This is a genomic window from Kitasatospora sp. NPDC057965, assembly GCF_042887135.1.
GTDB lineage: Bacteria > Actinomycetota > Actinomycetes > Streptomycetales > Streptomycetaceae > Kitasatospora.
In genome coordinates this window covers 1-46,652 of record NZ_JBHVPZ010000046.1, presented here as the reverse complement: position 1 = coordinate 46,652, position 46,652 = coordinate 1, and the positions used below count along the sequence as shown (strand labels likewise).

Annotated in this window: 34 protein-coding genes and 1 pseudogene; 19 read left to right on the top strand and 16 right to left on the bottom strand. The window is 74.1% G+C overall.

Going from position 1 to position 46,652, the window contains the following annotated elements:
• Nucleotides 1-33 precede the first annotated feature (33 nt).
• The gene (gene asnB / locus ACFVVU_RS36660; protein WP_387794152.1) at nucleotides 34-1,884 is read right to left on the bottom strand and encodes an asparagine synthase (glutamine-hydrolyzing); all 1,851 of its coding nucleotides are present in this window, start codon (nucleotides 1,882-1,884) and stop codon (nucleotides 34-36) included.
• 203 nt (nucleotides 1,885-2,087) lie between these two features.
• On the opposite strand from asnB, the gene ACFVVU_RS36655 reads away from it, so the two are divergent.
• Nucleotides 2,088-2,372 (top strand): hypothetical protein, encoded by a 285-nt coding sequence (locus tag ACFVVU_RS36655; RefSeq protein ID WP_327683601.1) that lies wholly within the window; start codon nucleotides 2,088-2,090, stop codon nucleotides 2,370-2,372.
• Nucleotides 2,373-2,427: 55 nt separating this feature from the next.
• A complete protein-coding gene (gene glmS / locus ACFVVU_RS36650) occupies nucleotides 2,428-4,254 on the top strand; it encodes a glutamine--fructose-6-phosphate transaminase (isomerizing) (RefSeq protein ID WP_387794151.1) in 1,827 nt (608 codons plus the stop codon).
• 90 nt (nucleotides 4,255-4,344) lie between these two features.
• Here the strand turns inward: glmS and ACFVVU_RS36645 are convergent, their stop codons facing one another.
• Nucleotides 4,345-5,499: a serine hydrolase domain-containing protein gene (locus ACFVVU_RS36645; protein WP_380682927.1), complete on the bottom strand. Its 1,155-nt coding sequence runs from the start codon at nucleotides 5,497-5,499 to the stop codon at nucleotides 4,345-4,347.
• 118 nt (nucleotides 5,500-5,617) lie between these two features.
• Nucleotides 5,618-7,450 (bottom strand): beta-galactosidase family protein, encoded by a 1,833-nt coding sequence (locus tag ACFVVU_RS36640; RefSeq protein WP_387794150.1) that lies wholly within the window; start codon nucleotides 7,448-7,450, stop codon nucleotides 5,618-5,620.
• 242 nt (nucleotides 7,451-7,692) lie between these two features.
• Between ACFVVU_RS36640 and ACFVVU_RS36635 the strand changes: the two genes are divergently transcribed.
• Entirely contained in the window at nucleotides 7,693-9,099 is a 1,407-nt protein-coding gene (locus tag ACFVVU_RS36635; protein WP_387794149.1) for an amidase, read from the top strand.
• 16 nt (nucleotides 9,100-9,115) lie between these two features.
• Here the strand turns inward: ACFVVU_RS36635 and ACFVVU_RS36630 are convergent, their stop codons facing one another.
• The 5 genes from ACFVVU_RS36630 to ACFVVU_RS36610 form a co-directional block, all read right to left on the bottom strand.
• Nucleotides 9,116-11,128, bottom strand: coding sequence for an FUSC family protein (locus tag ACFVVU_RS36630; RefSeq protein ID WP_387794148.1), 2,013 nt, complete (start codon nucleotides 11,126-11,128; stop codon nucleotides 9,116-9,118).
• 84 nt (nucleotides 11,129-11,212) lie between these two features.
• A complete protein-coding gene (locus tag ACFVVU_RS36625) occupies nucleotides 11,213-12,508 on the bottom strand; it encodes an MFS transporter (RefSeq protein ID WP_387794147.1) in 1,296 nt (431 codons plus the stop codon).
• Nucleotides 12,505-13,215: an ArsR/SmtB family transcription factor gene (locus ACFVVU_RS36620; protein WP_387794146.1), complete on the bottom strand. Its 711-nt coding sequence runs from the start codon at nucleotides 13,213-13,215 to the stop codon at nucleotides 12,505-12,507. Before ACFVVU_RS36620 ends, ACFVVU_RS36625 begins: the two co-directional genes overlap by 4 nt.
• Nucleotides 13,216-13,288: 73 nt before the next feature.
• Entirely contained in the window at nucleotides 13,289-13,669 is a 381-nt protein-coding gene (locus tag ACFVVU_RS36615) for a MerR family transcriptional regulator (protein ID WP_387794153.1), read from the bottom strand.
• Between the two features lie 36 nt (nucleotides 13,670-13,705).
• Nucleotides 13,706-14,725, bottom strand: a complete 1,020-nt coding sequence (locus ACFVVU_RS36610) for a zinc-binding dehydrogenase (protein ID WP_387794145.1) — start codon at nucleotides 14,723-14,725, stop codon at nucleotides 13,706-13,708.
• 272 nt (nucleotides 14,726-14,997) lie between these two features.
• On the opposite strand from ACFVVU_RS36610, the gene ACFVVU_RS36605 reads away from it, so the two are divergent.
• Nucleotides 14,998-15,741 carry a PIG-L deacetylase family protein gene (locus ACFVVU_RS36605; RefSeq protein WP_387794144.1) on the top strand — a complete coding sequence of 248 codons (744 nt, stop codon included), beginning with the start codon at nucleotides 14,998-15,000 and terminating at the stop codon, nucleotides 15,739-15,741.
• On the opposite strand, the gene ACFVVU_RS36600 is transcribed toward ACFVVU_RS36605, so the two are convergent.
• From ACFVVU_RS36600 to ACFVVU_RS36590, 3 genes are all read right to left on the bottom strand, one after another.
• Nucleotides 15,738-17,615 carry a SpoIIE family protein phosphatase gene (locus tag ACFVVU_RS36600; protein ID WP_387794143.1) on the bottom strand — a complete coding sequence of 626 codons (1,878 nt, stop codon included), beginning with the start codon at nucleotides 17,613-17,615 and terminating at the stop codon, nucleotides 15,738-15,740. The two genes, ACFVVU_RS36605 and ACFVVU_RS36600, sit on opposite strands and share 4 nt — an antisense overlap.
• Nucleotides 17,616-17,662: 47 nt before the next feature.
• Nucleotides 17,663-17,857, bottom strand: coding sequence for a DUF1918 domain-containing protein (locus ACFVVU_RS36595; protein ID WP_355372015.1), 195 nt, complete (start codon nucleotides 17,855-17,857; stop codon nucleotides 17,663-17,665).
• 184 nt (nucleotides 17,858-18,041) lie between these two features.
• Complete coding sequence (locus ACFVVU_RS36590) at nucleotides 18,042-18,719, bottom strand: TetR family transcriptional regulator (RefSeq protein ID WP_380682936.1); 678 nt, start codon at nucleotides 18,717-18,719, stop codon at nucleotides 18,042-18,044.
• 126 nt (nucleotides 18,720-18,845) lie between these two features.
• Between ACFVVU_RS36590 and ACFVVU_RS36585 the strand changes: the two genes are divergently transcribed.
• Nucleotides 18,846-19,409: a hypothetical protein gene (locus ACFVVU_RS36585; RefSeq protein ID WP_387794142.1), complete on the top strand. Its 564-nt coding sequence runs from the start codon at nucleotides 18,846-18,848 to the stop codon at nucleotides 19,407-19,409.
• Nucleotides 19,410-19,481: 72 nt separating this feature from the next.
• Here ACFVVU_RS36585 and ACFVVU_RS36580 read toward each other — a convergent pair whose 3' ends face one another.
• From ACFVVU_RS36580 to ACFVVU_RS36570, 3 genes are all read right to left on the bottom strand, one after another.
• Nucleotides 19,482-21,137 (bottom strand): family 20 glycosylhydrolase, encoded by a 1,656-nt coding sequence (locus tag ACFVVU_RS36580; RefSeq protein WP_387794141.1) that lies wholly within the window; start codon nucleotides 21,135-21,137, stop codon nucleotides 19,482-19,484.
• A 141-nt stretch (nucleotides 21,138-21,278) separates the two neighbouring features.
• Entirely contained in the window at nucleotides 21,279-23,729 is a 2,451-nt protein-coding gene (locus tag ACFVVU_RS36575) for a glycoside hydrolase family 3 C-terminal domain-containing protein (protein WP_387794140.1), read from the bottom strand.
• A gap of 50 nt (nucleotides 23,730-23,779) precedes the next feature.
• Nucleotides 23,780-25,066: an MFS transporter gene (locus ACFVVU_RS36570; protein WP_387794139.1), complete on the bottom strand. Its 1,287-nt coding sequence runs from the start codon at nucleotides 25,064-25,066 to the stop codon at nucleotides 23,780-23,782.
• Nucleotides 25,067-25,242: 176 nt separating this feature from the next.
• Between ACFVVU_RS36570 and ACFVVU_RS36565 the strand changes: the two genes are divergently transcribed.
• On the top strand, nucleotides 25,243-26,427 hold the full coding sequence (locus ACFVVU_RS36565; RefSeq protein ID WP_387794138.1) for a TetR/AcrR family transcriptional regulator: 1,185 nt from the start codon (nucleotides 25,243-25,245) through the stop codon (nucleotides 26,425-26,427).
• A 26-nt stretch (nucleotides 26,428-26,453) separates the two neighbouring features.
• Here the strand turns inward: ACFVVU_RS36565 and ACFVVU_RS36560 are convergent, their stop codons facing one another.
• Nucleotides 26,454-26,759: a hypothetical protein gene (locus tag ACFVVU_RS36560; RefSeq protein ID WP_387794137.1), complete on the bottom strand. Its 306-nt coding sequence runs from the start codon at nucleotides 26,757-26,759 to the stop codon at nucleotides 26,454-26,456.
• On the bottom strand, nucleotides 26,756-27,331 hold the full coding sequence (locus ACFVVU_RS36555) for an FAD-binding oxidoreductase (protein ID WP_387794136.1): 576 nt from the start codon (nucleotides 27,329-27,331) through the stop codon (nucleotides 26,756-26,758). The genes ACFVVU_RS36560 and ACFVVU_RS36555 overlap by 4 nt, the downstream gene beginning before the upstream one ends.
• A gap of 2,074 nt (nucleotides 27,332-29,405) precedes the next feature.
• Between ACFVVU_RS36555 and ACFVVU_RS36550 the strand changes: the two genes are divergently transcribed.
• From ACFVVU_RS36550 to ACFVVU_RS36490, 13 genes and pseudogenes are all read left to right on the top strand, one after another.
• Nucleotides 29,406-30,149 carry a hypothetical protein gene (locus ACFVVU_RS36550; protein WP_387794135.1) on the top strand — a complete coding sequence of 248 codons (744 nt, stop codon included), beginning with the start codon at nucleotides 29,406-29,408 and terminating at the stop codon, nucleotides 30,147-30,149.
• Nucleotides 30,150-30,263: 114 nt separating this feature from the next.
• Complete coding sequence (locus ACFVVU_RS36545) at nucleotides 30,264-31,607, top strand: GH1 family beta-glucosidase (RefSeq protein ID WP_380683277.1); 1,344 nt, start codon at nucleotides 30,264-30,266, stop codon at nucleotides 31,605-31,607.
• 292 nt (nucleotides 31,608-31,899) lie between these two features.
• Nucleotides 31,900-32,517, top strand: coding sequence for a hypothetical protein (locus ACFVVU_RS36540; RefSeq protein WP_387794134.1), 618 nt, complete (start codon nucleotides 31,900-31,902; stop codon nucleotides 32,515-32,517).
• A 174-nt stretch (nucleotides 32,518-32,691) separates the two neighbouring features.
• Nucleotides 32,692-32,802: pseudogene (locus ACFVVU_RS36535) on the top strand (family 1 glycosylhydrolase); the annotation flags it as partial.
• A 70-nt stretch (nucleotides 32,803-32,872) separates the two neighbouring features.
• Entirely contained in the window at nucleotides 32,873-33,730 is an 858-nt protein-coding gene (locus ACFVVU_RS36530; RefSeq protein WP_387794133.1) for a phospholipid scramblase-related protein, read from the top strand.
• Between the two features lie 281 nt (nucleotides 33,731-34,011).
• Nucleotides 34,012-35,532 carry a TIGR02677 family protein gene (locus ACFVVU_RS36525; protein WP_387794132.1) on the top strand — a complete coding sequence of 507 codons (1,521 nt, stop codon included), beginning with the start codon at nucleotides 34,012-34,014 and terminating at the stop codon, nucleotides 35,530-35,532.
• Nucleotides 35,529-36,743: a TIGR02678 family protein gene (locus tag ACFVVU_RS36520; protein ID WP_380683273.1), complete on the top strand. Its 1,215-nt coding sequence runs from the start codon at nucleotides 35,529-35,531 to the stop codon at nucleotides 36,741-36,743. The genes ACFVVU_RS36525 and ACFVVU_RS36520 overlap by 4 nt, the downstream gene beginning before the upstream one ends.
• 16 nt (nucleotides 36,744-36,759) lie before the next feature.
• Nucleotides 36,760-40,845, top strand: a complete 4,086-nt coding sequence (locus ACFVVU_RS36515) for a TIGR02680 family protein (RefSeq protein ID WP_387794131.1) — start codon at nucleotides 36,760-36,762, stop codon at nucleotides 40,843-40,845.
• On the top strand, nucleotides 40,842-42,068 hold the full coding sequence (locus tag ACFVVU_RS36510) for a TIGR02679 family protein (protein WP_387794130.1): 1,227 nt from the start codon (nucleotides 40,842-40,844) through the stop codon (nucleotides 42,066-42,068). Before ACFVVU_RS36515 ends, ACFVVU_RS36510 begins: the two co-directional genes overlap by 4 nt.
• Before the next feature lie 241 nt (nucleotides 42,069-42,309).
• Nucleotides 42,310-42,894 (top strand): cysteine hydrolase family protein, encoded by a 585-nt coding sequence (locus ACFVVU_RS36505; RefSeq protein WP_380683270.1) that lies wholly within the window; start codon nucleotides 42,310-42,312, stop codon nucleotides 42,892-42,894.
• The gene (locus tag ACFVVU_RS36500; protein WP_380683269.1) at nucleotides 42,891-43,859 is read left to right on the top strand and encodes a GlxA family transcriptional regulator; all 969 of its coding nucleotides are present in this window, start codon (nucleotides 42,891-42,893) and stop codon (nucleotides 43,857-43,859) included. The genes ACFVVU_RS36505 and ACFVVU_RS36500 overlap by 4 nt, the downstream gene beginning before the upstream one ends.
• A 196-nt stretch (nucleotides 43,860-44,055) precedes the next feature.
• Nucleotides 44,056-45,027, top strand: a complete 972-nt coding sequence (locus ACFVVU_RS36495) for an EcsC family protein (RefSeq protein ID WP_387794129.1) — start codon at nucleotides 44,056-44,058, stop codon at nucleotides 45,025-45,027.
• A 216-nt stretch (nucleotides 45,028-45,243) separates the two neighbouring features.
• Entirely contained in the window at nucleotides 45,244-46,200 is a 957-nt protein-coding gene (locus tag ACFVVU_RS36490; protein ID WP_387794128.1) for an acyl-ACP desaturase, read from the top strand.
• Nucleotides 46,201-46,652: the final 452 nt, after the last annotated feature.

Below are 46,652 nucleotides of genomic sequence, written 5' to 3'. Positions count from 1 at the left end.
GCCCGGGGTCGTCCCGGGTCGTCCGGAGTTCGCTCAGAGCTCCAGCGAGACCTGATATTCCGTCAGCCAGGCGTCGAGGTCCAGGGCCAGATCGGTCGCCAGCCGGACCGTCTGCGGGTCGGTGTCCGGCGCGAGCGCGTCGGACAGCGCCCGGCGGTCCAGCAGCGCGAGGGCGGGGGAGGCCGGATCGGCGGCCAGCGCGGCGAGCTCCGCGCGCAGCAGCTGCGGATAGCGCGGGTCCTGCACGATCGGGTAGGGGCTCTTCATCCGGTCGGCGATCTCGGCCGGCAGCACGTCCCGCACCGCGGCCCGCAGCAGGCTCTTCTCCCGGCCGTCGAAGTGCTTCATCGCCCATGGCGTGTTGAAGACGTACTGCACCAGCCGGTGGTCGCAGAACGGCACCCGCACCTCCAGTCCCGTCGCCATGCTCATCCGGTCCTTGCGGTCCAGCAGGATGCAGGCGAAGCGGGTCAGGTTGAGGTACGACACCTCCCGCATCCGCCGTTCGAACGGGTCGGCGTCCGGCAGGTGCGGGACCTCGGCGAGCGCCTCGCGGTACCGGGCCCGCCGGTAGCCGTCCAGGTCGAGCTTGCGGAGCAGCTCGCGGTCCAGCAACTGCTCGCGCGGTCCGCTGCCGGTGCCGCCGAGGCTGCTGAGCACGGCCGCCCACGGGAAGTCGTCGGCGTGCACGAGCCGCGGGTCGTGGAACCAGCGGTAGCCGCCGAACAGCTCGTCCGCCGACTCGCCGGACAGCGCCACCGTGGAGCGCTCGCGCACCCCGCGGAAGAGCAGCAGCAGCGAGGCGTCCATGTCGCCGACGCCGCCCGGCAGGTCGCGGGCGCGCAGGGTGGCGAGCCGCTGGGCCGGGGCGCCGAGGGCGGCGGTGTCCAGCTCGATCACCCGGTGGTCGGCGCCCACGTGCCGGGCGAGCAGCTCCGCGTACGGGCCGTCCAGGGTGGTGCGCACGGCGTCCGGGGCGAAGTGCTCGGACTGGCCGGTGAAGTCGACCGCGAAGGAGCGCACCGGACCGGCGCCGGCGGCGCGCAGGGTGCGGGCGGCCAGGGCGGTGACCGCGCTGGAGTCCAGGCCGCCGGAGAGCAGCGAGCAGAGCGGCACGTCCGACTCCAGCTGGCGGTGGACGATGTCCTCCAGCAGCGCCCGCACGGTGCCGATCGTGGTGGGCAGGTCCTGGGTGTGCTCGCGGGCCTCCAGCGACCAGTAGCGCCGGACCGTGATGCCCTGGCGCCGCACCCGGACCACATGGCCGGGACGCACCTCGACGATGCCCCGGTACGGGGTGACCCCCGGGGTGCGGGCCAGGGTGAGCAGTTCGCGCAGCCCGTCCAGGTCGACCACCGGGCGCACCGCGGGGTGGGCGAGCAGCGCCTTCGGCTCGGAGCCGAAGACCACGCCGTCCGGCACCGGGTGGTAGTGCAGCGGTTTGACGCCCATCCGGTCGCGGACCAGCAGCAGCTCCTCGGTGCGGGCGTCCCAGACCGCGAAGGCGAACATGCCGTTGAGTCGTTCGGCCAGGTGTTCGCCCCACTCCAGGTAGGCGCGCAGCACCACCTCGGTGTCGCTGCGGGTGCGGAAGCGGTGCCCGGCGGCCTCCAGTTCGGCGCGCAGCTCGCGGTGGTTGTACACCTCCCCGCTGTAGCTGAGGGCGGCCAGCATCCGGCCGTCGTGCTCGGCCGTCATCGGCTGGACTCCGCCCGCCAGGTCGAGCACGGCGAGGCGCCGGTGGCCCAGCGCGGCGTGCCGTTCCAGGTGGACGCCGCCGGCGTCCGGGCCGCGGCAGAGCTGGGTGCCCGTCATGGCGTCGAGCACCGCATGTTCCAGGGTCAGGTCACGGTCGTAGGCGACCCATCCGGTGATCCCGCACATCAGCAGGCCTCCCGTTCTTCCGACACTCTTCCGACGCTCCCTTTCCTCCCCCGGCCCCCCGGTGTGTGAGCAAGTCATCACGCTACGTGGTCACTCGTGTCGGCTACAAGACCCCCGTTCACAAATCGAACACGGCCAGATCCTGCCCGATTTCGGGCAGGATCTTTGATCTTTCGACGGGGGGACGCCTAGGCTCCCCACTCGTGTCCAGCTCGCCAGGTCCCTCGCACCCTCATGAAGACCTGCTCGCCCACCTCACCCGGACCAGCCCGCTCGGGCCCCGGGAGGCGGCGCGGGTGGTGGCCGAGGTGCTGGCGTACTTCTCCGAGACCACCGAGGAGTACGTCCGGCGCCGCCACGGCGAACTCCAGGCACGCGGCCTGACCAACGAACGGATCTTCGCCCGGCTCGCCGAGGAGCTGCCGGCCCGCCGGGTCGCGGCGCCCGGCCTCTCGGCCCGGCAGCTGCGCCGCATCGTCTACGGCTGACCGGCCGCCCCCGACCCCGCCGACCTCACCGACCTCACCGACCCAGGAGTCCACCATGTGCGGAATCGTGGCCTACATCGGCCCCAAGGACGCGACGCCCTTCCTGCTGGAGGGCCTCGCCCGGCTGGAGTACCGCGGCTACGACTCCGCCGGCGTGGCCGTCGCCGGACGCACCGGCGGCATCAAGGTCCGCAAGGTCAAGGGCCGGGTCGCCGACCTCGCCGCCGACATCCCCGCCCGCTTCAAGGGCGCCACCGGCATCGGCCACACCCGCTGGGCCACCCACGGCGTCCCCAGCGACGCCAACGCCCACCCGCACCTGGACAACGCCGAGCGCATCGCCGTCGTCCACAACGGCATCGTCGAGAACGCCGACGAGCTGCGGGTGCGGCTCGCCGCCGACGGCGCCGTGTTCCGCTCCGAGACCGACACCGAGGTGCTCGCCCACCTCGTAGCCGCCCACGCCACCGAGGGCGTCGAGCTGGAGGAGGCCGTGCGCGCCGCCCTCGCCAAGGTCGTCGGCACCTACGGCATCGCCGTCCTCGACGCCGAGCGGCCCGACCGCATCGTGGTCGCCCGCAACGGCAGCCCGATCGTGCTCGGCATCGGCGAGAAGGAGATGTTCGTCGCCTCCGACGTCTCCGCGCTGGTCCGCTACACCCGCCAGGTCGTCCACCTGGAGGACGGCGAGCTGGCCACCGTGCGCGCCGACGGCTTCCGCACCTTCACCGAGGACGCCCGCACCACCCACCGTCAGCCGTCCACCGTCGACTGGGAGATCGACTCCTACGACACCGGCGGCTACGAGCACTTCCTGCTCAAGGAGATCCACGAGCAGCCCGGCTCGGTCGAGCGCACCCTCAGCGGCCGGCTCGACGAGCGGTTCGCCACCGCCCACCTCGGCGGCCTCAACCTGGACGCCCGCGAGCTGCGCGAGATCCGCCGGGTCAAGATCCTCGGCTGCGGCTCCGCCTACTACGCCGGCGAGATGGGCGCCCAGCTGATAGAGGAGCTGGCCCGCATCCCCGCGCACAGCGAACCCGCCTCCGAGTTCCGCTACCGCAACCCGGTCATCGAGGCCGACACCCTCTACATCGCGGTCAGCCAGTCCGGCGAGACCTATGACACCCTCGCCGCCGTGCAGGAGGCCAAGCGCAAGGGCGGCCGGGTGCTCGGCGTCGTCAACACGGTCGGCAGCGCCATCGCCCGCGAGTGCGACGGTGGCATCTACCTGCACGCCGGCCCGGAGATCTCGGTCGCCTCCACCAAGGCCTTCACCTCCACCGTCGTCGCCTTCGCGCTGCTCGCCCTGCACTTCGGCCGGATCCACGACCTCTCGCCCGCCGACGGCCGCCGGATCGTCTCCGCCCTCAAGGCGCTGCCCGGCCAGATCCGCGAGGTCCTCGCCCAGAGCGACGAGATCGCCCGCCTCGCCGCCGAGTACGCCGACTCCACCGGGATGATGTTCATCGGCCGGGTGCGCGGCTACCCCGTCGCCCGCGAGGGCGCGCAGAAGCTCAAGGAGATCTCCTACGTGCACGCCGAGGCCTACCCGGCGAGCGAGCTGAAGCACGGCCCGCTGGCCCTGATCAGCCCCGAGCTGCCCACCGTCGCCCTCGTCCCGGACGACGAACTGCTCGACAAGAACCTCACCACCCTCGGCGAGATCAAGGCCCGCTCGGGCCGCGTCCTGGCCGTCGCCCACCGCCGCCCCGAGGCCAGGCTCGCCGACCACTGCATCCTGGTCCCCAGGAGCGAGCCCGAACTGGACCCGCTGCTCCTCAACATCCCGCTCCAGCTGCTCGCGTACCACGCCGCGGTCGCGCTGAAGCGCGACGTCGACAAGCCCCGCAACCTCGCCAAGAGCGTCACCGTCGAGTAGCCGCGGGCACGGTGGAGCCCGGGGACCGGCCGCGTCGCACGCGCCGCTCCCCGGGCCCGATTTCGCGGGAGGGTCAGGCCCGCCGGACGGTCAGCCGGCCGCCCTGCGCACCGCCTCGGCGGCGCGGACGGCGGCCTCGGCCAGCCGGTGGTTCTCCGGACCCAGCGGCAGCGAGGTGAACCGGCGCCGGGTGTAGCCGTAGGCGACGCCACTGCGCGGATCGGCGAAGGACTGCGCACCCGACGCGCCGCTGTGCCCGAAGGCCTCCGGCCCGAGGAACGGGAAGCGCGCGCTCTGCGCCTCGAAGCCGAGGCCGAAGTGGTCCTCCTCGGCGGTCACCACGTCGGTGCCCCGGGTGCTGACCCGCCCGAACTCGGCGATCGTGGCCGGGGTCAGCAGCGGCGCCCGCCCGTCCGACTCCTGCGCCGCCGCGGCATACATCGCCGCCAGGCCCCGGGCGTTGCCCACGCTGCCGGTCGAGGCCGGGCCCTGTGCCCGCACCGACCGGCGGTTGGCGAACTCCACCAGGTCGGTGGGCGGGGTGGCGTTCAGGTTGAAGGCGACCGCCATCAGGCTGTCCGGCGCCGGCGGCGCGGCCGGCCGCCCCGGCACCGGGACCGCCGGAAGGATCGGCAGGTAGCGCGCCTCCAGCTGCTGCGGCAGACCGAGGAAGAAGTCGAGCCCGAACGGCGCCCGGATCCGCTCCTCGAACAGCTCCTGGATCGTGCGACCGGTCCGCCGGCGGACCACCTCGCCGGTCAGCGCGCCGATCACGAAGGCGTGGTAGCCGTAGGCCGTGCCGGGCTCCCAGTAGGGCTTCTGCGCGGCCAGCCGCTCGGCCAGCCGCCGGTCGTCCGCCAGCTCCTCCGGGGTGAAACCGCCCTCGACGCCGATCAGCCCCGAGCGGTGCTCCAGCAGCTGGCGCAGGGTCAGCCCGCCCTTGCCCTCGGCCGCGAACTCCGGCCAATGGCGGGACACCTCCTCGTCCAGCGCGAGCACGCCCTCCTGCACCAGCAGCGCCACCACCAGGTGCGCCGCCCCCTTCGCGGAGGAGTAGAGCGCGAACAGCGAATCGCCCGACACTCCCTCGCCGGCCCAGAGGTCGACCACCCGGCGGCCGTCCAGGTGCACCGCCAGCTGGGCGCCGCCGCCCGCCGGCTCCTCGGCCACCACCGCGGCGAACTCCTCCCGCACCCGCTCGAACCCCGGTGCGACGCTTCCGCCCACGGTGCTTCCGGCTGCCATGCTTCCCCCTCGTCCGCTGCTCCCCGGTGAACGTGATCACCGTCTGCCGGACCGTCAACTGCGTCCGGGGCCGAACTATTCCGGCCCCGGACGGGTGGGCGACGCCGGTGTGTTCGGCTCAGTAGTCGGCGCTGGGGGCGCGGGTGGTGGGGCCGAGGTCGGGCTCGTCGCGGAGTTCCAACGAGCCGCCGTGGTGGGCGAGTTCGAGGACGATGAGGGTGTTTCGGCCCGGCCGCCAGAGCGGCGCCGGGGCGTAGAGGGTGCGCTGCGGGCCCTCGTCGGTGTAGCGGCCGAGCAGGAAGCCGTTCAGCCAGAGCAGGCCGCGGCCCCAGCCCGGGAGGGCGACGAAGGCGTCGGCGGGGGTGTTGCCGGTGCCGCCGCCGGTGTCGTCGGCCGCGTCGAGGTCGGTCTCGAAGCGGTGGAAGACCGGATCGCCGTCGACGGGCTCCGGGCCGTCGTCGTGGAAGGCGAGCGGGCCGAGGTCGGTGAGCGGCAGCGGGCGGATCTCCCAGCCGTGCAGGCGCTGGCGCTCGTGCGAGACACCGCGCCGGATGCCCTTGCGGTCGTCCATCTGGGGGCCGTAGTTGGTACGGCCGAGGGCCTCGACCAGGATGTCCAGGGCGACTCCGGCCGGACCGGTGGCCAGCGGGAGGGCCGCACCCGGGTCGTTGCGGTCCAGCACGCCGAGCGGGCGGCCGTCGGCGAACACCTGCGCCCGGTCGCCGATGCCGTCGACGCGCAGCGGGAGTGCGGGGCGCGGACCGGGGACGCGGGTGCGGTAGTGGATCAGGCCGAAGGACTGGCCGAGGCGCTCCATCGGCTCGGGAGTGGGGCGGTGGACCGGAGCGGACAGGGCGTCGAGGGAGTCGAGCAGCCGGGCCCGGCCGCTCGCGCCGTCGAGCCGGCGGGGCGCCAATCGAGGTGGCCGGGACGGAAGTTCACCCTCCGGCAGCGGGACGTACCTGCCGATGACGGCGCGCAGGGCGTGGAACTTCTCGGTCAGCTCGCCCGCCTCGCCGATCGGCGCGTCGTAGTCGTAGCTGGTGACGGTCGGCTCGTAGCCGGCGGTGTCGGGGCCGGTGCCGGAGTGGTTGGCACCCGCCCAGAAGCCGAAGTTGGTACCGCCGTGCGCCATGTAGAGGTTCACCGAGGCGCCGGTGGCGAGCAGCTCGTCCAGCGACTCGGCGGTCTCCTTGGCGTCCCGGACGTGGTGCGGATCGCCGGTCCGGTCGAACCAGCCGATCCAGAACTCCATGGCCGCCAGCGGTCCTGCGGGCTGTTGGCGGCGCAGCACCTCGAAGCGCTCGGGGGCCCGGGAGCCGAAGGTGGCGGTCGCGAGCAGGCCGGGGATCGCGCCGCCCTGCTGCATGAAGTCCTCGGAGCCGTCGGCGGTGAACAGCAGGCAGTCCACCCCGCGCGCCAGCAGGCCGTCGCGCAGGTGCGCCAGGTAGGCGGCGTCGGTGCCGTAGCTCCCGTACTCGTTCTCCACCTGGACGGCCACCACCGGTCCGCCCCGGCTGCCCAGCAGCGGCAGCAGCTGCGGCACCAGCGCGTCGAACCAGCCGTCCACCGCGGCGAGGAAGGCGGGGTCGGAGCAGCGCAGCCGGATCCCGTCCACGGCCAGCAGCCGGGCCGGCAGGCCGCCGAACTCCCACTCGGCGCAGATGTACGGGCCGGGGCGCAGGATGACGTCCAGCCCGTGCCGCTCGGCGAGCCGGACGAACCGGGCGACGTCCCGCCAGCCGGTGAAGTCCACCTCGCCGTCCGGCAGTTCGTGGAAGTTCCAGGGGATGTAGGTGTCCACCGTGTTGACGCCGAGAGCGCGCAGCCGGGCCAGCCGGTCGTCCCACAGGTCCGGGTGGACCCGGAAGTAGTGCAGGGAGCCGGAGACGATGCGGTGCGGCGCGCCGTTGCGGCGGAAGCCGCCGGCGTCGAAGTCGAGCTCGATCATGCGGACCAGCTTTCGGGGGTGACGCGGGCTTCGGTCGGGTTCTGCTGCGTCGGAAGCCGGCCCCCGGGGCATCGGCCCACCGTGCCGACCCTCGTCCAGCCAGCGTATAACGAGCCGGCACACGGGGTGTTCCAGGTGGCCGCCCCGTCCTAGACTGCTCAGCTCGCACGGCATTACCGACGGGTAGGTAGGTATCCGCGGGTGCCGTCACCGACCGGCAGCAGGCAGGGATGGGAGTCCGGATGGCCGACGAGCGGGTGCACGCCTACGGGGACGACGCGCTGGGGGAGCACGACGCCGTGGCCCTGGCCGCCCTGGTGCGGGCCGGCGAGGTGAGCCCCGCCGAGCTGGCGGCGGCGGCCGCGGCCCGGGCCGAACGGGTCGACGCGGTGCTCGCCCCGGTCGCCTTCGCCGCGCGCGGCGGGCCGTTCGGCGTGCACGGCGCGGGGGCGGACGCGCCGCTGTACGGCGTGCCCAGCTACCTCAAGGACAACACCGACCTGCGCGGCATGCCCACCGGCCAGGGCAGTTCGGCCTTCCGCGCCAAGCCCGCCCGCCGCACCGCCGGCTTCGCCGAGCAGTTCCTCGGCACCGGCCTGTCCGTCCTGGGCAAGACCCGGCTGCCGGAGTTCGGCCTCAACGCCTCCACCGAGTTCGCCGCGGCCCGCCCCGTCCGCAACCCCTGGCGCACCTCGCACTCGCCGGGCGCCTCCTCGGGCGGCGCGGCGGCGCTGGTCGCCGCCGGCGTGGTCCCGATCGCGCACGCCAACGACGGCGGCGGCTCGATACGGATCCCGGCCGCCTGCTGCGGACTGGTCGGCCTCAAGCCCACCCGCGGCCGGATGGTGCCCAACGCCCAGGGCCGCCGGCTGCCCGTCGACCTGGTCACCGACGGCGTGCTGACCCGTTCCGTGCGCGACACCGCCGCGTTCTTCGCCGCCGCCGAACGCCACCACCGCAACCTCGCGCTGCCCCCGCTCGGCCTGGTCCGGGGCCCCGGCACGCGCCGGCTGCGGATCGGCCTGGTGGTGGACTCCCCGACGGCGGCCACCGACGCGCCGACCCGGGCGGTGGTCGAGGAGACGGCCGCCCGGCTCGCCGCGCTGGGCCACCGGGTGACGGAGGTGCGGCTGCCGTTCGGGGAGGAGTTCTCCCGCGACTTCGTCCTCTACTGGGGCTACATCGCCTTCCTGATCGCCGCCACCGGCCGGCTGGTCGTCGACCCCGGTTTCCGGGCGTCCCGGCTGGACGGGCTGACCACCGGCCTGCGGCGGCTCTTCCACCGCGAGTTCGCCCGGGTCCCGGGCGTGGTGCGGCGGCTGCGCGCGGCCGAGCGGACGTACGCGGAGCTGTTCCGCGGCCAGGACGCGATCATGTCGCCGGTGCTGGCGCACGTCGCGCCGCCGATCGGCCATCTGAGCCCGAACGTCCCGTTCGAGGAACTGATCGAGCGGCTCACCCGCTACGTGGCGTTCACCCCGGTCAACAACGTCACCGGCGGCCCCGCCATCGCCCTGCCGGCCGGCGCGAGCCCGGACGGCCTGCCGATCGGCGTCCACCTGTCGGCGGCCCACGGCGAGGAACGGCTGCTCCTGGAGCTCGCGTTCGAGCTGGAGGCGGACCGGCCCTGGCGGCGGATCCAGGACTGACCGCGCCGGCGGGCGGTCAGCCGAGGACCGGGGAGGCGATGGCGCAGGCCGCGCGGACCTCGCGGCGCAGCGGGCCGAGCACGTCGTCGGCGGGCGGGGCGGAAACGTCATCGGCGGGTGCCCCGGGCGCGCCGGGCGCGTCGTCGGGCGGGGCCGGCAGCGGGGTGCCGGTCCGCAGCGCCTCGGCCAGCGCGGCGAGGTCGGCGGCGATGGCGGCGACCTCCTGCGGGGGCGGCGCCGGCACCCCGTGCTCGACCCGCACCCGGGTGGCGGTGGTCGCCTCCACCACCCGCTCCACCGCGATCACCAGCGGCCACCACGCCGCCGCCCGGGTGCCGGTCGGCGGCGGCTCGGTGAGCGCGCGCTGGAACTCGGAGCGGACCGCGGAGAGGTCGCGGTAGAGCCGCCGGCGCCGGCGCGGCCGGGACGGCTGGTCGCGGCCGGGGGCGGCGGCGAAGGCCAGCGCCACGTACCCGGAGGCGTCCGCGACGGCGTCGGCCAGCCGGTCGCCGATCCGGGTGTGCCAGGACTCCGGCCAGCACAGGTAGCCGGCCACCAGGGCGATCGCGCAGCCGATCAGTGAGTCGTACAGCCGGGGCAGTACCAGCCCGAAGCCCTGGTGGTTGAGCAGGTCGGAGAGCAGCAGGATGACGGGGGTGATGGCCGCCGTCTGGAACGCGTACCCCTTCGCGGAGAACGCCGGGATCAGCGTGGCCAGCAGCGCCACGGTCGGCACGTCCCACCAGCCGCGCGGCACCTCGGCGAGCACCGGGACGGCGATCAGCAGCCCGAGGGCGGTGCCGAAGGCGCGCAGCACGGCGCGCGAGAACACCGAGCCGAAGTCCGGCTTCAGGACGAAGGTGACGGTCAGCGCGACCCAGTACGAGCGGGGCACCGGCAGCACCGAGACCAGCACCTGGGCCAGCCCGATGCACAGCGCCAGCCGCAGGCCGTAGCGCCAGGACGCGCCGGACAGCAGCGCCGCCCGCGTCGCGCGCCGGGCCCGCTCGCCGGGGGCTGCGGGGCGCCCCCGGTCGGGGTCGGCGTCGGCGCGCCCGGGCTCGGCGTCGACGGCCGCCGCGTACCGCAGGGCCTGGTCCAGGGCCCGTTCGGAGGGGCCGGTGGGCGGTGGCAGGGTGAGGAAAGCGGCGGGGTCCTCGCCCGGTGCGGGGGCGGCCCGGCCGCGTTCGACGGCGTCGGCGAGCGCCAGGACGGCGGCCGGGTAGGCCTCCGGCAGCGGGCCGAGCCGGGCGACCGGGCGCAGTTTGGCGGCGGAGGCCGCCTCGACGACCGGTATCAGCGCGTTGAGCCGGGCGATCAGCCGGGCCAGTCCGGGCGAGCGGCCGTGCCGGCGGGTGCGGTGGGCGAGCAGCAGGTCGTACGAGGCGTTCAGCGACTGGGTGACGGCGAGGCGCCGTTCGTCGTGCTCCGGGGTGCCGGCGGCGCGGACGAAGGCGGCGACCGCCCGGTAGCTGCCGGCCACCGCCGTCCGCTCCGGCAGGCCGCCGCGCAGGGGCCAGGCGAACAGGGTGAGCAGCAGCACCACGGCCCCGCCGGCGAGCAGCAGCAGCGGCGCCGTCCACCACGGGTGCGGCATCGGCAGGCCGGCGCCGACGACGGCGTTGAGCAGGAGCAGCAGGCCGCAGACGGAGGCGACCGAGCCGATCGAGGAGATCATCCCGGAGACCAGCGCGACCAGCGTGAGGACGGCGACGGCCGTCCAGTCGCGCCCGAACACCAGGGCGCCGAGGGCGATGCCGGCGGCGCCGAACAGCTGCGGCACGGCGATGTTGAACACCCGCATCCGGTAGGCGTCGGCGGTGTCGCCGATGACGGCGGACAGCGCGCCCATCGACGCCAGCGCCCCGTACGCGGGCCTGCCCGCCGCCAGCCCGACGGCCAGCGGCGCCGCCAGGGCGACGGCGGCCCGGGCCACCGCCGCCCACGGGACGGGCGCCGGCTGTGGCCGCATCCCGGCGGTCAGCCACTTCGGGGGTGAGAGCCGGCCGGCCGGCGTGTCCTGTGCCATGGCGTCAACCTACGGCGCCCGCGCACCCCGCCCCGGCCACGGCACGCGCGGGCGTTCCGGGAGCCGACACGCTGCCGGGCCGCGTCAGGCGGAGGCCGCTGCGGGGGCCGGGAACGGGGCGTCGGCCGGGCGGGGCGTGGAGGGCAGGTCACGGGTGCGGCCGACGGGGGAGAGGAGCAGGACGAGCGCCGCCAGCGGCACTCCGGCGGTGGTGATCCACAGCGCGGGGCGCAGTCCGAGCACGGTGCCGAGGACACCGGCCAGCAGCGCGCCGAGCGGGATGGTGCCGTAGCTGAGCACGGCCCCGCCGGCGCTGATCCGGCCGAGCAGCTCGGGCGGGCAGTAGCGCTGCTGGAAGCCCGACTTGATGATGTTCCCGGCCACCACGCCGACCGAGATGCCGAACCCGCCGACGGCGTAGTAGAGCACGCCCGCGCCGGGACCGGTGAGCGGGATCAGCAGGGCGGACGAGCACAGGCCCAGTTCGAAGAGGATCATCGCGCGCGCCGTGCCGATCCGCGCGGAGACCCGGCGGGCCACGAAGGCACCGAGCACGCCGCCGCTGCTGACCGTCGCGATCAGGGCGCCGACGGTGCCCGGTGCGAGGCCGACCTCGCGGACCAGGAAGGCGACCTGGATCGACTGGTAGCCCATCAGCGCCAGGTTGGACGCGCCGGCGAACAGGGCGAAGGTGCGCAGCCAGGGGTCCCCGGTGAGCAGCCGCAGGCCCTCGCCGACCTCGCGGCGCAGCGAGCGGTCGGCGGCGGGCTCGTGCGGTGTCTCACGGTGCCGGATCCGGCCCAGGCAGAGCAGCGAGACCAGGAAGGTGGCGGCGTTGGCGAACATGCCGTTGGCGGCGCCGGCGAGTTGGGCGATCAGGCCGCCGGAGCCGAGGCCGGCGATCTGGGCGGCGGAGGCGCTGCCGTGCAGCTTGGCGTTGCCCTCGGGCTGGTCGGCGGGGGACAGCAGGTCGGGCAGGTAGGCGGTGTAGGCGGTCTGGAAGAAGACGGCCGCGGTGCCGGTGAGCAGCGCGACGGCCAGCAGCAGTCCGACGCTGAGCCGGCCCGCCCACCCGGCGACGGGCACGGCGGCGAACAGGACGAGCGAGACGGCCGCGGCGGCCAGCATGACCGGGCGGCGCCGTAAGCGGTCCACCCAGACGCCGGCGGGCAGACCCATGACCAGCCAGGGCGCCCAGGAGGCGGCGCTGAGCAGGCCGATCTCGAAGGTGGAGGCGTGCAGTTCGGAGACGGCGATCAGCGGCATGGCGACGCCGGTGACGGAGGCGCCGAACTTGCCGGCCGTCTCGCCGCACCAGAGCAGCCGGAAGTCGCGGTGGCGGCGCAGCAGGCTGCGGGGGGCGGTGGCGTCGCGCTTCATTCGGCGGCCCCTTCCCGGCCCTCGGTGTCCCGGGTGTCCTCGGCGCTCGCGGTGTCCTCGGTGCTTGCGGTGCTCGCGGTGCCTCCGGGTTCGCCGGGGCCCGGGGGCTGCGGGCGGCGCGGGAAGGACTGGAGCTGGACGACGACCGGCAGCGCCGTCGGGTCCGGCTCGGCGTCCGGGTCCGGACGATGGCGCTGGACGACGGCGAACAGCTCGTCGTTGAGCGCCCGGAGCTGGGCCGGCGTCAGCCGCAGCCGGCTCCAGTCCGAGATGGTGCCGGCGCTGCGCCACTCGTCCGGCCAGTCCTCGGTGATGTAGGTGTTGATCCGGCTGAAGTACTGGCCGACGAGTTCGTGCAGGTAGAGCGAGACCGCGCCGCGGGAGTCCGGGTCGTCCCGGAAGTCGGTGGTGTTGAGCTGGTTGGTGACGGGAACGCGCCGCCACCAGCGCTCGCGCTTGGTGCCGCGGCCGGTCTCCTCCTCGATGAACCCGTGCTCGGCGAGGTGGCGCAGGTGCCAGCTGACGGTGCCGGTGTTCTCGCCGAGCCGCTCGGCGAGCCGGGTGGCGGTGGCCGGGCCGTCGAGGTTCAGCAGTTCGAAGATCTTCATCCGCAGCGGGTGCGCGAGCCCGCGCAGGCTGCGCGCGTCCAGGCGGCGCATCGGCCGGTCGGGCGTGCCGGGCGTCGTGGGGTTCTCCTCGGTGGGCATGACGGAATCGTAAGATGCAGAGAGTTCTCTGCATAGGGGTCTCTGCAGAGAACTCTCTGGAAGTGGTGGGCGGCTACCGCTCGACGGTTCCCGTGTGTCGGGCCAGGGCCTCGCGCAGCCGGGTCAGCCGTGCGATCTCCGCGTCCAGGGCGGCGAGGCGCTGCTCGATCACCGGGGCGAAGGTGTCCGGACCGAAGTCCCCCTCGGACGCGCAGCTGCGCGGCGGGTCCGCGGCGAGCAGGTCCAGCCGGTGCGCCCGGCTGGCGAGGTCCTCGACGGTCAGCCCGAGGGCCAGCAGCGCCCGGATCACCCGCACCCTGGTCACCGTGTCCGGTCCGTACTCGCGCTGCCCGGCGGCGGTGCGCACGGGCGGCGGCAGCAGGCCGCGCTCCTCGTAGAAGCGCAGCGCCCGCGGTGTGGTGCCGGCCGCCGCCGCCGCGTCCCCGATCCTCATCCGTCCCGTCATCCGCCCCTCCCCGAGCGTCCCTGCCTACAGCTCCACGACCATGGCGCCGAAGACGTCACCGTCGATCAGCCGGGACAACGCCCCGGGCGCCTGCCCGATGCCCGGCAGGACCGTCCGGGGGACGGCCAGCTCGCCGGCGCGCAGCCAGCCGCCGAGCCGCTCGAGCCACTCCGGCTCCAGCTCCGCGTACCGCTGCCCGCTGACGCCGTGCACGGTGACGCTGCGGGTGAGCAGCCGGAAGGTGTCCACCACGGCCGGCGCGTCGGCGCCGCGCCGGGCCGGGTCCATCTGCCCGGCCAGCGCCCCGATCAGCGCGAACCGCGCGCCAGGACGGGCGGCGTCGACGGCCGCCGTCAGCTGCTCGCCGCCGACCATGTCCAGCAGCACGTCGACGCCGTCCGGGGCGGCCTCGGCGAGCTGCCCGGCGATCGGCCCCGCCCCGCGCACCAGCACGGTGTCGTAGCCGAACTCCTCGGTCAGCCGCCGCGCCTTGGCGGCCGAGCCGGCGGTGCCGATCACCCGGGCCGCCCCGAGCAGCCGGGCCATCTGCCCGGACACCGTGCCGACCGCCCCCGCCGCGCCGGTGACCAGCACGACGTCCCCCTCCCGGACCCGCGCCGCCCGGGTCAGCGCGCCGTAGCCCGCGAGGCCGGGGGAGAGCAGGGCGAGCGGGTCGGGGAAGCCGTCGGCCACCCGGGTGAACGCGGCGGCCTCGGCCACCGCGTGGTCGCGCCAGCCGAGCAGGTGGGTGACCAGGTCGCCGGGCCGCAGCGGTCCGCCGGCCGGTGCGGCCAGCACCTCGCCGAGGGCGGGCCCGGCCAGCACGTCGCCGGGGCGGATGGTGAAGGGCGCGTCGGCGACGTCGCCGCCGATCAGGGTGCGCAGACCGGGGAAGACCAGGAAGGCCCGGTTGCGGACGAGCACCTCGTCCGGGCCCGGCGCGGCGAGCGGGCCCTCGACCAGGGCGAAGCTCGCGGGGGTGGGCAGACCGGCGGGCTCGGCGACGAGCCGGATCTCGCGGACGGTACTGGGGAAGGACGGCATCAGTGGACTCCAGGGCGTGCGTCGGGGCGGTGGCACGGCGGCCGTCCGGCCGCGCGGTGCGGGGACGCTAACCCCTGCCCCGCGCGTCAGGGGCAAGTCCGTCACCGCGCCTGCGATCGCCCGGCGGGCCGTCCGATGATCTTCTAGAGTCACGTCCGGTGTGACCGTACGACCGCACCGCCACACACCTGCACGCCCGCACACCTGCACGACCGCAAAGCCGCACGACCGTACGACCGCACGCACCGGCACCACGGAAAGGCAGCACCACCATGACCGAGCAGCAGGCACCCACGCCCCTCCGGCCCGTCGACGAGGACTGGCGGACCGCCCTGGTCGTCGTCGCCCACCCCGACGACATGGAGTACGGCGGGGCCGCCGCCGTCGCCCGCTGGACCGACCAGGGCAAGAAGGTCGTCTACGTGATGGCCACCAGCGGCGAGGCCGGCATCGACGGCATGGACCCCGAGCACTGCGCCCCGCTGCGCGAGGCCGAGCAGATCGCCTCCGCCGCCCTCGTCGGCGTCGACACCGTCGAGTTCCTCGGCCACCCGGACGGCGTCGTCGAGTACGGCCTGCCGCTGCGCCGCGACATCGCCCGCGTGGTGCGCCGCCACCGTCCGGACATCGTCATCACCAGCAACTTCCGCGAGACCTGGGGCGGGGTCTTCCTCAACCAGGCCGACCACATCGCCGTCGGCCGGGCCACCCTGGACGCCGTGCGGGACGCGGGCAACCGCTGGGTCTTCCGCGAGCTGGTCGACGAAGGGTACGAGCCCTGGGACGGGGTCAAGCAGATCTGGGCGGCCGGCTCGCCCGAGTCCGGGCACGCGGCGGACACCACCGAGCACTTCGACCGCGGCGTCGCCTCGCTGGAGGCCCACAAGGCCTACCTGGCCGGCCTCGGCGGCGCGATGGCGGACGCCCGGGGCTTCCTGGAGGGCGTCGGCCGCGGCGCGGGCACCCGCCTCGGGACGCGCTTCGCCGTCGCCTTCGAGGTCTTCCCGCTCCGCTAGAGCGTCGAGTCGCCCGGGGAGCGGGCCGCCGAGCGGGCCGGGTTGCGGCGCAGGGCGAGGATCGTGAGGTCGTCCCGGCGGCGGCCGCGGCTGTGGCGGCGGACGTCCTCGTCGACGGCCTCGGGGAGGGTGTCCGGAGTGTGCCCGGCCAGGGCGGGCAGTCGCTGCTCGACCGGGTAGAAGACGCCGCTGCCGTCCGCGGCCTCGGTGACCCCGTCGGTGAACAGCAGCAGCGTCCCGTCGGCGGGCAGGTCGAACCACTGGACGGTGCGCACCTCTCCGGCGAGGTCGGCGAGCCCGAGCGGGACGCCGGGCGCCAGCGGGACGGCCGTCGCGCGGTCGCCGATCAGCAGGTACGGGGCGAGGTGGCCGCAGTTGACCGCCTGGACGGCGGCGGTGCGGTCCAGGCAGAACACGGTGGCGGTGACGAAGCGCTCGGCCTCGCCGCTCTGCGCCGCGTACGTGTTGTGCCGGGTGACCGCGTCCTCCAGGGCGAGGACGACGTCGGTGAGCGCCGGCTCGCGGAAGGCCGCCTCGCGGAAGGCGCCGAGCACGGCGAAGCCGGTGCCGATCGCGGGCAGGCCCTTGCCCTGGACGTCGCCGATGACCACCCGGGTGCCGTACGGCGTCTCGGCGATGTCGTAGAGGTCGCCGCCGACCATGGCGTCCTCCTCGATCGGCCGGTAGCAGCCGTGCAGCAGCACGTCGGAGGTCAGGGCGGGCAGCGGGCGCAGCAGCTGGCGCTGGAGGGCGACGGCGCTCTGCCGCATCCGGTGCAGGTCGCGCTCACGCTGGATGCGGCGCGCGCACAGCGCCACGGCGACGCCCGACGAGCCGACGACGGTGGCCACCGTCAGTGCCCGGCCGTTGACCGACTCCGGGGGGAAGAACACCGAGCTGATGATGATGACGCCGGTGACCCAGACGGCGGCGGCGACGGTCTGGGCGAGCGTGCCCAGACCGGCCAGCAGCGCGGGGACGAACACCAGCAGCAGGACCAGCCGGGCGCTGGTGCCGCCCGCCGCCTGCGCGGCCAGCACGAGCACGGTGGCCAGCAGGACGGCGAGGACGACGGTCCGGTTGGCGGGCGTGCGCAGCGCCCCGGCGCTCCCGGGACCCCCGCGTGTCCCGTGCTCGGCCATCCTCGCCTCCCAGGTGATCGTTCCCAGGCTCACCGGTCGGGGCGTGCGTCGCAACCGCGCACGCCCCTGGTGGCCGCGCAGCAGCCGGTGGGCGGCGAGCAGGACGACGAGCAGGCCGAGCGCGAGCAGCAGCCACAGCTGGTAGCGCACCGCCGTCCGCCAGACGGTGCCGACATGGGCGCCGGCCAGGTACCCGAGGGTGGCCCACACGCCCACCCACAGCGCCGCGCCGAGCACGTTGAACACCTGGAACCGGGGCCACGGCATGCCGCTCGTCCCGGCGATGATGCCGTTGGTCTGCCGCAGCCCGTCGAAGAACCGGGCGACCGTCACCACCTTGCCGCCGTGCCGCTCGAAGAACACCTCGGCGCGGGCCGTGCGCTCCGGCGTGAGCCACACGTACCGGCCCCAGCGGTGCACGAAGGCGCGCCCGCCGGTGCTGCCGATCAGATGGCCGAGGGTGTTGCCGAGCACCGCCGCCGCGAAGGCGATCGCCACCACGGCGGCGAGGTCCAGGTGGCCGGCGCCGGCGAAGACGGCGGCCAGCACCAGGACGGTCTGCCCGGGCGCGGGGACCGCGCAGTTGTCGAGCAGGACGAACAGGGCCAGCGCCGGGTAGCCGTAGTGCTCCAGCAGCGGCGCGAGCGCGGCCAACGGCCCCGGCAGCGCCGGGGCGCCGTCGGCCGGGGCGGCCAGGGCGCCCAGGGCAGCCGGGGCAGCCGGGAGCGGCACGGCTCACCGCCGCGGGCCGCGGGGGCACGGGGCGGTGGCCGGTGGCGTCAGTGGATCGCCTCGCGGGGTTCGATGTTGCAGTCCGGACCGGGGTAGATCAGGCCCGTGTGGCCGTCCTCGAAGCGGACCACGTACGGCGGCTGGCCGTCCTGGCCGCGCACCTCGACGATCTCGCCCTTCTGGTCGGTCATGCCCACCGCCCGGCTGTGGATGTGGAGCTGGTCGCCTACTGCTGCGTGCATGGTCGTGCTCCTCGCGGTGTGTGCGGACGCCGGGACCGGCGGGGCGGCCGTTGCCCCGTTCCTCTGTCTCCACTGTGCTTCCGGCCCGCCCCGGCCGCAACGGCTCGCCCGGCTCCGCCGCGGCCCGCCGTGAACCGCGGCGACCCGTCGGGACGCGCCGGGGCCTGCTCCGGGCGGCGCGGGCTCAGTGCGGGCCGAGCTGCTCGACGAGGTAGCCGCGGACCAGCCGCTTGCATTCGGCGATCATCGCCGGGTCGCCCTGCGGATCGCTGCGGAAGGCGAGCTTGAGCACCGCGTCCGCCGCCTCCAGGGCGACCCGCAGGCCGAGGGTGAGGGCCACCGGGTCGGCCGCCGCGAAGAGTTCGCCGCCGAGCGCCTGGAGCCGCAGCGCGACCGCCGTGTTGTTGTCCACCTCGGTGTCCAGCAGATGCCGGTCGTCCCGGACGCCGCTCGGCGCGGCCGGGCCGGCGAACCCGAAGTCCACCTGCCCGAAGCCGGGGACCGTGCGCTTCATCGCGACGAACTCCTCCACCGCGAGGTCGGTGAACCCGGCGGGGCCGGTGGGCGGATCGGCCCGCAGCCGGTCGTCGAGCCGGTCCAGGTAGTGGTCGAGGTTGCGGCCGGCGAGCGCGGCCAGCAGGTCCTCCTTGCCCGCGAAGAACTGGTAGAGCGTGCCGATCGGCACCTGCGCGCGCTGGGCCACCTCCTTGGTGGTGAGCGCCGCTGCCCCGGCCTCGTCGAGCAGCGCGGCGCAGGCGTCCAGGATCCGCTCGTAGCGCTCCTGGCTGCGCTGCTGCACCGGCCGCCGCCGCCCGGCGCCGGTCCGCCCGGGGGCCGGGTGACTCCTCGTGTCCGCGCTCATGGGGCCACTGTGCCGCATCGGCCGTTCGCCGGGCCAATTGCGCGGGGCCGTCCTCGGGACGGTCCCCGCAGGTCCGGCGCAGGCCATAGGCTCTGCGCTGATCACCAGGGGCAGGGAGAGGGAGACATGGGGCAGAAGATCATCCGGTTCTCGGACCTGACCGGCCGGCACGCGGAGGAGGACGACGGCCTGGTGCGGATCGTCGTGCGGGAGCACCCCGAGCTGGTCGACGGTCCGGTCGCGATCGAGGCGCTGCCCGGGGAGCTGGCCGGGATCGCGGACCTGGCGCTCGACCTGGTGACGGTCGAGCTGCACCACCCGGACGGGGACGAGCCGGAGACCGTCGTGATGACCGTCGAGGCGTTCGACCGGCTGGCCACGGTCGCGCCGATGGCCGAGGTGCTGCGCGGCGCCGAGCGGGCCGCCCTCGCCGTGCCGGGCCCGGGTGCGCCGGCCGTCGCCGCCACCGCCCGCGAGCGGGTCAACTACGCGAGCCTGGAGCACGCCGGGCGCCCCCACAAGGGCCGCACCACCGACGCCGAGAAGCAGCTCGTCCGGCAGCACCTGGACGAGATCAACGAGCGGCTGGCCGCCGAGGGTGTCCGCACCGTCGACCTGGCCAACGCCGAGCACGTCACCCGCTACGGCCTGGAGGACCTGGCCCGCGAGCGCGGCGCCACGCTGGGCTGACGCCCGCACCGGTCGCGGCGGCGGCCCGGCAGGTGCCGGCCCGCCGCCGCGACCGGAGTCGGTTCCGCCGCGCTACCGCGCCTGCTCCTGCGGCCAGTCGACCGACGGGGCGGGGAACCAGGTGTGGCCGTGGCGGCGCCAGGCGGGCGCCTGCGCGGCGAGCCGGGCACGCAGGTCCTCCCAGGCACGGGCCGGGCCCGCCGTCCAGGCCCGCTCGGCCAGGCCGGGGAGCCGGGGCAGCAGGAGGAAGGACAGGTCGTCGGCGTCCTCGACGGTCTCGCACCAGACCGCGGCCTCGAACCCGGCGACGTCGTAGCCGGGGTCGTCGTCGATGCCCGGGATCGGGGCGGTGCAGGCGTCGCGGACGGTGTGCGGCGGGTAGATCGGGTGGCCGAGCCGCGCCCGGCGCTCCTCGGCCTCGCCGTCGACGGCCTCGGCGTAGCGCCGGTCGAGGTAGGCGCGGCCCCGCGCGGACACGACGACCGCGGCGCGCTGCTCGCCCATCCGGGCGGTGTCCGTGGCGGACTCCCGTTCGGACGCGACGATCAGGTCGACGACCTGTGGCGGGAGCATGGCGAGGAACGGGTGCGCGGGGTCCGGTGCGAGTTCCGGGTCGATCCACAGCTGCACCGCCTCGGCGGGGCCGCCGGGCGCGCGGACGGTCTCCTGCCAGCCGATCGGCTCCTTGCCGTGCGCGCGGACGCGCTCGCGGACGCGGACCACGAAGTCGTGGTGGTCCCGGTCCGGCATGCCGAAGGCCTCGTCGCCGCCGATGTGGACGAACCGCCCGGGCGTCAGCGCGGCGACCTCGGCGAGCACCTCGTCGACGAACCGCCACACCTCGGGGCGGGCGGGCTCCAGCCACAGCGGCCGGAACTCCCCGGCGAGGAAGCGCGCGAGCCGCTCCTCGGCCGAGCGCGGCAGCGAGCCGGTGTCCTGCGAGCTCAGCTCGGGGCAGGCGGTGATCGCGGCGGTGCTGTGGCCGGGCATGTCGATCTCGGGTACGACGGTGACGAACCGGGCCGCCGCGTACGCGACGAGCTCGCGGTACTGCGCCTGGGTGAAGTAGTCCGCCGGGTCCAGGCCGCGGGTGAGTTCGGGCCGGGCCGTGATCTCCAGCCGCCAGGCCTGGTCGTCCGTCAGGTGGAGGTGCAGCACGTTGAGCTTGTAGCGGTCGAGCAGGTCGATCACCCGCCGCACGTCGGCGGCCGGGAACGCCGTGCGCGCGACGTCGAGCGACAGGCCGCGCCAGGCGAGGGCCGGGCCGTCGGCGGCCTCGATCGCGGGCAGTTCGATGCCCTCGGCCGTGGCGGGGAGCTGCTCGGCGAGGGCGACCAGCGTGGTGAGACCGCGGTGCACGCCCGCCGGGGAGGCGCCCGTCACGCGGACCCCCTCGGGGCCGACGGTGAGGGTGTGGCGCTCGGCGCCGGGGTCGTCGCCGGTGGCGCAGATCCCGCGGGCGGCGGGGACCGCGGTGACACCCGGGTCGGCGGCGTCGACGGCCAGCAGGACCGCCTCCGGCCCGGCCATGCCGGTGCGGGGCCGGCCGAGTTCCAGACCGGTCTCGGCGGCGATGCGCTCGACGAAGAGCCCGGCGGGACCGAGCAGGTCCTCGGTCGCGACGACCACGGGCGTGCCGGGGCGCAGGGCGAACGTCCCCGCGCCCCGGACGGCCGAGCGGGGGACGGGGAGGATGTGGCGCAGCGCGGCGTCGGCCGGTGCGGGCATGGCGGTCTCCTTCTTCGGGTCGGTCCGCTCCGACGGAGCGGCCGCGGGACCGGATGCCGGTCCGGTCCGGTCCCGCGGCGGGATGCCCCCGTCACGTCGCACGATGACGCGCCGACGTGACGGGGGTGCGGCCTGCGGCGCTCAGGTGCCGGGCGTGACCGTGACGGTGTGGCCGGGGTCGGCGACGGAGGTCGCGACGCGGAGCGTGAACGCCCCGCTCTCGGTGACCCAGGCGTGCGCGTCGACGTCCCAGTGCTGGAAGGCGCGCGGGGCGATCTCCAGGCGCGCGCGCACCCGTCCGCCCGCGTCCGCGCGCACCGCGGCGAACCCGGCGAGCCAGGCCACCGGCCGCTCGACGGCCGAGCCCGGGCGCGAGAGGTAGGCCTGGAGGACCTGCTTGCCGGGCCGGGAGCCGGTGTTGACGACGTCCGCCTCCACGACGAGGCCGTCCCCGGCGGCGGTGACGGCGGGCTCGCCGATCTCCCAGGTGGTGTACCCGAGGCCGGAGCCGAACGGCAGCGCGGGCGCGGGGCCGCCGTCCTGTTCGCGCTTGAGCCAGGCGCGGTAGCCGATGTGCAGGCCCTCGGGGTAGGCGAGCCGGCCGTCCTGGGGCTCGACGGTCCACACCGGGACGTCCTCCTCGCGGGCGGGCCAGGTGGTGGGCAGGCGCCCGCCGGGCTCGCGGGCGCCGGTGAGGACGTCGGCGAGCGCGTCGCCGAACTCCTGGCCGGGGAACCAGGACAGGACGACCGCGGCCACCTCGTCGAGCCACGGCATGATCACCGGGGCGCCGGAGTTGACGACCACGACGGTGCGCGGGTTGGCCTCGCGGACGCGGCGGACGAGCTCGTCCTGGCCCTCGGGGAGGGTGAGGCGCGGCCGGTCGAAGCCCTCGGACTCGATGGCCTCGGTGGTGCCGACGACGACCACGGCGACGTCGGCGGCAGCCGCCGCCCCGACCGCCCGGCGCAGCTCCTCGGCGGGGTCGCCGAACACGTCCTCGGTGCCGAGCAGGACGAGGCCGAAGGGGTAGCCCCCCATGAGCGACGGGCGGTACGTCAGGCGCAGCTCGACCGTCCGGCCGCGGGTCAGCTCGCGGGAGACGGTGACGGAGGGCGGGTTCATGACGGCGGTGAGGGGGTCCTCGCCGGTGGGCGAGAGTTGCTCGGCGGCTGCCGTCTCGCCGTCGATGTCGAGCGTGAACCCGCCCACGCCGGCGAAGCCGAGGTCGTGGCGGCCGTCGCGCTCGGCGGTGACGCGGGTGGTCAGCTCGATGCGCGCGGCCCGGGCCAGCCGCGGGTCGCCGAGCCAGGCGAGGCGTCCGGAGGGGGTGGTGTCCTCGGCGAAGACGGTGCCGTCCTGGTCGAGGTAGCGGACGTGGACGCCGGGGGTGCCGGTGATCGGGTCGGTGACCTGGCCGCGGGTGAAGGGGTGCAGCTCGTCGGCCGGGGGCAGGCCGGGGGCGAAGGTGACGTTGGCGTCGCCGAAGGCCCGGCGCAGGCCGTCCAGCGGGGTGACGACGCCGCGCGGGAACACCGCCGCCGAGCCGCCGCCCTGGGCGCGGGCGCGCCGGGCGTGCTGTCCGAGGACGGCGACCGTCAGCCCGTCCCGGGGCTCGACCGGGAGGGTGCCGTCGTTGCGGGCCAGCACCATGCCGTCGGCGGCGGTCTCGCGCAGCAGCTCCGCGATCGCGGCGTCCTCCCACGGCTGGACGGCGATCGCCTCGGGAGCGCCTTCGAGGGCGCCGACGCGGGAGGCGAGCAGCAGCAGCCGGGCGACCTTCTCGTCGATCGCGGCCTCGGGGACGCGGCCCTCCTTGACGGCCTCGACCAGTGCCTCGCCCCAGGGGCCCTGCGGGCCGGGCATCACGAGGTCCTGCCCGGAGGCGGCCGACGCGTCGGTGTCGTGCACCGCGCCCCAGTCGGAGACGACGACGCCGTCGAAGCCCCACTCGTCCTTCAGCGGGTCGCGCAGCAGCGGGTTGGCGGACATGGGCGCGCCGTTGACGCCGTTGTAGGCCGACATGACCAGCCACGCCCCGGCCCCGACCATCCGCTCGAACGGCGCCAGGTAGAGCTCCCGCAGGGTGCGCTCGTCGGCGTGCACGTCGACGGTGAAGCGGTCGGTCTCGGAGTCGTTGGCGACGTAGTGCTTCGCGGTGGTCGCCACGCCGTGCGCCTGCACGGCGCCGACGTAGGCGGCGCCGAACTCGCCGGTGAGGTACGGGTCCTCGCTGAAGGCCTCGAAGTGGCGCCCGCCGCGGGGCGAGCGGTGGAGGTTGACGGTGGGGCCGAGCACCACGTCGACGTTCTTGGCGCGCGCCTCGGCGGCGATCAGGGCGCCGAGCCGGCGCACCTGCTCCAGGTCCCAGGTGGCGGACGCGGAACTGGCCGACGGCAGGCTCGCCGAGGGGTCGCGGTCGTCCACGGCGGCGCCGCGCACACCGGTCGGGCCGTCGGAGACGACGATCGGGCGCAGGCCGACGGCCGGCTCGTCCTGCAGGGACCAGACGGAGCCGCCGGTCAGCAGGCGGACCTTCTGTTCCAGGGTGAGGCGCTCGACGAGAGCGGTGAGGTGCGGGGAGGCGTGCATCGTCAGGTCCTTTCGTGGCGGGGGGTCGAGGGGGTGGGGCGGGGCGGTGGTCAGCGCGCGCCGCTGATGCGCAGGACGGCGAGGGCGCCGAGGCCGGAGATCACGAAGACCGCCGGGTAGAGCGCGCCGTAACCGCCGAAGGTGTGCACGATGGCCGCGGCCACGACCGGTGCGACGGTGGTGGGCAGGGTCGCGGCGAGGTTGAGGACGCCGAGGTCCTTGCCGAAGTCGTCGGGGTCGGGCAGCAGGGTGCTCATCAGCGCCTGGTCGACCGAGATGAAGGCACCGAAGCCGGAGGCGGCCACGAAGGTGGACAGGGCCAGTCCCAGGACCGACGGAAGGGCCAGCGGGATCAGCGCGCCGGAGGCGATGACCAGCCCCGCGCCGAGGACGACGGGCTTGCGCCGGCCGATCCGGTCGGAGAGCGGGCCCGCGACGGCGGTGGAGATGATGATGCCGGGCAGGGAGACCAGTCCGATCAGGGGCACCGTCCGCGCCGCGTCGTCGAGCGACATCCCGACGTAGTCCTGCGCCAGGTAGAGCTGGTAGGTGCTCAGCATCGTGTATCCGCCGAACAGCAGGATCCGTCCGGTGAAGCCCCAGAAGAAGTCGCGGTGGCGCACCGGGTTCACCCAGAACGCGGCGAGGAAGGCGCGCGTCGAGAAGGGGCGGCGCGGTTCGGCCCGGTTGTCCCGGTCGGGGACGAGGGCGACGAACAGGACGATGCCGAGCAGGACGACCCCCGCCATCACGGCGTAGCCGAGCGGGATGGCGTCGGCGAACAGCGACCCGAGGATCGGGCCGAGGGCCGAGCCGAGCACGATCCCGAGCCCGACGCCCATCGAGAACCGTCCGCGCAGCCGCTCGGGGACCCGGTCGGGCAGGAGCGCGGAGAACGGCCCCTGGAAGGCGTTGAACCCGAACTGCACCAGCATGTAGCACACCGCCAGCACGGCCAGGTTCGGTGCGAGGCCCGCGGTGAGCAGGGCGCTGGCGCCCACCAGTGCGCCGGCGAGCATCCATGGTCTTCGGGAGCCGAAGCGGCTGCGGGTCCGGTCGGACAGGACGCCGGCGATCGGCTGGGCGAGCATCGCGGCCACCGCGCCGAGGGCGTTGATCATCGCGAGGTTGCCGGTCTTCGCGTCCGGGTCCATGTGCTCGACCTGGAGCGCGGCGTAGTACATCGCGACGCCGTAGGCGACCGGGGCCGCGGCCGCGACGAACGGGGCGGTCCGGAACAGGCGCCGCAGGTCCGCCGGCACGGCGCGGGACGGCTGTTCCGCCGCACCGTCGACTGGTGGTGACGAGTCGTGGGCCGATCGGGGATCAGCGTGCACGGACATCCTTGCCTCCGATGCGGGGGAGCGGGCCGGGCGGGGGAGGAGGGTCGGCCCGGTGCGAGAGGGCGCGCCCGACGAGCACCGCTCGTGGTCGTTCACGTTCGCGCCAGCCATAAGTTACCACCATGGTGGTAACGTTTGGGAAGAGTTCAGAGGGCGGCGATACTGGAGCGATGGGGATGAAGCGCGGCACCTACCGGACCGGACGAGAGCGCGTCGAACGCATCCTCGACGCCGCCCACGAACTGTTCGTCGACCCCGGCTACCGAGCCACCTCGCTGCGCGCCATCGCGAGCGCCTCGGGGATCTCCCACCCGGCACTGCTGCGCCACTTCTCCTCGAAGGCGGAGATCCTCACCGCACTCGTCGACCGCCTCGACCGCCAGTACCTGGAGAGCGTCACGGACGGTCCGGACGGCGGGTTCCGGCCCCGCCCCGCGGCCGAGACGGCCCGGCGCAACGAGGCGACGCCCGGCTGGATCCCCCTGTTCACCACCCTGCTGGGCGAGGCGACCAGCCCCGAGCATCCCGGCCGCGCCCTCATGCGGGACCGCCGGCGCGAGGCCATCGCGATCGGTGTGCGGACCTACGGCGCCCTGGGCGCAGACGAGCGCTCCGCGAAGCTGGCCGTCCAGCGGCTGGTGGCCGCCTGGGAGGGCCTGCAGATCCTCTCCCTGTACTTCCCCGGCCGGATCGACATCCCGGCCCGGATCGCCGCGCACGAGGACGACGTGCGGATCAACGGGATCGCGCCCGCACCCCCCGCGAGGCCGGGCGCGTCGACGGCGGCACACGCCCCGGCGGCCGACCCTGCGCCGGAACGCACACCGCGCGAGCGGGCCCTGTACAGCGCGTGCGTGCTGTACGCGCGCCACGGCTACTCCGGGACCTCCATGCAGGCCGTCGCCGACGACGCGGGCTTGACCAAGGCCGCCCTCGTCCACCTCGCACCCACCAAGGCCGCACTCCTGGACCTGGTGCTGGCGTACCTGGCCACCCCGGCGCCGGACTGGAACGGCCCCGGCGGCCGACTGCGCGCCGCCCTCGACCGCCCCCGCTGGCAGGCCGCCGCCGAGATCGTGCTCATGTGTGAGGCCATCGCGCCCTCCCACCCCGCGCACCGCTCCATGGCCGAGCTGCTGGAGGAAGGCCTCTCCGGCGTCGAGGAGGCCCTGAGGGCGACCGGGGGAGCGTCCGACGCCGAGGCGGAGGCTGCCGCGCAGTGGATCGTCGCACTCGTGCTCGGAGCCGTGATCGCGTCGCTCTACGAGCCCGAGGACGTCGAGCCGGCAGCCCTCGTCGAGAGTGCGCTCCCGCCCCGCGCACCCGCCTGCGCGCCCGCCGCGCTCGCGCGCTGACCCGGCGGGCGGCCCGGCCGCTTCGCCTACTCCGGGAGCGTGACCGAGAGGGCGTGCCGGAACGCGTCGCGCGGGTCCCAGCGGGCCTTGACCCGGCCGCCGTAGCCGACCAGCAGCATGCCGCAGGCGGCGTTTCCGGTTTCGTTGGTCAAGTGGCGGTGGATCGTGGCGAGTTGGGCCTCGGTGAAGGAGCGTCTGAGGTAGCCGGCCTTGCCCTTGTGCCGGCGGGTGATGATGTCGCCGGCCTCGCCGTTGCCCGGCCAGGTCATCGGGTAGGGCCACGGGACCGTCGCGCTGCCGCCGTCGGCGTCCAGACCGGTGCCGGCGTTCACCTGGTCGACGAAGTCCTTTTGTCCCCGCCACCGCCGGTGTGCGCCCACCACAACTCACGGTCGGGGTCGTCCGGCTCGCGGGTGGCGACCACGGCACGGGCGGTTCCGTCGCGGTCGACGACCACCACCTCCACGCCGTACAGGTGGTCCACCACCGAGCCGTAGCGCCGCGACAGCGGCCCGTACCCGCCGCCGACCAGGTGCCCGCCGGCGCCCACCTCCGGGCAGCCGCCGGCGGGCACGGTGACGCCCCAGCCCTGGAACAGCGTCCGGTACACCCGGCCGAGCGTGGCACCCGGCTGCACCTCGAAGGCCCGCCGCCCCGGGTCGTAGCCCACCGCGTCCAACGGGGAGAGGTCCAGCAGCAGGCGGATCGCGGGGTCGGCGGTGAAGTTCTCGAAGCAGTGACCGCCGCTGCGCACACCGATCCGCCGACCGTCGCGGACGGCGTCCTGCACCGCCCGCACCACCAGCTCGGTGGAGCCGACGACCCGGATCTCGTCGGGGCGTCCGACGAAGCGCTGGTTGTCGCCCTTCAACAGGCTCGCGTAGCGCGGGTCGCCGGGGCGCACGACGGCCGGAAGGGGGCCGGTTCGCGCTGCCCGGCCGCCCCGGCGGGCTCCGTCGTCGCCACCGTCACGACTGCGGCGGCCAGGCCGCCGGCGGCGGTGAGAAGGGCGCGCCGTCCCGGGGCCGCCGCGTTCGTGGGTTCTCGATGCATCGTCAGCTCCCCGGGGGTGAACGCCGGTCTCCCCGGTAGCATGCGCGCTCGTGCGAGGTCGCGGCCAGTGTCCGGCCGGACGTGTCGGCGGATCCCGTGGTGCGCGGCGGCGGAGCGCCTCCTCGGCCCGCAGGCCCCACGCCCCGCTGCCGTTACCCCCGTGGTGTGATCGGCGCGGGCCGATCCCCCTCGGAGGGCGTGTCGGAAGGGCACGGGCGGCGTTCCGGGTAATTACTAGATCATATGCCCGGCTGGAAACTGTCCTTCTGTGCGGCCGCCGCCGTCCTGGTGGTGGCCGGATCGGCCACTGGTCCGCCGCTGGCCAACTCGGTCGCCAACCTCCCCTACGGCGGCCCGGGCGCCGGTGCGTTGACGCTGACGGTGACCGTCGACGGCCATCCGGGCACCCCCGTGGTGAGGACCGGTGACGAGGTGCGGATCAGCTACCACCTGCGCAACGACGGCGAAGCCCCGGTCATCGACCTGCAGATCACCGACACCCTCGCTCCCGGGACCGAGCCGCATTGCCCGGGCCGCGACGCCGACGGCAACCTCCGACTCCCCCCGGTCTCCACCCTCGTCTGCACGGCGACCGTGCGTGCCCTCCTCGGTGAACACGAGGGCCTGGTCACCGCCCGCGGTGTGATCGCCTACGGCCACCACATCCTCACCCGCACGGCGCGCTCGGGCTACACCGCCGTGGGCGCCGGCCCGGCCGCTCCCTCCGGCACGGCAGCACCGGGTGCGGGGACACCTGGCGCAGGGGTTCCCAGCGCGGGGACGCCCAGCGCGGGGACGCCCACGCCGGCGGCCGGGGCGACGGGAGCACCGGTGTCCGCTCCGGCAACACCTGCCGCACCGCCCGGTTGCGAAGTCGGTGCCGCCACAACTGCTGCTCCTACGCCCGCGGTTCCGGCACCCGGAGCACCGGCGGGCGGGGTTCCCGCGGCCGTTGCCCCGGGACCCGGAACACCTGCACCGGTAGCGGTGGCGGGCGTGCGCGCAGGTGAGGTCGCCGCCGCCGGGGCGCCCGCAGCCGCGGCTGCGGTGGGCGGGGCCCCCGCGCCTGCGGCGCCTGCGGTCGGGGCTGCCGCACCTGGGGCTCCTCCACCGGGGGCTCCGGCACCTGGCGCCGCAGCACCTGGGGCGGCGGCGGGCGGGACCGCCGTCGTCGGGGCACCTGCAGCCGGGGCTCCGGCGGCTGGGGCGCCCGCGGCTGGGGCTGCTGCGCCCGCAGCGCTTGCACCGGGGGCTCCGGGGGCTCCGGTACCTGGGGTGCCGGCAGCCGGGGCCGCCGCTGTCGCGGTACCCGCAGCGGGGGCTGGGGCAGCCGGAGCCCCCGCAGCGGGCGCTGCCGCACCTGGGGTGCCCGCAGCCGGGGCTCCTGCACCCGGAGCTCCCCCCGCCGGCGTACCAGCTGCCGCCGCACCGGCCCCCGCCGGCGTACCAGCCGCTGCCGTTCCACCGGCCCCGGCCGCGCCAGCCGCACCAGCCGCCCCAGCCGCCCCCGGCGCTCCGGCCCCCGCGGCCCCTGCCCCCGGTGCCGCCGTCCCGGGTGCCCCCGCCGCCCCTGCCCCCGGCAACGGGCGCAGACCGGTGCAGACCTCACCGAGCGGCGGTTCCGGTGCCGGGTCCGCGAGGCCCTCACCATCCCCTTCAGCCTCCGCCTCCGCCTCTGCCTCTGCCTCCGCCTCGCGTTCCCCCGGCCCTGGCGCGGGGGGAGGCCACGTGACATCACCCCTCCTCCACTCCGGCCGGTCCGCCACCCGCACGACGACCACCGCTCTGCAGCAGAGCTTCCTCCTCATGTTCCTTCTGGTCCTCCTCATTCCCGCGATTGCCGCCGTAGCCATCGCGCGACGTCGCCGTAGGCCGCGCCGCCGGCCCGACCCAAGCTCAGGGGCGCCATGGAACACGTAATCGGAGTGATCGGAATCGTCGTCGGATTCGCGGCCGTCGCCGGGGGCGCCGCCCTGCTCAACAGCCGTAGGGTCAGGCGATCGGAGCCGGAGGACGAGGCCCGTGACGACACCGCCGAGTACCTGACGATGATGGTCGGCGTGTTGTACGCCCTGGTGCTGGGCGTGGCGCTGGTCGCGGTGTGGGAGGCCAAGGGCGACGCCGGCGCCAACATCAGCGCCGAGGCAGGGGCGTTGCACCAGACGTATCTGCTCGCCGACGCGCTGCCCCCCGACGCCGCTCAGCAGGCCCGTTCGGCGGCGGTCGCGTATGCCACCTACGTCCGGACCGAGGAGTGGCCCCTGATGGAGGAGCGCAAGGCGCTGGGCCCGCGCGGCTGGACGCTGCTGCACGACGTGCAGAACGCGTGGACGTCCTTCGAACCCTCCACCAACGTGCAACAGCAGGTGGACCAGGTGGCGTTCGGGCAGATCTCCGTCGCCTACCAGGCGCGCCACGGGCGTGAGTCGGCCGGCACCGGGGGAATGTCGGGCGTGATGTGGTTCGGCCTGCTCGCCGGCGGTGCGCTCACCCTGGGCCTGATGTTCCTCTTCGGCATTCAGCGCACCCGCACCCACCTGGTCCTGGCCGTGGGCTTCACCAGCCTCATCGCCTTCATGGTCGTCTTCATCTACGCCCTGAACTCCCCCTTCGGTGGCCTGCTCGGCCTGAGTTCCGCGCCCTTCGCCGGGGTCGGTGTCGGAGGCTGACCCGACGGCCGGCGGATCCGCCCCATCGAGGGGCCGGTGGCCCGGCACCTCTGGTCTTTCAGCACGACGCCAGTAACATGAGCAGTCCTCATGTTCCTGCCCGGGGAGGCTGCCATGCCGGACCGCTACGACCTACCGCCGGGATTCCGCTGGGGTGTCGCCACCGCCGCGTACCAGATCGAGGGCGCGGTGAACGAAGACGGCCGTGGCCCCTCGATCTGGGACACCTTCACCGCCCGCCCCGGAACCGTCCGCGACGGGCACACCGGAGCGGACGCCTGCGACCACTACCACCGCTGGCCCGAGGACATCGCGCTGCTCCAGGGCCTCGGCGTGGACGGCTACCGCTTCTCCATCGCCTGGCCCCGGATCCAGCCGACCGGCGCAGGCCCGGTGAACCCCGCCGGACTCGCCTTCTACGACCGCCTCGTCGACGCCCTCCTCGACGCCGGCATCACCCCCCTCCCCACCCTCTTCCACTGGGACCTCCCGCAGGCCCTCGAAGACAACAGCGGCTGGCTCGACCGCGACACCGCGTACCGCTTCGCCGACTACGCCGCGGTCGTCGCCGACCGCCTCGGCGACCGCGTCCCCGCCTGGATCACCCTCAACGAGCCCTTCGTCCACACCGTCTTCGGTTACGCCCTCGGCATCCACGCCCCCGGCCGCACCCTGATGTTCGAGGCCCTCCCGGCGGCCCACCACCAGCTCCTCGCTCACGGCCTGGCCGCCACCCTCCTCCACGAGCGCGGCCTCGACGTCCTGATCTCCAACAACCTCACCCCGGTCGAGCCGGCCTCGTCCTCACCCGCCGACGCAGCCGGCGCCCAGGCCTACGACGCCCTCCACAACCGCCTCTTCACCGACCCCCTCCTCCTCGGCCGCTACCCCGACCTCTCCGCCCTCGGCGTCCCCGACGACATCTTCGGCGCCGTCCACCCCGGCGACCTCGACCTCATCACCGCCACCCCCCTCGCCGGCCTCGGCGTCAACTACTACAACCCCACCCGCATCGGCGCCCCCACCGACCCCACCCTCCCCTTCACCCTCCTCGACATCCCCGAAGCCCCGGCCCACACCGCCTTCGGCTGGCCCGTCGTCCCCGACGGCCTCCGCCAACTCCTCCTCGATCTCCGCCAGTTGTACGGCACCTCGCTCCCACCCATCACCATCACCGAGAACGGCTGCTCCGTCACCGAGGAAACCGCCCCCGACCACCCCCGCATCACCTACCTCGCCACCCACCTGGACGCCCTCGCCCAAGCCGCCGCCGAAGGCATCGACATCCGCGGCTACTACACCTGGACCCTCCTCGACAACTTCGAATGGGCCGAGGGCTACCACCAACGCTTCGGCCTCGTCCACGTCGACTTCGAGACGCAGCAGCGCACCCCCAGGGCCTCGTACGTCTGGTACCGCGACCTGATCGCGGCGCACCGGAATTGCCGCGTAAAGTAGTTGGCCTTCGGGGTCCGTGGTGGAACGCGACGGTCCAGCCCCGGGAGGCGGGGCACTGGTGGCCAGGGTCTTGACGGGTGATCGAGCGGCTTGTCCGGCAGATGGCTCAGCGGCCTGCGGAGGGCCGCAGGACCATGAAGATCACCTGGTCCACCCGTCCGGGTTGGTGTGCCGTCCGAGGTCCACGCGGCGGGCGTCGGCACAATGAGGCATGGGATCAAGCCCTGGGCCGGCCGGTTCACCGTCGGCGACACTCGATCAGGCCGCCGCGCGGGGCGAGCGCTGGTGGCCGGTGGCACTGGCGATCGCCACGGCCGCGATGCTCCACGTGGCGCTGCCCGCCCCGTACCGGCTGGACCCCGCGTGGATGGTTCCCGTGGTCATGCTCACCCTGCTGGGGGCACTGATCCTTGGTGACCCGGGGCGGATCGATCGGCAGAAGCGGTGGCTCAGAGCGGTCACCGATGTCATGATCGGCTTCATCACCGCGGCCAACCTCTATGCGGGTGTCCACCTGGTGGTGGACATCCTGACCGACAACAAGCTGTTCGCCGACAACGCCACCGGTCTGCTGGCGACCGGGGGAGTGACCTGGGCCACGAACGTGATCGCCTTCGCGCTGTGGTACTGGGACCTCGACCGAGGCGGTGCGGCTGCCCGCGCCCACCCGCTCCAGCCGAGCCCGAGCTTCGTGTTCCCCGAGATGCAGCACTCGGCCTACACGACGGCCGACTGGGTGCCGACGTTCGCTGACTACCTGTCATTGGCCTTCTGGACCGCCACGGCGTTCAGCCCGGCCGATGTCTCCGCCGTCAGACGATGGGCGAAGCTGCTGATGATGGTGGAGGCAGCGGCCTCCCTCATCCTTGCTGCCCTGGTGATCGCCCGCGCGATCAACATCCTGCAATAGACGAGGCGGGCACCCCGGGCCCGTGGTCAGCGGCCGCCTCGTCGACGAAGTCCGTCGGATGGACACAACCCGTGTGAGCAGGCGCACCTGACTGTCGGTCACCCCTGTCCGGTATTCTCCCTGGGCTGACGATGTGCCGGCCTGCGCGGGATGGCAGGGCGTTCGACGGGTCGAGGCTGCCGCCGGCGCTTCGGCCTCGTCCACGTCGACTTCGCCACCCAGCGCCGCACCCCCAGGGCCTCCAGTGCCTGGTACCGTGACCTGATCACCACTCACCGGGCTTGACGCGCACGGTGGTTGAGGTGTCCCGATCGGGCCCGGAGTCGGCGTCCCGGGTGTGACGTCGGTCATACCGATGCCGTCGGGTGGCGGACAACCGGCGCTCGCAGTCGCAGAACCTGCAGGTCACGGGAAGAGCCGGTGGTCCGCGGACGAAACCGCGGCGGTCGAACGATCTGGCTATCCGGGGAGGAATGAGCCTAGCCTGCCCGCCATGTCCCAGAACACGAACACTCCCGGCTTCCCCGGGCAGCCGGTCGCTCCGGTCGGCGACGCCAAGGTGCAGCGCCAGGTACAGCAGCAGGCGGGTGTCGGCCCGGTCTCCGGTGGCGGCGGCACCCTGTTCTCCGAGCCGGTCCTTGTGGTGAACCAGAAGGCCAAGCTGATCGAGCTGACCAACGAGTACGCCGTCTTCGACCAGCAGGGCGCCACGCTGGGCTCGGTGGTCCAGGTCGGCCAGAGCGGTCTGCGCAAGGCGGTACGACTGCTCACCTCCCTCGACCAGTATCTGACCCACAAGCTGGAGATCCGTGACGCGCACGGCAGCCCGGTGCTGCTGCTGACCCGCCCGGCGAAGTTCATCAAGTCGCGGGTGGTCGTGCAGCTTCCGAACGGCCAGGAAGTCGGCCAGATCGTTCAGCAGAACGCCATTGGGAAGATCAACTTTGCGCTGGAGGTCGGCGGGCGGAAGGTCGGCGCCGTCAAGGCCGAGAACTGGCGGGCCTGGAACTTCTCCATCGTCGACGAGACGGACGCCGAGATCGCCCGGATCACCAAGACCTGGGAAGGCCTGGCGAAGACGATGTTCACCACGGCCGACAACTACGTGCTCCAGATCCACCGCCCGCTCGCCGACCCGCTGCTCAGCCTCGTCGTGGCGACCGCGCTGACCGTGGACACCGCACTGAAGCAGGATGCCCGCGGCCTCGGATAGCCGCGACCGCACCCCGTTGGTTGTTCGTGCCCCACCCCCCGGCCGGGGGTGGGGCACGAAGCCGGCAGGTGTCCACGGTTGATGCCGGGGCGTTCCGCCGGTGCGGCGCGCACCAGCCGTGCACACCCTGCCCGTCAAGGCCTCGGGGCGTTCCGCCCGGTGGTGGTCGACTGTCTGCCGGGCACGGTGACCAGGGGCGGTCCGGTCGGCTCTGCCGGTCCGGCCGCGTAGTGTGGTGCCCGACGGACGGAGGGGAGTCGTTGCGCAGGGTGCCACCGGAGATGTTCCGGTTCACGACGGGGGAGAAGGCCGAACTCTACGGTGCGATCCTGCAGGCCTTCGGTGCGGCCAACGAGCGGCTGGAGACCGCTCTCGGGCTGGACGAGGTCCGCGCCCGGCTGAGGACGGTCGGGTGGCTCGACGCGATCCACGACGACGACCTGCAGGAGGCGCTGCGCAAGCTCCGGGAGTGGCAGCTGCTGGACGTGGTCCAGAACCACGCGGAGAACTACCGCACCGCCGAGGAGTACGAGCGCCGCAACCTCCAGTACTCGCTGACCCGCCGTGGTGAGGCGGCGTTGGCCGGGGTCGAGCACGCCCTCGCCGTGCTGGCGTCGACCGGGGCGCTCCAGACGGCCGTGCTGGAGGCGATCACGGACCGGCTCGACGAGCTCTACGTCCTGCTGGGGGACTCCGCGTCCTCGGACCGGCGGGTCTTCAGCACGCTGCAGGAGCTGGAGGGGCACCTGGAGGCGCTGCTGGCGAACACCAAGGCGTTCAACGGCGAGCTGCAGCGCCTGCTGCGCGCCGAGGGCGCGGACCTGGCGACGTTCCGGGAGGTGAAGGCCGCGACGGTGGCCTACCTCCAGGAGTTCCTCGTCAACCTCGACCAGCGGGGACAGACGGTCGCCTCCGCCGTGGAGCGGGTCGAGGGGCGGGGGTTGAACCTGCTGCACGAGCGGGCGCTGCGGGGTGCCGAGCTGCCGCCGCTCGCCGGCGGCGATCCCGCGCCGGCCTGGCTGGAGCGGCGCCGGGCGCGCTGGGAGGGGCTGCAGGCCTGGTTCCGGCCGGTGGACGGGGCCCGACCCCGGGTGGAGCAACTGCACGATGTGGCGCGCCGCGCGATCGTGACGCTCCTGCAGGTCCTCGACCGGATCACCGAGTCGCGGCGCCGCTCCTCCAGCGCCGTTCAGGACTTCCGGGAGCTGGCCCGCTGGTTCGCCGCGGCACCGGCGGAGGACGACCTGCACCGGCTCTGGTCGGCCGCCTTCGGCCTGGGATCGGCCCGTCACGCCCATCTCGCCCACCCCGACCCGGAGTTGGTTCCCTCATCGGGCAGCTGGGCCGAGGCCCCGCCGGTGGAGGTGTCGGCCCTGCTGCGCACCAGCGGCCGCACCGAGCGGTTCACCCGCACCGGCAGGGTGCGCGATGTCGGCGGCATCAAGGCCGCCCGGGCCGAGCGGGCCCGCAAGGAACGCGCCGAACTCGAAGCGGCCTGGGACGTCCTGGGTACCGACGGTCCCGTGCGGCTCTCCGACTTCGGCGCGCTGGACCACACCGTCTTCGAGCGCCTGCTCGACCTCCTCGGCAGGGCGCTGGCGGTGCGACCGGACGGCAGCGGAGCACGGAGGGCGGTCACCTCGGACGGCCGGGTCGAGGTCGTCCTCCGGCCCCTGCCCGATCCCGGTGCCGGACGGGCCGTCCTCCGGACGCCCCGGGGCCGGCTGGAAGGGCCGGACTACCTGGTGGACATCCGGAGCCCGGGCCGTGCACGGGAATCCGCCGGGCAGGAGGCACCGTGAGCACCCTCGCCAACCAGTTGGTCCTGGCCGAGCGGCAGGACGTCGCCCGGGGCATCAGACTGCTCCTCGGCCGACCGCTGATCACCGAGCGCGCCGACCCGCCGGCCTTCGAGCTGATCCGCCGCCGGCAGGGCCCGCTGACGAAGTGGTTCGACTACCACTGCGGCTGGCAGCTGGTGGTGGAGCCCCGCCTGGGCTACGCGCGCCTGCTCAAGGTCCGGACCGTCCCCGACGCCTCGCGCCCGGCCCGCCGGCTGCGGTCCGGCAGGGCTCCGTTCGACCGCCGCCGCTACACCCTGCTGTGCGTCGTCGCGGCCGAACTGCTTCCGGTCCCGGTGACGACGGTCGGCCTGCTCGCCGACCGCGTCGTCCGGGCCTCTGCCACCGACGAGGCACTGCCGCCCTTCGACACGGCGAGCAGGCCCGAGCGGATGGCCTTCGTCGACGTCCTCAAACTGCTGGAGGCCTACGGCGCGCTCCTCACCGTGGACGGCGCCACGGAGAGCTTCGTCGACTCCGCGAAGGCCAAGGTGCTCTACCGGGTGGACGCCACGGTGCTGATGCGCCTTCTCGCGGCGCCCGTCGGACCGTCCCGGCTGGCCGTCCCGGCGGAGGACGTGCCGCTGCGCTTCGAGGAACTCCTGCGGGGCGCCGTGCGCGAGAGCCGGTACGGCGGCGCGGACGCCTCCGACGCGCAGCGCAACCTCCGGCTGCGGCACTCGGTGCTTCGGCGGCTCCTCGACGATCCCGTCCTCCACCACGACGAGCTCGGCGCCGACGAACTGGCCTACCTCACCTCGCCGACCGGCCGCCAGATCGTCCGGCGCGCCGCCGAGCAGGGAGGTTTCGTGCTGGAGGAACGGGCCGACGGCCTGCTGCTCGTCGACCCGGACGGGATCGCCACCGACAGCCGCTTCCCCGACGACTCCGCGACGGCCCGGGTCGCCGCCCTGCTCCTGCTGGAACCGCTGACCGCCGCTCCGGGCGGGCTCACACCGGAGCAGCTCGCCGTCGAGGCGGCCGAACTCCTGCGGCGCTTCCCGCAGTGGGCGAAGAGCTACCAGTCGGAGGACGGCGCCCAGCGCCTCACGGCCGATGCCGTCCGCGTCCTCGGCGACTTCGGCCTCGCCCGCCGGACCGGCGACCGCACGGTACCCCGGCCGGCCGCGTTCCGGTACCGCAGCAGCGTGGCCGCCGGCCGCGCGACCTGACCAGGAAAGACCTCCGATGACGGCGACACGACTTCCGCAGCCCGCCACGTTCCGAACGCCGGCCGGGGCAACACGGTGGCGGCCCTCCCGGGCGGGAATCCTCAACGTCTGGCGCTACTACGACGAGACCTTCACCTTCCACGAGGGCCGGCTCCTCCTGCGGGGACAGAACGGCACCGGCAAGTCCAAGGCACTGGAGGTGCTCCTGCCGTTCCTGTTCGACGCCAGCCTGCGCCCCAACCGGCTGTCCACCTTCGGCGGCTCCGAGCGCACCATGCACTGGAACCTGATGGGCGAGGGCACCTCGGGCAAGACCCGCGTCGGGTACGTGTGGCTGGAGTTCGTCCGCGGCGACGGCGATCCCGCCCGGTTCACCTGCGGCGCCAGGCTCCAGGCCAGCGTGCACACCACGGGTGTCACCGTCGACTACTTCACCACCGACGCGCGGATCGACCGCCCCGGCGGTCCCTCCCTGGTCAACGACGCGGGCCAGCCGCTCACCCGCGCCGCCCTGGCCGAAGCCCTGCAAGGCCGGGGTGAGCTGCACGGATCACCGACCGACTACCGCAACACCGTCCGGAGCACGCTCTTCCCAGGGCTGAGCGAGCAACGCTACGACGCCCTGATCACCGCCCTGCTCCAGCTCCGCACTCCCAAACTCTCCGAGCGACTGGACCCGTCGCTGCTGTCCTCCCTGCTCTCCCGGGCCCTGCCCCCGCTCGGCCAGGGCGAGATCACCGAACTGGCCGAGGGCTTCGAACGCCTCGACCGGCAGCGCGAACACCTGAAGTCCCTGGACGACGAGGTGGCCGCAGCCACCGCCGTCGCGGTCCAGCAACGCGGCTACGCCCGGCGCATCCTGCGCGCCGGGGCGGCGGCGCTCATCTCCGCGACGACCGAGATGGACAACCTCACCCGCATCGCCAGGGAGAGCGAGAAGGAGCACGCCGAAGCCCTGCGCCGGCGCGATGAGGAAAGAGGGGCGCGGGAGGAGCTCGACCACCGGCGACAGGAGATCGAGGGCACCATCGAGGGACTGCTCGACTCCGAGGCCTACCGGCAGGGGCAGGAGCTCGACCAGCTCCGTCGCAGGACCGACCAGGCCGTCGGGACCGCCGCCCGCGCCCGCGCCGCCGCCGACCGGAAGGTTCAGGCGGCCGACGAGGACGCCGGGCGTGCCGACGACGCACGGCTGCGCTCGGAGCAACGGGCCGAACACACCCGCGCGGCCCGGGAGGAGACGCGCGGCGCGGCGCGGCGAGCAGCCATGGAATCCGTCTGCACCGAGGTGCAGGAGCTGCTCGGCGCCGCACCGGGGCCGTCCGGGGACGCGCAGGAGCAAGGGCGCACGGCACGCCGCCTGCTGCGCGGCGCGGTCGTCTCGCGGCACGGCCAGATCGCGGAGGTCCGCACCGCGGTCGAGCGTCATGAGCGTTCCCTCGCCGACCGGACGGCGGCGGAGCAGCACCTCGACACGGCGCGCGAACGGCTGGCCGACGCGACTGCGAAGCGAGAGGCGAACGCGCACGCCTACGAGACGGCCGTCGACACCCACGCCGACCGGCTGCGCCGATGGGCAACGGCCGCCTGCACCGAGCTCCTGATCGACGACGTCGAGGAAGTCGCCTCCCGCGCCGCCGTCGAGACCGACGTCCTCGCGCTGGTCGAAGCCGCCGCCCGGGCCGTGGAGAGCTCCATCACCGCGGACGAGACGACCGCCCGGGCCGGCCGGGACGGTGCCCGCGCCCAACGTGACCTGGTCGTCGGGGAACTGGAGCGCACCGCTGCCGCGGCGGACCTCCCGCCGGTGCCGCCGCGCACCCGCACGGCCGACCGGTCGGTCCTGCCCGGTGCGCCACTGTGGCGACTGCTCGTGTTCCGGCCGGACGTGCCGCCTGCCGACCAGGCAGGGATCGAAGCGGCCCTGGAAGCGGCCGGCCTGCTCGACGCCTGGATGACCCCCGACGGAGGCCTCGTCGTCGCCGGGCACGACACCCTGGCCGACCCGGCAGCGGCCCTTCCCGCACCAGGCCCCTCGCTGCTCGACGTCCTCGCTCCGGAACCCGACGGCCCGGTGCCGTCCGGCCGGGTGCAGAGGCTGCTGGCCGGCATCGCCTACGGCCCCACGCTCCCGGCGGACCACCCGGCCGCCGTGGCGGCCGACGGAAGCTGGCGGCTGGCGACGGTGGTCGGCTCCTGGACCAAGGAGGAGTCCAGCCACATCGGCGCCGCGGCCAGGGAACGCGCCAGGCAGCGACGGATCGCGGAACTCACCGCCGAACTGGCCGGGGCCGAGGCCGGCGTCACCGGCTTCGAGACGAGGCTGCGCGCCCTCGCCGACCGCCGGACGCGCCTCGGTGCCGACCTCCGCTCCCGGCCGCACCACCGGGAGGTGGAGCAGGCCAAACGGGTCCGGGAACGCTCCGAGTCCGAGGTGGGAGCCCGCGAGGACGCCGTGCGCGAGGCCGTCGAACGGTTGGCGAAGCAGGAGGAGGCGGTCGCGGACGCGCTGCGCGTACTCGCCGTCGCCTCGGCCGAGCACGCCCTGCCGACCGAACGCGCCGCCCTGGACGCGACCGCCACGGCGGTCGACGCGCTGCGCGAGCAGGCGGACGTCTGGCTCGACGTGCACCTGGCCTGGACGGCCGCCCAGCAGGCCTGGGACACCGCCCGCGGCCACGCCGAGGCGTCCCGGGGTGCGGCAGCCGAGAGCCTGGGCGAGGCCGAGGACGCCGAGGCCGCCGCCCGCGGGCTCCGATCCGCGCTCCGGGCGGTCGAGAGCACCGTCGGCGAGGACTACCGCCAAGTGGCCGCCCGGATCAGCGACGTCCGAAAGCTGCTCGACCGGACCCGCCATGAGATCGCCACCGGTGACCGGTCGCTCCTCGCCCTCGAAGGCCGGATCGGCGCGCTGGGCGCCACCACGGCCCAGGACGCGGGCCGGCGCGATGAGGCCGTGCTGGTCCGGAACGAGGCCGCCCACGGCTTCCGGCGCCTGTGCGTCCTGGGGTTCCCCGAGGACGCGGGCCTCGGGGTCGTCCTCACCGCCGTGGACGGCACCCGCGCCACCCTTGAGGCGGCACGCTCGATCGCCGCCGCGTGGCCCGACCTGCCGCACGGCACCAGGAACCTCGGCGACTCGCTGAACCGGCTCTCCGAGGCCGTGCACCGAGCCCGCCAGAGCCTCAGCAACCGTGCCGATCTCGAACTCGAAGCCGAGGAGGACATCCACGTCCTCACCGCCACCGTCGACGGCATCCGGGTCGGCGCGAGCGGCCTCCTCGCCATCCTCACCGGCGACCGTGACCGCAGCCAGGACGACATCACCGCCGCCGAACGCAGCCTCTTCGACCGGACCCTCACCGGCGACACCCGTCGCCACCTCGCCTCCCGGATCCGGCAGGCCGGCGAACTCGTCGAGCGGATGAACGGCCACCTCGAACGGGTCCGCACCGCCTCACGGGTGGCCGTCCAACTGGTGTGGCAGATCCACCCCGACCTGCCCGCAGGCACCCGGGCGGCCCGTGAACTGCTGCTCAAGGACCCGGCGCGGATCACCGAAGCCGACCGCGAAGCCCTGCACGCCTTCTTCCGGGGCCGCATCGAGGAGGCCAAGACCCGCAACACGGCGGCGACGTGGGAGGAGCAGCTCGCCGAGGTCCTCGACTACACGGCCTGGCACCAGTTCGTCGTCAAGCTGGACCGTGCCAACGGCTCCGGGTGGCAACTGCTCACCAAGAAGCTCCACGGAGCCCTCTCGGGCGGTGAGAAGGCCATCGCCCTCCACCTGCCGCTGTTCGCCGCAGTGGCCGCCCACTACGAGGCGGTGCCGGAGGCTCCGCGGCTGATCCTGCTCGACGAGGTCTTCGTCGGCGTCGACACCGTCAACCGCGGGCAGGTCTTCGGTCTCCTCGCGGCACTCGACCTCGACCTGGTGCTCACCTCCGACCACGAGTGGTGCACCTACCGGGAGCTCTCCGGCATCGCCGTCCACCAGTTGATCACCGGAGGCGACGGCGACGACGCCGTCACCAGTGCCCGCTTCACCTGGACGGGCACCGAGCTCCTGCCCGACGACGCCGACACGGAGGAACCGGTATGACGGACCGCCATCCGCTCGACCGCCCCGAACTGCGCCCCCTCTGGTCGGCCGTCCACGACCGCCTCTCGACCGGCCGTCCTGTCAGCCGGGTGCGGTCCGGACCGCTCGACGACGCGGGCCGGGAGGCAGTGGCGGACCTCCTCGGACTCGACCGGCTCCCCGGTACGGAACCGACGATCCCGTTGGCCGCTCTCGACGGTGCCGTGCTGGACGCCTGCGGCCGGCCCGTCCGGGACGTCGTGGCCGTGATCCTCGGTCCGCTCCACGACCGGGCCGCCGAGCGCGGACGCAAGGCCGGCGAACGGGACGCCGTGTGGGAGTGGCTGGCCGGCCACGGCGTCGTCACCGCCCAGCCCGTCCTGCTGGATTGGGTCGGCCACCTGCGGGCCGGCGGTCTCGTGGACGGCTCGCCCGAGCGGACCCGGGGCCTGCTGAGCGCCGCTCTGACCGTCCTCGCGGCGCTCCCGGCCGGTGGTGATCCGCTGCCGGTTCTCGCGGCCCGCCACCTCGACGGTGACTCCCACGCCCTCGACGACGGGACGCGGCTGTCCTCCCTGGTCCTGCGGGCGCTGGCGGTGCTGTACGGCACCGACATGCCGGACAGCGCCGAGGGGCGACGCGGGCTCTGGAGCCGAGCCGGCGTGGCCGACGACGAGCTGTCCGCCGGCGTGCTGGCCGTCGGCCTCCGCCCCGGGGGAGAGGGCCCAGTGGCCGAGATCTCCCGGATCTGCGCCGACGCCGGCCACCCCGTCAGCCTCACGCTCGCCCAGCTCCGCACGCCCGGTGACTTCACCGGACCCGCGGGGCCGGTGCACATCACCGAGAACCCCAGCGTGCTCGCCCTGACACTGCGGCGATTCGGCCGCCGCTGCCCGCCACTCGTCTGCACGTCCGGGTGGCCCAACACCGCCGTGATCCAGCTGCTGCGCCGACTCGCCGACGACGGAGCATCCCTGCACTACCACGGTGACTTCGACGGGGAGGGCATCCGCATAGCGGCCCACGTCCTCGCCAAGACCGGAGCCGTTCCCTGGCGGATGGGAGCCGACGACTACAGGGCCGCTGCGACAACGCTCCCTTCGGGCCCCGCGCCGGGGCGCCTCACGCCCGCACCGTGGGACGCGGCACTCGTCGAGGCGATGGCCGGACTGCGGACAGCAGTGGTCGAGGAGGTGGTTGCCGACCTTCTCCTGGACGACCTGGCAGACCACTGTCACGAATAGCCGGGCAGCCCCCCGAAGGGCCGAGGGCTACCACCACGTTTCGGGCCCCGTCCACGTCGGCTTCGCCATCCGGCGCCGCACCCCCCGAGCCTCCCGCACCTGGTACCGCGCCCTGACCGCCGCCCACCGGGCGCGGCGGGCGGTACAGCCGAGTGCGGCGACACCGCTGTGACCGGATCGTTCCGCATCCGGGCCCGATGGGGTCTACGCCCGGGCACCCCGGAGCGGTGAGGATCGGGGCATGACCAACGCACTCCTCGTCATCGACGTCCAGGAATCCTTCCGCCGCCGCGAGAACTGGGCGGCCGTCTCCAACCCCGGGATCGTCGGGCAGGTCGCCCGGCTCGTCGAGCACGCCCGGGCCAAGGGCGACCTCGTCGTCTGGGTCCTGCACGCCGAGCCCGGCACCGGGACGGTGTTCGACCCCGCTCTCGGTCACGTCCGCCTGATGGAGGGGCTGGAGCCGGTGGAGGGCGAGCCCGTCGTCACCAAGACCTCGCACAACGCGTTCACCACCACCAACCTGCAGCAGTTGCTCACCCAGCAGGGGATCCGCGAACTGGTGGTCAGCGGCATCCGCACCGAGCAGTGCTGCGAGACCACCACCCGGGTGGCGGCCGACCTCGGCTACGAGGTCACGTTCGTGGTCGACGCGACCGCCACCCATCCGATCGAGCACCGTGACGCGCCGCCCGGGCGCAGCCTCGACGAGATCCTCGCCGATCCCCGCACGCTGTCCACGGAGGAGGTCATCGCCCGCACCGAGTACGCTCTGGCGGGCCGCTTCGCCACCGTCACCACCGTGAAGGAGCTGACCGGATCGTGACCCGTGTCGTCTTCCTGCTGGTCCCGCAGTTGCACCTGCTGGACCTCGCCGGGCCCGCCCAGGTCTTCTCGACGGGGGCCGACCACGGGCTCGGCTACGCGGTCGGCTACGTGGCCGAGCAGGAGGACGTCCCCACGGCGCAGGGGCTCACGCTGCGGGCTTCCGTCGAGTGGCCGCGGCTCACACCGGAGGACCTGGTCGTCGTCCCCGGCTGGCGGGCGTCGACGCTGCGGGCGCACGGGGACCTCTCCCCGGCGACGCTGGAGCGGCTGGCCGCCCACCACGCGGCCGGCGGTACGGTCGCCAGCGTCTGCGCGGGTGCGGACGCGCTCGGCCGGGCGGGGCTGCTGGACGGGCGCCGCTGCACCACGCACCACGACCTGCAGGACGAACTGGCCCGCCGCCACCCGAGGTCGGTCGTGGTGCGCGACGTGCTGTACGTGGTGGACGACCGGGTGGTGACCTCGGCCGGCATCGCGAGCGGCATCGACCTGAGCCTGCACCTGGTCGCCGTCCGGCACGGGCCGGCGGCGGCCGCCCGGATCGCGCGGGAGATGGTCGTCTACGCGCGGCGCAACGGCGACGAGCGGCAGGTCAGCGCGATGCTCCGGCACCGCGCCCACCTGGTCGACGCCGTCCACCGGGTGCAGGACCTGATCGACGCCCGCTTCACCGACCGGCTCAGCCTCGCCGACCTCGCCGGCGCGTCGGGCGTCAGCGAACGCACCCTCACCCGCCACTTCACCGAGGCCACCGGGCTCACCCCGCTGCGCTACCAGCAGGAACTGCGCGTCGAGCGGGCCGAGCACCTCATCGCGCACGGCGCCACCACGGAGGCCGCCGCCCGCGCCGCCGGCTTCCAGGACGCCCGGATGCTCCGCCGCCTGCGCGCCCGCGCCGGAGCCGTTCGCGGAGCGGACGCGGCGGCAGGGCACGTCGACTCCTCGGCCGGATCGTTGACCTGATCGGCCCGTGGCTGCCGATCGGGGCTTTGCGGCAAGGACAGCCCGTTCACGCCGCCCGAGGTTCCCCGGGTGTTCGTGGACGGCCTGTTCGGGTTCCCATGCCGGCTGGTAGAACATCGTGACCCATCGATGGCAGCCGAACTGGAGAACCTGAGTGAGCACTTACGCTGACCCGCTCGTCGGCGGTGCAACCGCGATGAGCGCGTACGAGGGGCAGGTGTGGGACGCACTCAACGAGCACTGGCAGCGCCGCAACAACCGCCGCGGCCTGCCGAACTGGGCGAGCGCGGCGCTCGGTCGGACCGGTGAGGTCGCGGGAAACGCCGCGCATCGAGTGGCGGGCGCTGTGCCGGAGGCGGTCAGGGAACCGATACGTCGTGCGGGCGGCGCGGTCGCCGAAAGGGCCGTGCGGCCGGCGCTCGGGGCCGCGACAGCGATGCTCGAGCTGGTCAACGACTGGGCCCTGGAGCTCAACGACCCGAGGAGCGTCGAGAAGCTCGCCCGCAAGCGGGGTTTCGAGATCGAGAGCTTCACCGACCTGCGGCAGCAGGACCTCAAGGTCTGCGACCGGCTGCTGACCTTCAACACCCTCACCTGGCGGACCGCCGGCGCCTTCGAGGGTGGCGCCATGGGCCTGCTGGCGATGGTCCCCGTCGCCGGCATACCCGTCGCGATGACGGCGGACATCCTCGTCGTCCAGGTCATGAGCGCGTCGATAGCCACGCGCATCGCGTATTCCTACGGTTACGACGCCAAGGACCCCGCCGAGCAGATGTTCATCCAACGCCTGGTACGCCGGTCCTTCGCGGCGCAGGCGACCAAGGTCGAGCCGCTCCGCGACACCGCCAGGGCGGCGAACGCGGTCAAGGGACGGGTGAGGTGGTCGGCCAAGCTGCGTCAGGATCATCAACTTCTCGCCGCGATCGAGAAGTTGATGAAGCAACTCGGGCCGGTCGGCTCCAAGGCGTCGGTGCAGGACGTCGCCAAGGTCGTGCCGATCGTGGGTGTCCTCATCGGCGCCGGCGTGAATGCCGCGGTCCTCGGCCGCGTGGCCACCGACGCCCAGCGGTACTGCCAGACCCGGTTCCTGTGCGACAAGTACGGGCTTCCGCTGCCGACCGCACTCACGACCGATCGGAATGACGACCCCCAGGCCGACGCCACGTAGTGGATGGCCGCCGGGGAGGCGACGCCTCCTCCGTGATCGGTGTACGGCTGACGCGGGGTTCTCGCCGGCGTGTGATCGGTCGGGTCCAGGCTCGGCAAGAACGGGCCCTGGCTGTGACGAATGGGGTCGAAGGGCCCCAGACAGCGGTGAGGTGGCGAACCTACGGTGGCGTTACCTACGGAACCGTAGGTTTGTTCGTCGATCGAGAGTTGAACCGTGAGCAGCACCGCCTCCCACACCCGGTGGACCGACGCCCGACTTCTGCAGGCCCTGGAGGAGGTGGTCGAGCGGGAGCTCAACCGCCATCTGCGGGTCTTCAAGGAGTGGATGCCGCACGAGTACGTGCCCTGGAGCCGGGGGCGGGACTTCGACGGGCCGCTCGGTGGTGAGGCGTGGGCGGTCGAGCAGTCGCCGTTGACCGAGGTCGGCCGGGTCTCGCTGGTGGTGAACCTGCTGACGGAGGACAACCTGCCGAGCTACCACCATGAGATCGCGACCCTGTTCGGCCGGGACGGGGCCTGGGGGACCTGGGTGCACCAGTGGACGAGTGAGGAGGCCCGGCACTCGATGGTGCTGCGCGACTACCTCATCGCCTCCCGGGCCGTCGATCCGGTGGAGCTGGAGCGCGCCCGTATGACCCACATGCAGAACGGCTTCGTCTCCGACAACCGGCACTCGCCGCTCCACACGGTCGCGTACGTCGCCTTCCAGGAGCTGGCCACCCGCATCTCGCACCGCAACACCGGGCACGCCTCGGGCGACCCGGTCTGTGACCGGATGCTGGCACAGGTCGCCAACGACGAGAACCTGCACATGATCTTCTACCGGAACCTGCTCCGAGCCGCGTTCGAACTCGCCCCCGACCAGGCGATGCAGGCCGTCAACGAGGTGGTGAGGAACTTCCGCATGCCCGGCCACGGCATGCCCGGCTTCGAGCGCGCCGCCGCCCGGATCGCCGTCGACGGTGTGTACAACCTCCGCGTCCACCTCGAAGACGTGCTGCTGCCCGTCCTGCGCAATCTCAAGGTGATGGAGGCCGGCGGACTGGGGCCGGACGGGCTGAAGGCCCAGACGGAGCTGGGGCTGATGCTCGACGGTCTGGCCGCCCAGGCGGCCCGGTTCGACGAACGGCAGGCGGCGATCCGTGCCCGGCGGGCCGCGGCCAAGGGCTGACCTGCCGGGGCGTTTGGATCAGACGCGGAAGTAGGGATAGAGTCTCCCAGTCGCTCGACAGGGAGTACCGGACACGCATCGGCGCGGACGGTCCCGGGGTGGCCAATCCTTTGAAACACACTTCTCGGTTCGGACCGGGTCGCTTTCGCGTGCTCGCGTTGCGGCCCGGTGCTTATGTGGTGTGCGCGTTTTATTGGATTGCGGCCGGATTCGCTTTTCGGAGCGGGGATCGGTTAGAGTTTGGAACGTCGGACGGGGCGTCAAGCCGCAGAAGACACCAGGGAGTTGGGCGAAGGAAGCGCCGGAAACGGAGCGGAAAACGTCTGATAAGCTGGAAAAACGAAAGAACGAAGCGCTCGGAGGGCCCGCTGGAAGGCGGCTCGAAGGAAGCGTCCGTTCCTTGAGAACTCAACAGCGTGCCAAAAGTCAACGCCAGATATGTTGACATCCCC

Excerpts from the sequence above, each read along its gene's own strand:
- asnB (WP_387794152.1), bottom strand. The coding sequence starts at position 1,884 with ATGTGCGGGATCACCGGATGGGTCGCCTACGACCGTGACCTGACCCTG.
- glmS (WP_387794151.1), top strand. The coding sequence starts at position 2,428 with ATGTGCGGAATCGTGGCCTACATCGGCCCCAAGGACGCGACGCCCTTC.
- ACFVVU_RS36645 (WP_380682927.1), bottom strand. The coding sequence starts at position 5,499 with ATGGCAGCCGGAAGCACCGTGGGCGGAAGCGTCGCACCGGGGTTCGAG.
- ACFVVU_RS36640 (WP_387794150.1), bottom strand. The coding sequence starts at position 7,450 with ATGATCGAGCTCGACTTCGACGCCGGCGGCTTCCGCCGCAACGGCGCG.
- ACFVVU_RS36635 (WP_387794149.1), top strand. The coding sequence starts at position 7,693 with ATGGCCGACGAGCGGGTGCACGCCTACGGGGACGACGCGCTGGGGGAG.
- ACFVVU_RS36630 (WP_387794148.1), bottom strand. The coding sequence starts at position 11,128 with ATGGCACAGGACACGCCGGCCGGCCGGCTCTCACCCCCGAAGTGGCTG.
- ACFVVU_RS36625 (WP_387794147.1), bottom strand. The coding sequence starts at position 12,508 with ATGAAGCGCGACGCCACCGCCCCCCGCAGCCTGCTGCGCCGCCACCGC.
- ACFVVU_RS36620 (WP_387794146.1), bottom strand. The coding sequence starts at position 13,215 with ATGCCCACCGAGGAGAACCCCACGACGCCCGGCACGCCCGACCGGCCG.
- ACFVVU_RS36615 (WP_387794153.1), bottom strand. The coding sequence starts at position 13,669 with ATGAGGATCGGGGACGCGGCGGCGGCGGCCGGCACCACACCGCGGGCG.
- ACFVVU_RS36610 (WP_387794145.1), bottom strand. The coding sequence starts at position 14,725 with ATGCCGTCCTTCCCCAGTACCGTCCGCGAGATCCGGCTCGTCGCCGAG.
- ACFVVU_RS36605 (WP_387794144.1), top strand. The coding sequence starts at position 14,998 with ATGACCGAGCAGCAGGCACCCACGCCCCTCCGGCCCGTCGACGAGGAC.
- ACFVVU_RS36595 (WP_355372015.1), bottom strand. The coding sequence starts at position 17,857 with ATGCACGCAGCAGTAGGCGACCAGCTCCACATCCACAGCCGGGCGGTG.
- ACFVVU_RS36590 (WP_380682936.1), bottom strand. The coding sequence starts at position 18,719 with ATGAGCGCGGACACGAGGAGTCACCCGGCCCCCGGGCGGACCGGCGCC.
- ACFVVU_RS36585 (WP_387794142.1), top strand. The coding sequence starts at position 18,846 with ATGGGGCAGAAGATCATCCGGTTCTCGGACCTGACCGGCCGGCACGCG.
- ACFVVU_RS36580 (WP_387794141.1), bottom strand. The coding sequence starts at position 21,137 with ATGCCCGCACCGGCCGACGCCGCGCTGCGCCACATCCTCCCCGTCCCC.
- ACFVVU_RS36575 (WP_387794140.1), bottom strand. The coding sequence starts at position 23,729 with ATGCACGCCTCCCCGCACCTCACCGCTCTCGTCGAGCGCCTCACCCTG.
- ACFVVU_RS36565 (WP_387794138.1), top strand. The coding sequence starts at position 25,243 with ATGGGGATGAAGCGCGGCACCTACCGGACCGGACGAGAGCGCGTCGAA.
- ACFVVU_RS36545 (WP_380683277.1), top strand. The coding sequence starts at position 30,264 with ATGCCGGACCGCTACGACCTACCGCCGGGATTCCGCTGGGGTGTCGCC.
- ACFVVU_RS36530 (WP_387794133.1), top strand. The coding sequence starts at position 32,873 with ATGCCGTCGGGTGGCGGACAACCGGCGCTCGCAGTCGCAGAACCTGCA.
- ACFVVU_RS36525 (WP_387794132.1), top strand. The coding sequence starts at position 34,012 with ATGTTCCGGTTCACGACGGGGGAGAAGGCCGAACTCTACGGTGCGATC.
- ACFVVU_RS36515 (WP_387794131.1), top strand. The coding sequence starts at position 36,760 with ATGACGGCGACACGACTTCCGCAGCCCGCCACGTTCCGAACGCCGGCC.
- ACFVVU_RS36510 (WP_387794130.1), top strand. The coding sequence starts at position 40,842 with ATGACGGACCGCCATCCGCTCGACCGCCCCGAACTGCGCCCCCTCTGG.
- ACFVVU_RS36505 (WP_380683270.1), top strand. The coding sequence starts at position 42,310 with ATGACCAACGCACTCCTCGTCATCGACGTCCAGGAATCCTTCCGCCGC.
- ACFVVU_RS36495 (WP_387794129.1), top strand. The coding sequence starts at position 44,056 with ATGAGCGCGTACGAGGGGCAGGTGTGGGACGCACTCAACGAGCACTGG.